At 71.0% G+C, this 55,993-nt stretch carries 57 protein-coding genes (2 of these 57 cut by a window edge); 37 read left to right on the forward strand and 20 right to left on the reverse strand.

The window, feature by feature from the left end:
* The 5 genes in view from JMF97_RS19150 to JMF97_RS19170 are tightly spaced (at most 50 nt apart) and all read left to right on the forward strand, a layout consistent with a single transcriptional unit that may run on beyond the window.
* Positions 1-180, forward strand: the final stretch of a protein-coding gene (locus JMF97_RS19150) for an RNA polymerase sigma factor (RefSeq protein WP_126710665.1). The gene continues 360 nt to the left of window position 1, outside the view; the window shows 180 of its 540 coding nt (coding positions 361-540); its start codon lies off the left edge, out of view; its stop codon occupies positions 178-180.
* The gene (locus JMF97_RS19155; RefSeq protein ID WP_203222780.1) at positions 177-959 is read left to right on the forward strand and encodes a zf-HC2 domain-containing protein; all 783 of its coding nucleotides are present in this window, start codon (positions 177-179) and stop codon (positions 957-959) included. Before JMF97_RS19150 ends, JMF97_RS19155 begins: the two co-directional genes overlap by 4 nt.
* A complete protein-coding gene (locus JMF97_RS19160; protein WP_203222781.1) occupies positions 956-1,714 on the forward strand; it encodes an ABC transporter ATP-binding protein in 759 nt (252 codons plus the stop codon). Before JMF97_RS19155 ends, JMF97_RS19160 begins: the two co-directional genes overlap by 4 nt.
* Complete coding sequence (locus JMF97_RS19165) at positions 1,711-2,982, forward strand: ABC transporter permease (RefSeq protein ID WP_203222782.1); 1,272 nt, start codon at positions 1,711-1,713, stop codon at positions 2,980-2,982. The genes JMF97_RS19160 and JMF97_RS19165 overlap by 4 nt, the downstream gene beginning before the upstream one ends.
* Before the next feature lie 50 nt (positions 2,983-3,032).
* On the forward strand, positions 3,033-3,668 hold the full coding sequence (locus tag JMF97_RS19170) for a hypothetical protein (RefSeq protein WP_438803768.1): 636 nt from the start codon (positions 3,033-3,035) through the stop codon (positions 3,666-3,668).
* Between the two features lie 11 nt (positions 3,669-3,679).
* Here JMF97_RS19170 and JMF97_RS19175 read toward each other — a convergent pair whose 3' ends face one another.
* Complete coding sequence (locus tag JMF97_RS19175) at positions 3,680-4,456, reverse strand: IclR family transcriptional regulator (RefSeq protein ID WP_203222784.1); 777 nt, start codon at positions 4,454-4,456, stop codon at positions 3,680-3,682.
* A 54-nt stretch (positions 4,457-4,510) separates the two neighbouring features.
* Here JMF97_RS19175 and eda point away from each other — a divergent pair, with 54 nt between their 5' ends.
* The 4 genes from eda (at position 4,511) to JMF97_RS19195 (ending at position 7,196) form a co-directional block, all read left to right on the forward strand.
* On the forward strand, positions 4,511-5,167 hold the full coding sequence (gene eda / locus JMF97_RS19180) for a bifunctional 4-hydroxy-2-oxoglutarate aldolase/2-dehydro-3-deoxy-phosphogluconate aldolase (RefSeq protein ID WP_203222785.1): 657 nt from the start codon (positions 4,511-4,513) through the stop codon (positions 5,165-5,167).
* Positions 5,168-5,173: 6 nt separating this feature from the next.
* The gene (locus tag JMF97_RS19185; protein WP_126710660.1) at positions 5,174-6,274 is read left to right on the forward strand and encodes a sugar kinase; all 1,101 of its coding nucleotides are present in this window, start codon (positions 5,174-5,176) and stop codon (positions 6,272-6,274) included.
* A 134-nt stretch (positions 6,275-6,408) separates the two neighbouring features.
* On the forward strand, positions 6,409-6,747 hold the full coding sequence (locus JMF97_RS19190) for an ArsR/SmtB family transcription factor (protein ID WP_013734644.1): 339 nt from the start codon (positions 6,409-6,411) through the stop codon (positions 6,745-6,747).
* The gene (locus tag JMF97_RS19195) at positions 6,744-7,196 is read left to right on the forward strand and encodes an SRPBCC family protein (RefSeq protein ID WP_233196536.1); all 453 of its coding nucleotides are present in this window, start codon (positions 6,744-6,746) and stop codon (positions 7,194-7,196) included. Before JMF97_RS19190 ends, JMF97_RS19195 begins: the two co-directional genes overlap by 4 nt.
* A 64-nt stretch (positions 7,197-7,260) precedes the next feature.
* Here JMF97_RS19195 and JMF97_RS19200 read toward each other — a convergent pair whose 3' ends face one another.
* On the reverse strand, positions 7,261-8,172 hold the full coding sequence (locus JMF97_RS19200; RefSeq protein WP_203222786.1) for a CDP-diacylglycerol diphosphatase: 912 nt from the start codon (positions 8,170-8,172) through the stop codon (positions 7,261-7,263).
* Positions 8,173-8,381: 209 nt separating this feature from the next.
* Positions 8,382-9,296 (reverse strand): NADP-dependent oxidoreductase, encoded by a 915-nt coding sequence (locus JMF97_RS19205; RefSeq protein WP_238359602.1) that lies wholly within the window; start codon positions 9,294-9,296, stop codon positions 8,382-8,384.
* 101 nt (positions 9,297-9,397) lie between these two features.
* Between JMF97_RS19205 and JMF97_RS19210 the strand changes: the two genes are divergently transcribed.
* The 5 genes from JMF97_RS19210 (at position 9,398) to JMF97_RS19230 (ending at position 14,293) form a co-directional block, all read left to right on the forward strand.
* Complete coding sequence (locus tag JMF97_RS19210; protein WP_203222787.1) at positions 9,398-10,360, forward strand: AraC family transcriptional regulator; 963 nt, start codon at positions 9,398-9,400, stop codon at positions 10,358-10,360.
* Between the two features lie 148 nt (positions 10,361-10,508).
* Positions 10,509-11,066: a carboxymuconolactone decarboxylase family protein gene (locus tag JMF97_RS19215; RefSeq protein WP_203222788.1), complete on the forward strand. Its 558-nt coding sequence runs from the start codon at positions 10,509-10,511 to the stop codon at positions 11,064-11,066.
* Between the two features lie 98 nt (positions 11,067-11,164).
* Positions 11,165-12,319 carry a M20 family metallopeptidase gene (locus JMF97_RS19220; RefSeq protein WP_203222789.1) on the forward strand — a complete coding sequence of 385 codons (1,155 nt, stop codon included), beginning with the start codon at positions 11,165-11,167 and terminating at the stop codon, positions 12,317-12,319.
* A 56-nt stretch (positions 12,320-12,375) separates the two neighbouring features.
* A complete protein-coding gene (locus JMF97_RS19225; protein ID WP_203222790.1) occupies positions 12,376-13,527 on the forward strand; it encodes a carboxylate-amine ligase in 1,152 nt (383 codons plus the stop codon).
* A 166-nt stretch (positions 13,528-13,693) separates the two neighbouring features.
* Entirely contained in the window at positions 13,694-14,293 is a 600-nt protein-coding gene (locus JMF97_RS19230) for a nitroreductase family protein (RefSeq protein WP_013734652.1), read from the forward strand.
* On the opposite strand, the gene JMF97_RS19235 is transcribed toward JMF97_RS19230, so the two are convergent.
* Positions 14,277-15,821, reverse strand: coding sequence for an NAD(P)-binding domain-containing protein (locus JMF97_RS19235; protein ID WP_203222791.1), 1,545 nt, complete (start codon positions 15,819-15,821; stop codon positions 14,277-14,279). The genes JMF97_RS19230 and JMF97_RS19235 overlap by 17 nt on opposite strands.
* A gap of 323 nt (positions 15,822-16,144) precedes the next feature.
* Here JMF97_RS19235 and JMF97_RS19240 point away from each other — a divergent pair, with 323 nt between their 5' ends.
* Positions 16,145-16,729, forward strand: coding sequence for a hypothetical protein (locus JMF97_RS19240; protein ID WP_126710656.1), 585 nt, complete (start codon positions 16,145-16,147; stop codon positions 16,727-16,729).
* 83 nt (positions 16,730-16,812) lie between these two features.
* On the opposite strand, the gene JMF97_RS19245 is transcribed toward JMF97_RS19240, so the two are convergent.
* Positions 16,813-17,784: a trypsin-like serine peptidase gene (locus JMF97_RS19245; RefSeq protein ID WP_043725050.1), complete on the reverse strand. Its 972-nt coding sequence runs from the start codon at positions 17,782-17,784 to the stop codon at positions 16,813-16,815.
* Between the two features lie 456 nt (positions 17,785-18,240).
* Here JMF97_RS19245 and JMF97_RS19250 point away from each other — a divergent pair, with 456 nt between their 5' ends.
* Entirely contained in the window at positions 18,241-18,459 is a 219-nt protein-coding gene (locus tag JMF97_RS19250) for a hypothetical protein (protein ID WP_013734656.1), read from the forward strand.
* Between the two features lie 182 nt (positions 18,460-18,641).
* Complete coding sequence (locus JMF97_RS19255; RefSeq protein ID WP_126710655.1) at positions 18,642-20,033, forward strand: DEAD/DEAH box helicase; 1,392 nt, start codon at positions 18,642-18,644, stop codon at positions 20,031-20,033.
* An 80-nt stretch (positions 20,034-20,113) separates the two neighbouring features.
* Here JMF97_RS19255 and JMF97_RS19260 read toward each other — a convergent pair whose 3' ends face one another.
* A complete protein-coding gene (locus tag JMF97_RS19260) occupies positions 20,114-20,644 on the reverse strand; it encodes a cupin domain-containing protein (RefSeq protein ID WP_203222792.1) in 531 nt (176 codons plus the stop codon).
* A gap of 198 nt (positions 20,645-20,842) precedes the next feature.
* On the opposite strand from JMF97_RS19260, the gene JMF97_RS19265 reads away from it, so the two are divergent.
* Both JMF97_RS19265 and JMF97_RS19270 read left to right on the forward strand, forming a co-directional pair.
* The gene (locus tag JMF97_RS19265; RefSeq protein WP_203222793.1) at positions 20,843-21,835 is read left to right on the forward strand and encodes a PaaX family transcriptional regulator; all 993 of its coding nucleotides are present in this window, start codon (positions 20,843-20,845) and stop codon (positions 21,833-21,835) included.
* A gap of 191 nt (positions 21,836-22,026) precedes the next feature.
* Positions 22,027-23,259 carry a cellulose binding domain-containing protein gene (locus JMF97_RS19270; RefSeq protein WP_203222794.1) on the forward strand — a complete coding sequence of 411 codons (1,233 nt, stop codon included), beginning with the start codon at positions 22,027-22,029 and terminating at the stop codon, positions 23,257-23,259.
* Between the two features lie 179 nt (positions 23,260-23,438).
* On the opposite strand, the gene JMF97_RS19275 is transcribed toward JMF97_RS19270, so the two are convergent.
* The gene (locus JMF97_RS19275) at positions 23,439-24,857 is read right to left on the reverse strand and encodes an MBL fold metallo-hydrolase (RefSeq protein WP_203222795.1); all 1,419 of its coding nucleotides are present in this window, start codon (positions 24,855-24,857) and stop codon (positions 23,439-23,441) included.
* Between the two features lie 261 nt (positions 24,858-25,118).
* Here JMF97_RS19275 and JMF97_RS19280 point away from each other — a divergent pair, with 261 nt between their 5' ends.
* Genes JMF97_RS19280 through JMF97_RS19295 form a run of 5 tightly spaced genes read left to right on the forward strand, consistent with a single transcriptional unit; the run spans position 25,119 to position 29,211 of the window.
* Positions 25,119-25,844, forward strand: a complete 726-nt coding sequence (locus JMF97_RS19280) for a DsbA family protein (RefSeq protein ID WP_203222796.1) — start codon at positions 25,119-25,121, stop codon at positions 25,842-25,844.
* Complete coding sequence (locus JMF97_RS31385; protein WP_307816989.1) at positions 25,841-27,262, forward strand: cytochrome c biogenesis protein CcdA; 1,422 nt, start codon at positions 25,841-25,843, stop codon at positions 27,260-27,262. Before JMF97_RS19280 ends, JMF97_RS31385 begins: the two co-directional genes overlap by 4 nt.
* Positions 27,259-27,654: a BlaI/MecI/CopY family transcriptional regulator gene (locus tag JMF97_RS31390; protein ID WP_013734664.1), complete on the forward strand. Its 396-nt coding sequence runs from the start codon at positions 27,259-27,261 to the stop codon at positions 27,652-27,654. Before JMF97_RS31385 ends, JMF97_RS31390 begins: the two co-directional genes overlap by 4 nt.
* Positions 27,651-28,583 carry a M56 family metallopeptidase gene (locus JMF97_RS19290; RefSeq protein ID WP_203222797.1) on the forward strand — a complete coding sequence of 311 codons (933 nt, stop codon included), beginning with the start codon at positions 27,651-27,653 and terminating at the stop codon, positions 28,581-28,583. Before JMF97_RS31390 ends, JMF97_RS19290 begins: the two co-directional genes overlap by 4 nt.
* A 43-nt stretch (positions 28,584-28,626) precedes the next feature.
* The gene (locus JMF97_RS19295; RefSeq protein WP_203222798.1) at positions 28,627-29,211 is read left to right on the forward strand and encodes a TetR/AcrR family transcriptional regulator; all 585 of its coding nucleotides are present in this window, start codon (positions 28,627-28,629) and stop codon (positions 29,209-29,211) included.
* Here JMF97_RS19295 and JMF97_RS19300 read toward each other — a convergent pair.
* Together JMF97_RS19300 and JMF97_RS19305 are read right to left on the reverse strand one after the other, a co-directional pair.
* The gene (locus tag JMF97_RS19300) at positions 29,195-29,734 is read right to left on the reverse strand and encodes a hypothetical protein (protein ID WP_238359603.1); all 540 of its coding nucleotides are present in this window, start codon (positions 29,732-29,734) and stop codon (positions 29,195-29,197) included. The two genes, JMF97_RS19295 and JMF97_RS19300, sit on opposite strands and share 17 nt — an antisense overlap.
* A gap of 59 nt (positions 29,735-29,793) precedes the next feature.
* The gene (locus JMF97_RS19305; protein ID WP_203222800.1) at positions 29,794-30,501 is read right to left on the reverse strand and encodes a DUF4386 domain-containing protein; all 708 of its coding nucleotides are present in this window, start codon (positions 30,499-30,501) and stop codon (positions 29,794-29,796) included.
* Between the two features lie 285 nt (positions 30,502-30,786).
* Between JMF97_RS19305 and JMF97_RS19310 the strand changes: the two genes are divergently transcribed.
* The gene (locus JMF97_RS19310) at positions 30,787-31,719 is read left to right on the forward strand and encodes a hypothetical protein (RefSeq protein ID WP_013734669.1); all 933 of its coding nucleotides are present in this window, start codon (positions 30,787-30,789) and stop codon (positions 31,717-31,719) included.
* Positions 31,720-31,770: 51 nt separating this feature from the next.
* Here JMF97_RS19310 and JMF97_RS19315 read toward each other — a convergent pair whose 3' ends face one another.
* Both JMF97_RS19315 and JMF97_RS19320 read right to left on the reverse strand, forming a co-directional pair.
* A complete protein-coding gene (locus JMF97_RS19315) occupies positions 31,771-32,220 on the reverse strand; it encodes an SCP2 sterol-binding domain-containing protein (protein ID WP_013734670.1) in 450 nt (149 codons plus the stop codon).
* Positions 32,221-32,348: 128 nt separating this feature from the next.
* Positions 32,349-32,573, reverse strand: coding sequence for a hypothetical protein (locus JMF97_RS19320; RefSeq protein WP_126711085.1), 225 nt, complete (start codon positions 32,571-32,573; stop codon positions 32,349-32,351).
* 168 nt (positions 32,574-32,741) lie between these two features.
* Here JMF97_RS19320 and JMF97_RS19325 point away from each other — a divergent pair, with 168 nt between their 5' ends.
* The 5 genes from JMF97_RS19325 to JMF97_RS19345 all read left to right on the forward strand — a co-directional run bounded on the left by JMF97_RS19325 (position 32,742) and on the right by JMF97_RS19345 (position 39,367).
* Positions 32,742-34,043: a sensor histidine kinase gene (locus tag JMF97_RS19325; RefSeq protein ID WP_233579349.1), complete on the forward strand. Its 1,302-nt coding sequence runs from the start codon at positions 32,742-32,744 to the stop codon at positions 34,041-34,043.
* A complete protein-coding gene (locus JMF97_RS19330; protein WP_013734673.1) occupies positions 34,031-34,690 on the forward strand; it encodes a response regulator in 660 nt (219 codons plus the stop codon). Before JMF97_RS19325 ends, JMF97_RS19330 begins: the two co-directional genes overlap by 13 nt.
* 112 nt (positions 34,691-34,802) lie before the next feature.
* Entirely contained in the window at positions 34,803-35,576 is a 774-nt protein-coding gene (locus JMF97_RS19335) for an ABC transporter ATP-binding protein (protein WP_126710647.1), read from the forward strand.
* Positions 35,577-35,579: 3 nt separating this feature from the next.
* A complete protein-coding gene (locus JMF97_RS19340) occupies positions 35,580-38,105 on the forward strand; it encodes an FtsX-like permease family protein (protein ID WP_203222801.1) in 2,526 nt (841 codons plus the stop codon).
* Between the two features lie 77 nt (positions 38,106-38,182).
* Entirely contained in the window at positions 38,183-39,367 is a 1,185-nt protein-coding gene (locus JMF97_RS19345) for a serine hydrolase domain-containing protein (RefSeq protein WP_307816990.1), read from the forward strand.
* A gap of 51 nt (positions 39,368-39,418) precedes the next feature.
* Here the strand turns inward: JMF97_RS19345 and JMF97_RS19350 are convergent, their stop codons facing one another.
* Positions 39,419-40,246 (reverse strand): alcohol dehydrogenase catalytic domain-containing protein, encoded by an 828-nt coding sequence (locus JMF97_RS19350; RefSeq protein WP_238359604.1) that lies wholly within the window; start codon positions 40,244-40,246, stop codon positions 39,419-39,421.
* Positions 40,247-40,426: 180 nt separating this feature from the next.
* Positions 40,427-41,302, reverse strand: a complete 876-nt coding sequence (locus tag JMF97_RS19355; protein ID WP_203222803.1) for an alpha/beta fold hydrolase — start codon at positions 41,300-41,302, stop codon at positions 40,427-40,429.
* 127 nt (positions 41,303-41,429) lie between these two features.
* Here JMF97_RS19355 and JMF97_RS19360 point away from each other — a divergent pair, with 127 nt between their 5' ends.
* Positions 41,430-41,735: a hypothetical protein gene (locus JMF97_RS19360; protein ID WP_013734679.1), complete on the forward strand. Its 306-nt coding sequence runs from the start codon at positions 41,430-41,432 to the stop codon at positions 41,733-41,735.
* 36 nt (positions 41,736-41,771) lie between these two features.
* Here the strand turns inward: JMF97_RS19360 and JMF97_RS19365 are convergent, their stop codons facing one another.
* The gene (locus JMF97_RS19365) at positions 41,772-43,124 is read right to left on the reverse strand and encodes an FAD-binding oxidoreductase (protein ID WP_203222804.1); all 1,353 of its coding nucleotides are present in this window, start codon (positions 43,122-43,124) and stop codon (positions 41,772-41,774) included.
* A 47-nt stretch (positions 43,125-43,171) separates the two neighbouring features.
* Between JMF97_RS19365 and pdxR the strand changes: the two genes are divergently transcribed.
* Positions 43,172-44,593, forward strand: coding sequence for a MocR-like pyridoxine biosynthesis transcription factor PdxR (gene pdxR, locus JMF97_RS19370; protein WP_203222805.1), 1,422 nt, complete (start codon positions 43,172-43,174; stop codon positions 44,591-44,593).
* A 3-nt stretch (positions 44,594-44,596) separates the two neighbouring features.
* On the opposite strand, the gene JMF97_RS19375 is transcribed toward pdxR, so the two are convergent.
* Positions 44,597-46,177, reverse strand: a complete 1,581-nt coding sequence (locus JMF97_RS19375) for a DUF4139 domain-containing protein (protein ID WP_203222806.1) — start codon at positions 46,175-46,177, stop codon at positions 44,597-44,599.
* 585 nt (positions 46,178-46,762) lie between these two features.
* Here JMF97_RS19375 and JMF97_RS19380 point away from each other — a divergent pair.
* Positions 46,763-47,665 carry a helix-turn-helix domain-containing protein gene (locus JMF97_RS19380; protein ID WP_203222807.1) on the forward strand — a complete coding sequence of 301 codons (903 nt, stop codon included), beginning with the start codon at positions 46,763-46,765 and terminating at the stop codon, positions 47,663-47,665.
* Between the two features lie 149 nt (positions 47,666-47,814).
* On the forward strand, positions 47,815-48,486 hold the full coding sequence (locus tag JMF97_RS19385; RefSeq protein WP_203222808.1) for a MerR family transcriptional regulator: 672 nt from the start codon (positions 47,815-47,817) through the stop codon (positions 48,484-48,486).
* Here JMF97_RS19385 and JMF97_RS19390 read toward each other — a convergent pair.
* Positions 48,446-49,489, reverse strand: a complete 1,044-nt coding sequence (locus JMF97_RS19390) for a class I SAM-dependent methyltransferase (RefSeq protein WP_238359605.1) — start codon at positions 49,487-49,489, stop codon at positions 48,446-48,448. The two genes, JMF97_RS19385 and JMF97_RS19390, sit on opposite strands and share 41 nt — an antisense overlap.
* The gene (locus tag JMF97_RS19395; protein WP_233579346.1) at positions 49,486-50,754 is read right to left on the reverse strand and encodes an MFS transporter; all 1,269 of its coding nucleotides are present in this window, start codon (positions 50,752-50,754) and stop codon (positions 49,486-49,488) included. The genes JMF97_RS19390 and JMF97_RS19395 overlap by 4 nt, the downstream gene beginning before the upstream one ends.
* Before the next feature lie 169 nt (positions 50,755-50,923).
* On the opposite strand from JMF97_RS19395, the gene JMF97_RS19400 reads away from it, so the two are divergent.
* The 3 genes from JMF97_RS19400 to JMF97_RS19410 are packed head-to-tail and all read left to right on the forward strand — an operon-like array spanning position 50,924 to position 53,704.
* Positions 50,924-52,165, forward strand: coding sequence for a YcaO-like family protein (locus JMF97_RS19400; RefSeq protein WP_203222809.1), 1,242 nt, complete (start codon positions 50,924-50,926; stop codon positions 52,163-52,165).
* Positions 52,162-53,544, forward strand: coding sequence for a TfuA-like protein (locus JMF97_RS19405; RefSeq protein WP_203222810.1), 1,383 nt, complete (start codon positions 52,162-52,164; stop codon positions 53,542-53,544). The genes JMF97_RS19400 and JMF97_RS19405 overlap by 4 nt, the downstream gene beginning before the upstream one ends.
* A complete protein-coding gene (locus JMF97_RS19410) occupies positions 53,528-53,704 on the forward strand; it encodes a hypothetical protein (RefSeq protein ID WP_013734689.1) in 177 nt (58 codons plus the stop codon). The genes JMF97_RS19405 and JMF97_RS19410 overlap by 17 nt, the downstream gene beginning before the upstream one ends.
* A 99-nt stretch (positions 53,705-53,803) precedes the next feature.
* Here the strand turns inward: JMF97_RS19410 and JMF97_RS19415 are convergent, their stop codons facing one another.
* From JMF97_RS19415 to JMF97_RS19425, 3 genes are all read right to left on the reverse strand, one after another.
* Complete coding sequence (locus tag JMF97_RS19415) at positions 53,804-54,415, reverse strand: copper resistance CopC family protein (RefSeq protein WP_203222811.1); 612 nt, start codon at positions 54,413-54,415, stop codon at positions 53,804-53,806.
* A 133-nt stretch (positions 54,416-54,548) separates the two neighbouring features.
* Positions 54,549-55,397 carry an alpha/beta fold hydrolase gene (locus JMF97_RS19420; protein ID WP_203222812.1) on the reverse strand — a complete coding sequence of 283 codons (849 nt, stop codon included), beginning with the start codon at positions 55,395-55,397 and terminating at the stop codon, positions 54,549-54,551.
* A protein-coding gene (locus tag JMF97_RS19425) for a DegT/DnrJ/EryC1/StrS aminotransferase family protein (protein WP_203222813.1) crosses the window boundary here: on the reverse strand, positions 55,397-55,993 show its 3' portion. The gene runs 546 nt beyond the window's last position; the window shows 597 of its 1,143 coding nt (coding positions 547-1,143); its start codon lies beyond the right edge, outside the window — the gene reads right to left on this strand; the stop codon is at positions 55,397-55,399. Before JMF97_RS19425 ends, JMF97_RS19420 begins: the two co-directional genes overlap by 1 nt.

A 55,993-nucleotide genomic window follows, 5' to 3' on the forward strand; every position in this document is an offset into this window, starting at 1 on the left:
GACGCGGCCCTGGAACGGGCGCTGCACCGGCTGTCGCCGGAACTGCGGGCGGTGTTGCAGGCCACCGTGCTCGACGGGTTGACCGTACGGGAGACGGCGACGCTGCTGGGCGTACCGGAGGGAACGGTCAAGACCCGGGCGATGCGGGCCCGCCGGGAGTTGCGGGAGGCGCTGTCGTGACGGCTTTTCACCTGGACGCTCGAACGCTGGCGGCGTACGTCGACGATGCTCTGGACGACGTCGACGCCTGGTCGGTGGAGACGCACCTCGACCGGTGCGCCGCCTGCCGGGCCCACCTTACCCTCGACGATCCGACCCGGCGGCTGGTCGAGGCGGCGGCGGTGGCGGTGGCCGCCCCGCTGCCACCACCGGGCCGGGTACGCCCGGCGACCCGCTGGCGTCGGATCCGAGTCCTGGTGGGTGCCGGCCCGGCCGCCCGGGGTGCGTGGCTGGTGGCGGTGGCGTTGACCGGGCTGGCCGCGCTGGGGCTGGCGGTCAGCCCGGCGATGCTGCCGCCGTGGCTGCTGTTGTTGGCCGCGCCGATGTTGCCGGCGGTCGGCACCGCCCTGTCGTACGGGTCGTGGTCGGATCCGTTGCACGAGATGGTGGCGTCGACGCCGCAGGGCGGGCTGCAGATCATCCTGTGGCGCACGCTCGCGGTGCTGGCGGTCACCGCGCCGGTCACGCTCCTCGCCGGCGCGGTGACCGGCGTCGGTACGCCGATGCTGTGGCCGCTGGCCGGTCTCGCGCTCGCCGCCCTGACGTTGGCGCTCGGCTCGCTGATCGAGCCCGGCCAGGCGGCGGCGGTGGTGGCCGGCGCGTGGGCGGTGATCGTGCTGGCCCCGATCGGCGAGTGGGCGGTGCTGGTGCAGGCCGGGCCGGTGTGGCTGGGAGTCACGGCAGCGGCCGTGCTCGTGGTGTGGACCCGGCGGGATCGAGTAGGGAGACGAACCGCGTGAGCGTGACGGTGAGCGTACGAGGGTTGCGGGTCAGCTACGGCCGACGGAACGCCCTCGACGAGTTGGATCTCGACCTGGGTCCGGGGGTGCACGGCCTGCTCGGCCCGAACGGGGCCGGCAAGACGACACTGATGCGGGTGCTGGCCACCGTGCGGCAACCCGACCGGGGGCAGGTACGGCTGCTCGGGCAGCCGCTGTCCGATGCGGTCGGGCTACGGTCGGCCCGTCGCCGACTGGGTTACCTGCCGCAGTCGTTCGGGTTCTATCCACGGTTCACCGTTCGGGAGTTCGTGGAGTACTTCGCCTGGCTGAAGGAGATGCCGGCGGCGCAGATCCCGTTGGCGGTGGACCGGGCGATCGAGCGGGTCGGGCTGTTGGACCGGGCCGACGACCGGATGAAGCACCTCTCCGGTGGGATGCTCCGTCGGGCCGGCATCGCTCAGGCCATCGTCAACGATCCCCGGGTGCTGCTGTTCGACGAGCCGACCGCCGGACTGGATCCGGAGCAGCGGATGGAGTTCCGGGCGCTGCTGCGGGAGTTGGGACTGGATGCCGTCGTACTGGTCAGCACGCACCTGGTCGAGGATGTCGTGGCGGCCTGCACCCGGGTCAGCCTGATGGATGCGGGACGGCTGGTGTTCGACGGGCTGCCCGCGGAACTCATCGCGGCCGGTGGGGCCGGTGACAGTGGCGACTCCCCGATCGAACGCGGCTACGCCGCGGTGCTGCGGGACACACGGGCGGCAGCCCGGTGAGGCGGATCCTGCGTACCGAGCTGCGTCGGGGCACGGCGCCGTGGGCCGCAGCGGCGATGTGTGGCGCCGGGGTGTGGATGCTGGCCGTGCATCCGGAGGACTGGGGCGGCCGGTGGGCCGGGCTGGTCAACTACCTGCGTACCTCGTTGCTGATCCTGTGCGCGCTGATGGTCGCGGCGGGCGTGTGGCAGGCCGGCCGGGAGCGGCGGCGGGGCATCGACGAGATGGTAAACTCCACCCCACGTCCCGGCTGGCAACCGATTCTGGTGGCGTGGCTGGCGGTGACGCTGGCCGGCACCGTAGGTGTGCTGGTGGCCTTCGCCGGGGCGGCGGTGCTGGTCGCGCGGGTCGCGACGTATCCCGGGGATGGCTGGTGGTGGACGCTGCTCGTCGGGGTGCTCGCGTTGGGCGCGGCGACCGCCGGTGGCATGTGCGTCGGCCGGCTGGTGCGGCTGCGCCTGGCCGCACCGGTCGCCGGGTTGGCCGCGTACCTGGCGTTGGCGATCCTGACCTACTGGGACTCCAAGAGCGCGGTGTGGCTTGCCCCCGTGCAGGTCGCTCAGGCCGCGTATCAGGTGGTGCCGGGTCGGGTGGTGGCCTGGCAGGCGGGGTGGCTGCTGGCGTTGACCGTCGCGCTGCTCGCGCTCGCCGCCCGACGCTGGTTGGCCGCGGCGCTGGCCGGTGTGCTCGCGATGGGTGTGGCGGTGCCGATCGTCACCGGCCCCGGCCCGAACCGGCTTCTCACCGACCCGGACGCGGTCGCGCTGGTCTGCACGGACAGCGGCCCGCAGGTGTGCGTGGCCCGGATCCACGCCTTCCTGCTCGACGAGGTGACGCCGCACGTGCAGCCGTTCCTGGCCCGGCTCGACGGGATTCCTGGTGCCCCCGACCGGGCGGTCGACGATGCCGCCCGACCGGTCGACCAGCCGCAGGCGCCCGGCGACGGGACGATCTGGCTCCACCTCGACCAGCAGTCCACCGCCCGGGGCGGCCTGGCCCGGCTGGACTGGCTGGACGCCGACTTGCGGGCGGTGACGCGGCTGCACTGTTCCTCCGGTGCGGGTCTCCGCGAGATCCGCCAGCAGGTCCATCTCACCAGTGGACTGGCCGACGCCTGGCTGCTCCAGCTACCGCCGAGCCCTGAGGTCCCGATCGACTGGCTCTACGCGCTGCCGATGCCAGCGCAGCGGGCCTGGTTCGCCGACTACCTGCGCGCGGCGGCCGGCTGCGACGAGGCGGCGCTGATCCGGCTCGGGCAGCCGCGGTGAACGGCGGCGGCGCGGCTCGGGCGGCGACGGTGAACGGCGGCGGCACTGCCCTGCCTCGGGCAGCCGCGTCGGGCGGTCGTCGGTTCGCGCTGCATCTGACCGCACGCGGGGTGCCGGCGTTCCTGGTCGGCCTGGCCGTGGTCACGGTGCTGGCCTGGGCCGCCGGGAGTTGGCTGGCCAGTCGCCCCTACTTCAGCGGGCCGTCCGCCCGGATTCCGGTGGTCGCCCTCGCTCCCCTGCTGGCCGCCGTGCTGCTCGGTCCGAGCCTCGCCGGTGCCGACGAGGACCTGGAACGCGGCACGCCGGTGCCGTGGCGGGTGTGGCGGGCCGGTCACGTCCTGCTCGCCGCCCTCCTCTGCGCGGCGGTGCTCAGCCTGGCCGGGCTGGCGGATCCGCACACGTTCGGCGCGTACGCGCTGGTGCGCAACACCCTCGGGCACACCGGTCTGGTCGCGGGCGCGGCGGTGCTGCTCGGTGTGCGCCTGGCCTGGCTGCCCGCCTTCTGCTACGGCTGCGCCATCTACGCCGCCGCCCCGCGCGGCACCGACCGGGTCACCGCGATCTGGGCCTGGCCGGTGCAGCCCTCGTCCGCCACCGTCTCGTGGCTGGTCGTCGGCGTGCTGTTCGTCGCCGGCACCGCCGCCTACGTCCTGTTCGGTGCGGGCGGTCGGGACGGTCGGCGGTAATCCGGAGCCGCTCAGCTGGCGGTGAGTAGGCCGCGGGCGGCGCGGACCTGGTCGACCGCGTGGCGCAGTGCCGCCACCACCCGCTGTTCCAGTTGCCCGTCGAGGCGGGCCGCCGGAATGGAGAGGCTGATCGCGTCCACGGCGGGGGTGTGCAGCGGCACCGCCACCGCGAAGCAGACGATGCCCTCGGTGTTCTCCTCGTGGTCGACGGCGTACCCGCGTTCCCGGCTGGCCGCCAGGTCGGCGTGCAGGGCCGCCAGGTCGGTGATGGTGTGCCGGGTCAGCGCCGCCGGGGACGACCCGAGGATCGTCTCGACCTCCTCGGCGGCGCGTTCGGCGAGCAGCACCTTGCCCAGGGCGGTGGCGTGGGCCGGCAGGCGTCGTCCGATGGCGCTGTAGAGCCGCAGCGGGTGCGAGGACTCCCGCTTGGCGGTGTAGACCACGTGCGCGCCGTCGAGTCGGCCGAGGTGCACGGTCTCGCCGAACTGCCGGGACAGGTCGTCGAGTACGCCGGCGAGCAGGCCGACCGCGTCGTCGGTGTCCAGGTACGCGGCACCGACCTGGAGGGCGCGTACGCCCAGCCCGAAGCGGGTGCCGGTGTCGTCGGCCTCCACCCAGCCGCGCTGCATCATCGTGCGCAGGATGCCGTGCAGGCTGCTCTTGGGAATGCCGAGGTCCCGGGCCAGGTCGCCGAGGGAGCGTCGGCCGCCGGAGGCGGCCAGGGTCTCCAGTACCTCCAGCGTGCGCCCGGCCGACTTGACCGGTTGGAAGCCCTCGGCGGATGTCATGGCGCTCACTGTAGCGGGATTGACATCCCCGGGATCAGCAGTAGGGTCACATATGTGACTGCCGTTCATCCTTCTGAACAGCCCGCCGACGTCTCGCAGACCATCGCCGCGGGCCGGATCCTGCCGGTCGTCGTGCTCGACGACGCCCGTGCCGCCGCTCCGCTCGGTGCCGCCCTGGCCGCCGGTGGCCTGCACAGCGTGGAGGTGACCTTCCGCACCGACGCCGCCGCCGACGCCATCCGGGCCATGTCCGAGGACCCACAGCTGCTTGTCGGCGCCGGCACCGTGCTCACCCCCGGCCAGGTGGACGACGCCGTCGCGGCCGGTGCCCGGTTCATCGTCTGCCCCGGCTTCAGCGCCCGGGTGGTCGCCCACTGCCAGCAGGTCGGCGTGCCCGTCTTCCCGGGTGCCGCCACCCCGACCGAGATCCAGATGGCCATCGACGCCGGGCTGGACACGGTCAAGTTCTTCCCCGCCGAGCAGCTCGGCGGCACCACGATGATCAAGGCGCTGGCCGCGCCCTTCCGGTCCGTACGCTTCATCCCGACCGGCGGGGTGAACACCGGCAACCTGCGCGACTACCTCAGCCTGCCGCCGGTCCTCGCCGTCGGCGGGACCTGGATGGTCGCGCCCAACCTGCTCGCCGAGGGCCGCTGGGACGACGTGACCGCACTGACCGCCGCCGCCGTGACCGCCGCCCGGGAGGCCTGATCCGCCATGTCCGTTCTCGACCTGCGCCCCGCCGACCGGTGCCGCTACGACCTCGTCTCGCTCGGCGAGGTGATGCTGCGCCTGGACCCGGGTGAGGGACGGGTGCGCACCGCCCGCGCCTTCCGGGCCTGGGAGGGCGGCGGTGAGTACAACGTCGCCCGAGGGCTGCGCCGCTGCTTCGGGCTGCGCACCGCCATCGTCACCGCGTTCGCCGACAACGAGGTGGGGCGACTGCTGGAGGACCTGATCCTGCAGGGCGGTGTCGACCCGTCGTTCATCCGCTGGATGCCGTACGACGGCCTCGGCCGCAGCGTGCGCAACGGCCTCAACTTCACCGAGCGCGGCTTCGGCGTACGCGGCGCGGTCGGCACCTCGGACCGGGGCCACACCGCCGCCAGCCAGCTGCGCGCCGACGACGTCGACTGGGACCACCTCTTCGGCGACCTGGGGGTGCGCTGGCTGCACACCGGCGGCATCTACGCCGCGCTGTCGGAGACCACGCCGGAGACCATCGAGGCGGCCATGGTCGCCGCCCGCCGACACGGCACGATCATCTCGTACGACCTGAACTACCGGCCCAGCCTCTGGAAGGCGGTCGGCGGGCAGGCCCGCGCACAGGAGGTCAACCGGCGACTCGCCCGGTACGTCGACGTCATGATCGGCAACGAGGAGGACTTCACCGCCTCCCTCGGCTTCGAGGTGCCCGACACCGACGCCAGCCTGTCGGAACTGGAGGTGACCAACTTCCAGCGGATGATCGAGGAGGTCACCAAGGAGTTCGACAACTTCCGGGTGGTGGCCACCACGCTGCGTACGGTCCGCAGCGCGACGGTCAACGACTGGGGTGCGATCGCCTGGGGCGGCGGCCGGTTCGTCGAGGCCACCCACCGTCCCGGCCTGGAGATCATGGACCGGGTGGGTGGCGGGGACAGCTTCGCCTCCGGGCTGATCTACGGCCTGCTGGAGCAGCACGACCTGGCCACCGCGGTGGAGTACGGCGCGGCGCACGGCGCCCTGGCCATGACCACCCCCGGCGACACCTCGATGGCCAACCGCAAGGAGGTCGAGGCGCTGATGCGCGGCGCGGGCGCCCGGGTCCAACGCTGATCGACACCGCTGACGCCATCGCCCGGCCCCGACGCTGATCGGGGCCGGGCGATTGTCACTTCTCGCGTCACCGACCATCGCGGAATCCCCACGAACGTTGAACCATGTGGTTCACTGTTGCTATGGTGAACCACATGGTTCAGCAAGATGCGCGTCTCGACCGGATCTTCTCGGCGCTGGCCGACCCGACCCGCCGGCAGGTGCTCGCCAGGCTGGGGGCCGCGCCGGCCACGATCAGCGATCTGGCCGAGCCGTTCGCCATCTCCCTCACCGGGATGAAGAAGCACGTCCGGGTGCTGGAGGAGGCCGGCCTGGTGGTCACGGAAAAGGTCGGCCGGGCGCGGCAATGCCGACTGGGCACCGAGCGACTGGACGACGCGATGGCGTGGATCACCTTCTACCAACGGCTCTGGGAACGTCGCCTCGACGGTCTCGACGCCTACTTCACCCTGCGGAAGGGGACGCAACAGTGACCGAGACGCCCGACCTGCACCTGCGCCTGAGCCGGCACCTGCCGGCCTCTCCCGAGGAGGTCTTCGACGCGTACACCGATCCGGAGCAGCAGAAGATCTGGTTCAGCATTCTCGACGAGCAGCCCGGCATCGTGGAGATCGAGACCGACCTGCGCGTCGGTGGCACCCAGACGGCGGTCTGGGGGCCCAGCCGCGACCAACTGTTCCGCGAGACGCAGACCTTCCTGGAGATCGACCGGCCACACCGGCTGGTCACCGAGGCGGTGGGCAGCAGCCCGGACGGCGCCACGATGACCACCCACGTCGAGGTCACCTTCGCACCCGACGGGGACGGCACCCTCGTCACGGTGGTCCAGACCGGATTCCCGGCCGCGGAGATGCGCGACTTCTTCGCCCACGAGGTCTGGGTCGGCGCCCTCGACCGGATCGAGGCGTTCCTGCGCCGCTGAGGGCGGGTCGGGGACGGTCGACGGGGGTCGTTCCCGCCCGCTCACGGGCCAGGCAGCCAGGCGATCACGCGTAGGCGAGCAGGAAGTCGACCGTGCCGGTGCCGCCGGGTTGGCCCGGCGGGACGGGTAGGCCGGGTTCGCTGTTCAGGACGTAGAACCCACCGTTGCCGACCAGCCGCGGGGTGACGGCCAGGATCTGCGCCGCCATGCTCGCCCCGGTCGGGCGCACCACACTGTCGCGCAGCAGCGTGAAGAGGTTCGTGTTCAGGTTCGCCACGTGCAACACCCGGTACGACCGGGGGGCCGGAGCGCCGGTGCTCGTCAGTCCCCACACCGGCACGATCTGGGTGGGCCACCGCGCCGGGTTGTTGGTGATCGCACTGTCGTGGTTGTTGAGCTGCGTCTGGATGCCCGAGTGGATGCCCGCCAGGTGGATGTGGAGTTGATCCTGCTGCCGGATCGTCGGATCGGCCGAGTTGATGCCCAACCCGATGTGCGGATAGACCACATGACCCGGCTGTCCTGGCTGCGCGTTGTTCCAGGCGTCGAGCCAGTAGTTCGGCGCGCTGGAGGTGGCGATGAACGGGCACTCGATGCCGCTGATGCGGCAACTGGGCACCAGCAGGAAGTCGTGGTTGGACCCGGACCCGCCGTTGAGGATCACGTAGGTGGGTGTCGTGGCCAGGCACTGGGGAAACGGCGGGCCGGGCTTCGTCCCCTCACAGACCTGCACGCGGTCCCACAGGTCGTACCGGCCGCCGGTGTCGCTCGGGTAGCCGCACAACTGCGACGGCGTGGGGCAGGCCGAGCCACCCGGGCCGCCGGGGTCCGGTGCCGGCGGCCCGGGAGCCGGTCCCCCGTCGGCCAGCGCCGCACCACCTCCCGCGAGACCCCACAGGCCCGTGGCGCCGACCGCTCCCGAGAGCCTGACGAACTGACGTCGGTGGATGTTCCCGGTTGCCCTGTTGTCGCCCATCCTCAGCCTCCGCCCGTCGCGACCCGAGCAGGCCGCTCGGTGTCCATCAGCGCCCGGCCCCTGGCGGGGAGAAGCGGACGCGAGGAATGAACATGTCGAGACTAGGACGATCCGCTCAGGGCTCTGCGTCGGCAACCGAACGGATCCCCTGATCGTGTCGCTCCGGGTCGCCGCTCAGCTGCCTGCTGCCTGCTGCCTGCGGGTGAGTCTCACGGCACGAGAATGATCTTTCCGCGGGTCTGACCTGACTCGGCCTCGCGGTGCACCTCGGCCAGTTCGGCGAGCGGACGGACGGCAGCGATGTCGACCTGGACCTTGCCGGCATCGATGAGCGCGACCAGCGCGGCAAGCTGGTCGGTGTCGTTGCGGGCGACAAAGTGCACGGCGGTCACGGAGGATCCGGCCGGTGGCCGCACCGGGACCGTGGCGGACACGACGAGGCCACTGGGCCGCACCAGCGGCAGCAGCATGCCGGCCTGCCGGGCGCTGCCGGCAACCAGGTTGACGACGGTGTCGACGGGTTCGTCGAGCGCGTCGACGAGCGGCGTGGCCAGGTAGTCGATGATCTCGTCGGCACCGAGCCGGCGAACGGCGTCCGCACTGCGTGGGCTCGCCGTGGCCAGCACGTACGCTCCGGCGTGCTTGGCGAGTTGGATGGTGAACCCGCCGATGCCACCGCCCGCGCCGTTGACCAGGATCCGTTGGCCGGCGATGACCTTCGCATGGTCGAACACGGCCTGCCAGGCGGTGACACCGGCGATGGGAACGGCGGCGGCGTGGGCGAGCGGGATGGTGGTGGGCGCCGCGACGAGGTTTTCCGCCGCAGCGGTGACGTACTCGGCGGCGGCACCGCCGCCGTCGATGCGACCGATGACCGGGTCGCCGACGTCGAGGGTGGGCACGGCCGCGCCGACTTCGACGACCGTGCCGGCCACCTCACCACCGAGCGTGTACGGCAGGTCGGCGGTGAAGACCGCGCGCAGCAGCCCTCGGCGCAACCCCACGTCGGACGGGTTGAACGAGGTCGCGGCGACCTTGATCACGACCTCGCCTGGACCGGCGACGGGACGGGGTACGTCGTCGGCGCGGATCACGGACGCGTCACCGTACTCGTGCATTCTCATGGCTCTCACCGCTCGAACCTATGGGCGAGCCCCAGGGACGAACCATGCTTCGCAGGCTCTCGTTCATACGCGATCGTCCTGCCCGGCGCTACCCTCGGCGGGTGGACGTGCTCAGCGACGTGATCGCGGTGATGCGAACGGGACAGCCTCGTTCCGCGCGGGTGGCCTGGCACGCCCCCTGGGCGCAGCAGTTCGCGTCGATGCCCGGGTCCGCCGGATTCCAGGTGATCCTGCAAGGGCGGTGCTGGCTCGTGCAGGCGGGAAGCGAGCCCGTTGCGTTGTCGACCGGGGACGTGGTGTTCCGGCCGCACGGACGCGGACACGTGCTCGTCGACAGCCCGGCGACGCCGGCGACCGGGCCCGCCTGCGACCCGGACGCCCAGCCGACACTGCACCGCCACGACAGCGACACCGACAGGCCAGCCACCGCCCCGGCCACGATCATCCTCTGCGGCGGCTACCAGTTCGACACCGCGCGCACCCATCCCCTGCTGCCCGATCTACCCGAGTTGATCCACCTGCCCGCGCACCTCGGGCGACACCCGCAGCTGCACGCCACCGTGCAGCTGCTCGGCGACGAACTGTCGCACCCGCGCCTCGGCACGGACGCCATCGTCCCCGCGTTACTGGACACGCTGCTGCTGCACATCCTGCGCGCCTGGCTCGACGGGCAGCCGGTACGCGCGGCCGACACCGGCTGGGCCGCGGCGCTCAACGACGGGCCGATCGCCGCCGCGCTGAACGCCATGCACCGCGATCCGGCCCGTCCGTGGACCGTCGCCGCACTGGCCGCCGAGGCCGGGCTGTCCCGGACACCGTTCGCCCGCCGCTTCACCGCGCTGCTCGGTCAACCGCCACTGACCTACCTGACCTGGTGGCGGATGACCACTGCCGCCCGGCTGCTCCAGGAATCCGATGCGGCGTTGAACGTCATCGCCGCCAAGGTCGGCTACACCTCGGAGTTCGCCTTCGGCAACGCCTTCAAGCGCCATCACGCCGTCGCTCCCGGCCGGTACCGCCGGTCCGGTGGTGGCCTCGTGCCGGCCCGGACAGCGCACGAATGAAGAAGCGCGGCCGAGGACCGGATGTGATCGTGGCTGCGCGGCGTCGCTCACGCCGCCCCGCACGGGCAGCGATCCTCGACAGGGGCAGCGCCCCTCGGTGAGCGCCGCCCACCCGGGCCACGACGCACTGCTGAGAGGCAGGACGAGCATGGCGCACATCGATCTCGGAATCGATGAGAAGGAATTCCCCGGCATCACCGGCCCGATGCGCTACCGCCCCGAGACGGCGAAGCCGCTCAACGAACTGGCCGAGGTGCTGCTGCGGGCCCCGAACACCCTCCCGGCCGGGGAGCGGGAACTGATTGCGGCGTACGTGTCCGGACGCAACGACTGCGAGTTCTGCTGCGCCTCGCACTCGGCGTTCGCCGCCGCGCAGCTCGACGAGGGTTACGACCTCGTCGACCAGGTACGCGCGGACCTGGACAGCGCCCCGATCTCGGCAAAGCTGCGGGCGCTGCTGCGCATCGCCGGTGCCGTGCAGGTCAGCGGCCGCAACGTGACAAGCGAACTGGTCGCCGACGCCCGCGCGCAGGGCGCCACCGACACGGAGATCCACGACACCGTGCTGATCGCTGCCGCGTTCTGCATGTTCAACCGGTACGTCGACGGGCTCGGCACCTTCGCGCCCGCCGGTCGGGACGCCTACGCCGCGACCGCGCGTCAGGTCGTCGAGTTCGGTTACGGGGCAACGGTTCGCACTGACTGAGCACACAGCACGGACAAGGGTGGCTACACCCCTCCCCCTCTGCGATGGTCGATGGACACGCCTGGCCAGGCCCGTCACCCGTGAGTTCGGAGGGATCGATGGACCACGCACGTCGTCTGCGCCATGCCGCCGACAAGCTGCAGGCAGACATGGTCGACCAGCTGGGCACCCTCGTCGCGTACGAGTCGGCACCGGGCTCGCTGCCCCATCTCGAGTCCTGTGCCGACCTGCTCGCCCGCTGGGGAACAGAAGTGCTCGGGCGGCCGGCCCAACGGGTCGTGCTCGACGGTCTACCGCACCTGCTGTGGCCGGCGGTCGACCAGCGGGTGCTGCTCCTCGGCCACTTCGACACCGTCTTCCCGATCGGCACGACCGAAACCAGACCCTTCACCGTACGCGGGAACGTGGCGACCGGCCCCGGTGTGTGCGACATGAAGGCCGGCATCGTGCAGATGTTCGCCGCCCTGCGCCTGGTCGAGGACACCTCGACGGTCGGGGTGCTGCTCACCTGTGACGAGGAGAGCGGATCGGTCACCTCCCGGCCGTTGATCGAACGGGAGGCGCGGCGCTCCGGCGCGGTACTGGTCTGCGAGGCCGCCACCCCGGAAGGGCATGTGAAGGTGGCCCGCAAGGGCGGTTCGGTGTACCGCCTCACCATCCAGGGCCGTGCCGCCCACGCCGGCGTGGAACCCCAGCGGGGGATCAACGCCACGGTCGAGGTCGCCCATCAGGTCCTCGCGTTGGGCGCGCTCGGCACGGCGGACAGCGCGGGCACCTCCGTCACTCCCACCCTGCTCTCCGCCGGAACGACCACGAACACCGTGCCGGAGAGCGCCAGCCTGGCGGTGGACGTGCGGGCCTGGAGCAAGGCCGAGTTGGAGCGGGTCGACCACGCGATCCGCCGGTTGCAGCCGCACCTGTCCGAGGCGACGCTGACCGTGTGCGGCGGGATCAACCGCTACCCCATGCCCGCCGAGCTGGCCCAACCGCTGCTGGAGATGGCGCGGTCGACCGCGCTGGCGCTCGGCATGCCGGACCTTGTCGGGGCGTACGCCGCCGGGGCCTCCGACGGCAACTTCACCGCCGCGCTCGGCGTACCGACGCTCGACGGTCTGGGCGCGGTCGGAGGCGGTGCACACTCCGCCGACGAGTACGTCTGCCTGGACCGGATGCCGGAGCGTACGGCGCTGCTGGCCGGACTCGTGGAAACAGTGTCCTCGATGGAGGGTTTCGGCACGCAACTCGTCGCCTGAATCCCGTAACCTGCCTACCGTCGGCAACGGGCCGACAGCGGGAGGTCGTCGGCGGCATGGCTACGGAACAGCGTCCAGGATCGACCGTCCCCCGGATCGGCGTCGAGGAGGAATTCTTCGTCGTCGACCCCGACCGTGGCGAGGTGGTCCCGGAGGCCGCCACCGTCATCGACCGCGCCCGCCCGGCCCTCGGCGCGCGGGTGGGCGGCGAGATCACCAAACTGCACGTGGAGGCCCGCACCGACCCATGCCGGAGCCTGGACGAGCTGGGGGCGCAGCTGGCCGAGGGCCGGCGGGCGGTCCAGAGCGCGGCTAGCTCGGCCGGGCTGCGGGTGATCGCCAGTGCCTCGCCGGTGCTCGGCAACGCCGTGCCACCGCCCATCACCGAGGGGCCGCGCCAGGATCGCGGCAACGCCACCTTCCGCGGGCTGCACGACGAACTCGCGATCTGCGCCGTGCACGTGCACGTGGAGGAGCCCGACCGGGACCGGGCCGTACTCATCGGCAACCATCTGCGCCCGCACCTGCCGGTGCTGCTCGCCCTCACCGCCAACTCGCCGTACTGGTGCGAGCGGGACACCGGCTACGCGAGCTGGCGCAGCGTGACCTGGGGTCGGTGGCCGGTGGCCGGTCCCCCGCCGTTCCTGACCTCCGCGCAGCAGTACGACGAGCACATCGCCATGCTGATCGAGGCGGGGGCGCTTGTTGACCACGGGACGATCTTCTGGGATCTGCGGCTGTCGGCGAACCACCCGACGCTGGAGGTGCGGGTGACCGACGTGCCGGTCACCGCCGCCGAATCGGTGGCGCTGGCCGCCCTGGTGCGGGCGCTGGTGATGGTCGCCGGGCAGGCCGTGGAGAGCGGTGACGAAGGGCCCCGGCCGGTACCGGAGCTGTTGCGGCTGGCGTACTGGCGGGCGGCCCGCGACGGGATGGGTGGCCACGGCGTCGACGTGTCCACCGGCCGGCTGCTGCCCGCCGCCGCGCTCGCCGATCGGCTGGTACGCCTGGTCCGGCCGGCCCTGGACGAGGCGGGCGACCGGCAGCGGGTGGAGGACTGGCTGGCCCGGCTCGGCACCGACGGCGACGGGGCGACCCGCCAGCGGGCCGCCGCAGCTGCCCGCGGACGCCTGACCGATGTGGTCGACGAGATCATCGCGCAGACCGCGCCCGGAGTGCTGGCCGAACAAGAAGGCACACTTACGTAACGACGAACGGCACCCGCCTCCGCGATGCTGGAGGAACCGAACGTCGCACGGCGGGCATCGCCCCCGGTGGCGGCCGGTCCACCTGTTTCAGGGGAGGCCACAGGTGACCCACGCGCATCTGTTACCCAGGGTTCCGATCCAGCACCGGCGTCGACATCCGGCGGACATGGTCCGCGAGGCGGAGGAGTTCGCGGAACGGATGGCGCAGCGCCGATCCGTACGGGACTTCGCTCCCGACCCGGTGCCCGAGAAGGTGATCGAGGCCGCGATCCGGGCGGCGTCGACCGCACCCAGCGGCGCCAACGTGCAGCCGTGGCGGTTCGTCGTGCTGACCGACCCGGCCCGCAAGCGCCGGCTGCGCGAGGCGGCGGAGGCCGAGGAACGTGCCTTCTACGACCACCGCGCCTCAACGGAGTGGCTGGGTGCGATCTCCGGGCTCGGCACCGACTGGCAGAAGCCGTTCCTGGAGACCGCACCGGCCGTGATCGTGGTGTTCGAGGTGCATCAGGGGCCGCACAGCCCGAAGCCGTACTACGTCAAGGAGTCCGTGGGCATCGCGGTCGGCGTGCTGATCACCGCCCTGCACCACGCCGGCCTGGTCACGCTGACCCACACGCCCAGCCCGATGCGGTTCCTCAACGAGGTGTGCGAGCGGCCCCGGGAGGAGCGCCCGTACGTGGTGATGCCGGTCGGCTATCCCGCGCCGGACGCCCGCGTCCCGGACCTGGCCCGCAAACCGCTCGACGAGGTCATGATCCGTTGGTGAAGTCCTTGCTGAGGAACTCGACAAGCGGCTCGACGTGCCGGTCCGGTCGACGCCACTCCGCCAGCAGGTCCTCCAGCAGGTGCTGCTCGGCGAGCAGTTCGGTGCCCCGGTAGCGCCGGATCACCGGGTGGATGAAGGCGCTCTCCCGGGCGCGGTCGGGGGTCGGGTGGCGCTCGATGGCGAAGACGTCGCCGTACTCGTCGCGGCCCCAGCGCAGCGCCAACGTGTACCACTGGGTGGCGTCGGCGAAGCGTTCCACGGCGTAGTCCTCGGGCAGGTCCTCGTAGTGGCGGAAGTCGCCGGTGGCGTCGTCGCGGACGAACGCGTCGCAGAGGTACTCGAACTGGGTCCACAGTGCCGAGCTCCAGTTGACCCGGTCGAGCATCAGCTTGGTCAGCGAGGCGGGGTCGGCCGGGGTCGTCGCGTACGACAACGGCACGTCCTCGTAGCGTTCCCGCAGCATTCGGGTGAAGGTGCGCAGGTTGTACCGGAATCCGTCGATGAACGGCGACGAGGCGTGCTTGACGTCGCGGGCCTGGGCGATGGTGCCGGCGAAGTAGAGGCCGTCGACGTTCGTGGACTGCCAGTCCGGGCGCAGGTCGGGCATCCGGTCGTCGCGCACCATGTCGGGACGGCAGGTCTCGTCGAACAGCGAGGTGTCCATCTGGAAGCCGGTGCACCGCACCACCTTGTGGTAGTCGAGCACGGCGGTCTCACCGTCGGCGTGGGTGTAGGTGATCGACACCTGGAAGCGCCCGTCGACGGGCCGGATCTCGTCGATGGTGCAGTCGAGCACCGAGTGCAGCGTCTTGAACTGGTAGCTGTCGAGGATCGCGCCGTACTGGCCGCGTACGTCGCCGGGGTGTTTGGTGTTCCAGGCCAACTTCAGCGGGTGCCGGCTGGCCAGGTGCACCATCGACGCCCGACCGAGGATCGCCGAGGCGGTCTCGAAGGCGGAGTTGCCCTTGCCGATGACGAGGACCCGCTGGCCCTCGTACTCCTCGGGGTCGACGACCATGTCCTCGTAGCCGATCGCGTGCTCGATGCCCTTGATGGCCGGCACGAACGGTTTGCCCCAACCGGTGGCGACGATGAGGCAGCGCGCCCGCACCTCGCCCTGATCGGTGCGCAGGGTGAAGCCGTCGGCGGTGCGGGTGATCTGCTCGACAGTCGTGCCGAAGGAGATGTTGAGCTGGTAGTGCCGCTGGAACTCGGCGAGGTAACGCACCAGGTCGTCGGCGGCCGGCAGATATTCCTTGCTGAAGTTCGGGAAGAGCAGGTCCGGGGAGTCGTTGAGCAGCGAGTTCCAGTCCCACCGCAGCCGGATCTCGGGATCGGTGCTGTCGGTGTGCACCTTGTTCAGCGAGATGAGCCGACGGTGCCGGGGGAACCGGCGGAAGAACCCGCCGGGTGAGTCACCACTTTCGAGCGTCAGGTAATCGGCGCCGTGCTGCTGAAGGTAGTAGCTCAGCTGAACACCGGCGGGGCCGGCGCCGATGATGACGTACCTGTGCTCGTTGCTGACCATCCTGCGGGCCCCTTCGACTGAGAGATGAATCCATTGACCATGGAATGCATGACGGCGCGTGTCAATGCCACCGCGCACCGTCGCGCAAACCGGCCTGTGCCCGAACTGTTGCCGGAGCGGGTGAAAGCGTGCTGGAATGGCTCACATCGCCGCAGCGTGGGGGCAACCGCGCTGGGAACGGCCACGCGGGAGCATCGCGTTACCGGCAGCGCGCCACTTGGCGGACGCTCGCGCCGTAGCGCCGGGCCACTGCCCGACCGGGCACCTTTCCCTGGGTACGTCCTGCCAACTCAGCAGTACCGGCGACGAGGTGAGAAGCAGTCATGGTTTCCCGAGCAAGTTTCGCGGGGTGGTATCGACACCGTTACGTGTGGGTGGCGGCGATCCTGGTGGCGGTGTCGGCCGGCGCGGCCGTCGTGGTCAGGACGGCCGGCTCGCAGGCGGAGCCGGCGGATCTGCAGGGGCAGATCCTGACCCGGATGCGGACCATCCTCGAACAGGCCGACCCGGAGCAGCACAACCACGCGGGGCACGACCTCCAGCAGGTGGCCAACGGCGAGCAGACGAAGCCGGCGGTGATCTGCGGGGTACATGTCTACGGGTACGAGCCGTCCGAGGCGAGCAAGCTCGCCGACGTGCAGACGGTCTACGGTTTCCACCTCTGCGGGGTCGCCGAGCAGAAGCGCACCTGGGACTGGGCGGTCAAACTGGCCGGTCCCGTGATCATGGACTTCTCGACCGATCCGCCGGGTATCCAGGTGGTGGAGGCGACCGAGGACGTCATCTTCATCGACCGGCTGCGGCAGATGTTCCCGCCGAAGTACGCGGAGCCGGCGCAGAAGGAGGCGCTGAGCCCTTCGGAAATGGTCGACCTGCGCCGCCGGTACGACGCCGCGGCGGGGCTGTGACCGCCATTCGATGACGGCACTGCGTGGCAATCGACAATCATCGGCCCCGGCCAATTGGCCGGGGCCGATGATTTCAGGTGCCCCTATGCCGGAGAGATGCTTTCGGCGAAGTCGTAGAGGCTCTTGATGTCGTCGTCGAAGTAGGGTCCGTCGAATTGGCCGTTGCCCGGGTTGTCACCGTGGCTCACGACGCTGTTGATGAATCCGTACCCGGTGCTGTCGTTGTATTCCTGGAGCCAGGGTCCGCCGCTGGAACCGTAGGTCATGTTGCACCACATCCGGATCTGCTGACCGCCGGCGTTCCAGGTGGTGCCCTGGCAGTAGTACTGGCTCTCGCCGCCGCCGAGGTTGGACGGGTAACCCAGCGCGGTCACCGAGACGCTGTAGCCGTAGTTCCAGCGCAGGCCGTGACCGCCGACGGTGTCGACGACCTTGAGCCCGTAGGAGCCGCCGTTGTTCATGACGGCGATGCCCATGTCCTCGGCGTAGCTGCTGTTGTTGATCCACGCGGTACGGGTGTTGAGGCTGGACGCCACGAAGGTGCCAAACGGACGGGCGCCGTTGCGGTAGCGCGGGACGAACTGCCAGTTGCTGTACCACTGGCCGCCGGCACCCCCGTGCACACAGTGCCCCGCGGTCATCACCAGCCGCCGCTTGCCGCTGGCGACGGTGCTGGCCGAGCAGGAGGCGGTGCCACCGCCGGGCACGGTGAAGTAGACCTTCCCGACCGCCAGCGACTCGTTGACCATGGTCCGGACGTCGTCAGTGCCGGCGATCCTCGGCGCCATGGGCGCCACCGCGCCCGCCGGCCCGGTGGGCTTCGGCGTGAGAGCCGGTGACTCGACCACGCCGCCGGGCCGGGCGAAGGTCAGGTCGACGGCCGAGGCCATCCGCTCCGGCGTCCAGAACTCCGCGACCTCCTTGGCGATCCTGTCGTTGGTGATCGCCCGACCGTCGAGGGTCCGGGCGACGGTGCTGGTGTTGCCGTTGCTCTCGGTGGTGGTGGGACTTGCACTGACGGCCGGTGCGCCCCCCAGGACCAACGCGATCGACATTCCCGCGATCGCGGTCCAGCGCAGGGTGGATTTCAAAGAGGACCTCCCTCGTCCTTTGGGCTCCCGATCGGGAACACGGAAATCATATTTATCGACGTGCATAGATCGCAATGAACGAGAAGTGACGGGTTTCGGACGCGCCAACAAACACCGCGCCACCTACACCGGCACAACATTCGATCGCCACAATCACTTTGCAAATCGCGATTTGACTCAGCATCGTCACAGCTTCGACGTGATTGACGAACCGCAGCCGACAATTGCAACTCACGCTAATTGTCGAAATCGCCACTGCCGGGCCCGGACCACGCTGGCGGGCCGGTATGCCGGGTATGAGCCTTTGATCACTACCCGTCCGCTCCGACCGCGCCTGCCTGCGCGGTCGCTGTGCGTGCACCCCCGCCTACCAAGATCGCCAACATTCCATCCTCGGAAGTTGTGCTATACGGTCGAGGGGTGAAAACCGAACGCCACTGGTGGAACGGCAACCGCACCGTGCGGGGGCGTCGCGACGTGTACATCCGTACCGACGGTGAGTCGTGGGAGGTGGAGGCCCGAGCCGGCGGCGAAGCCGGCCGGTCGAAGATCCACCAGTGCCCCGGCCGACAGTCGGCGGAGATCCTGGCCCGGGCATGGATGGACGAACAGAGCCGGTGGCAGGTGGTAAGCCCCTGATCGGCCGTCGACACGGGCCACGCTGACCGCATGTACGCGGGCAGCGAGGCCCGGCGGCGACGTCGAGTAGACTGACAGCACGGCCCGCCCAGCAATGGCGGCCGGGTTCGATGTCCCACGCCACGCGCCGCGGCCGGATGGTCAGCGCCGGGCGGGACGTCCCTTCGACGTTCGGAGCCTTCATGGCGGCACGCCGCCCACACCAGATCACCTCATCCCCTGCGCCCACCTTCGCCGAACTCGGCGTGCCCGACGCGCTCAACCGCGTGCTGGCCGCGAGCGGCGTGGACCGGCCGTTCCCCATCCAGGCCGCGACGCTGCCCGACGCGCTCGCCGGACGGGACGTGCTCGGCCGGGGACGCACCGGTTCGGGCAAGACCTACGCCTTCGTACTGGCGGTGCTGACTCGCCTGGCCGCCTCCAGGACGCCACGGCGGGCGGGACGCCCCCGCGCGCTGATCCTCGTTCCCACGCGTGAACTGGCGACCCAGATCGACAGCGTGATGGCGCCCTTGGCGCAGGCCCTGTCGCTGCGCACGATGACCATCTTCGGTGGCGTCGCCGCGCGACCGCAGATCGCCGGGCTCCGCGCCGGTGTCGACGTGCTGGTGGCCTGCCCGGGTCGGCTGGCCGACCACGTCGGGACCGGCGCCGCCCACCTCGACGCCGTCGAGATCACCGTCCTGGACGAGGCCGACCACATGGCCGACCTCGGTTTCCTGCCCACCGTACGACGGCTGCTGGAGCAGACCCCGCGCGGCGGGCAACGCCTGCTGTTCTCCGCAACCCTGGACGCCGGCGTCGACGTCCTGGTACGCCGGTTCCTCACCGATCCGGCCGTGCACAGCGTCGACTCGGGGTTGTCGCCGGTCACCGCGATGGCGCACCACGTGCTGCACGTCGAGCCCTCGGACCGGTTCGAGGTGCTTGTCGAACTGACCGCCGCGCCGGGCCGCACCGTGGTGTTCACGCGCACCAAGCGGGGCGCGAAGACGCTCGCCCGCCGGCTGGTCGCCGCCGGGGTGACCGCCGTCGAACTGCACGGCAACCTGGCCCAGGGTGCGCGCACCAGGAACCTGCAGGCGTTCGCCGACGGCCAGGTGCACACCCTGGTCGCCACCGACATCGCCGCCCGCGGCATCCACGTCGACGACGTGGCGCTCGTCGTGCACGCCGACCCGCCGGTGGAGCACAAGGCGTACCTGCACCGCTCGGGGCGTACCGCCCGGGCCGGCGCGGCCGGGACCGTGGTCACGCTGATGACCGACGGGCAGGTGCCCGAGGTGCGGGAACTGACCCGCAAGGCCGGCATCACCGCCACCACGACCCGACTGCGCCCAGGTGACGCGCTGCTGCGGGAACTCGCCCCGGGAGAACGGACCCTCGTCCCCCGGCCGGTGACGCCGGCGGCCGATGTTCGGCACGACGCGCCGCCCGCCAACGGCGGCCGGGGCCGACGCGGCGGCAAGCCGGCCACGGCGGCGGCAGCGTCGACGCGATCCGCACCGGCGCGCGGCGGCGTGGCTGCCTTCTCCGCCCGGGCCCGGCCCAGCGCCCGCCGAGGCGGGCGCTGACCAGCCTGGACACCACCCGGGGTTCACCCCCACGAATCCGGCGCCTCGCCGGGGCGGTTGACCGGACGTCGACCCGGGGCCTAGCCCCAGTCCTCGTCCGGCAACATGATCATGTGGTGGGCGTCGAGGGCGCCCGCGATTTCGGCGAACTTCTCCGGGGTCCACGCCGGCGGCGGGTTCCCGGCCGGGTCGGGGTCGTCACCGTACTTGAGGAAGAACTGCTCCGCTCCCGCCGGGCTGTAGAAGACCAGAAGCTTGCCGATCTCGCTGCTCAGGTTCTTGAAGCCGTGGCGGGTGTTCTTCGGGACATAGATGAAGTCGCCCGGACCGGCTTCGAAGGTGCGGTTGCCGTTGAGAAAACGGAATTCACCCGATGCCACGTAGAAGGCCTCGCTCTCGGCCCCGTGGGCGTGTGCCCGGTTCCCGAACCCGGGTGCGATATCGAACGCCAGGAGACTGAGCTGGCCGTCGGTCTGGTCGCCGGTGACCTTCACGCGGGCCGCCTCCTGCCCGCCGTTGACCAATTTGAGGACGCCTTCGTCGTCACGCGCCACGAAGCCTCTCGCGGCGGTCCAGATCGGGTCGTCCTTGGAGGGCAGCTGCTTGTCCATCCCTGTCACCACACTTTCCGTCGGCACTCAGCGGGAGTCCGCTTCACCCACTTCGATAGCTTCAAGCTTGAAGCATAGGCCGCCAAGTTCAAGTTTGAAGCTTGAGTGGCGGGCTTCACTCCTCTTCGGACAGCACCGAGGGCGGTCGAGCGACCGCCTGACGGCACGGTGGGCGACCCGGTGCGGCACCCTGATGAGGTGTACGCCGAAGAATCCGTCGATACCGTCCGATTACCCCGGGCTCAGGCCGGGTCCAGCCCGCAACACCTGCTGGCGACCCTGCTCGGCGAGTATCTCGACTCGTCGGACGCCGATCTGCCGTCGACCGCGGTCATCGCCCTGCTGCGGGAGTTCGGGATCAGCGAATCCAGCGCCCGGGCCGCGCTGTCGCGCCTGGTCAAGCGCGGTTTGATCGCCAGGCGTGGGGACGCGAGGCCGCCGGTCTACCACCTGACGCCGCAGGCGATCGCCAAGCATCGCTCGCGAATGCAGCACTTCCTGAACTTCGGTGCCCGTCCCCCGCAGTGGACCGGCGACTGGGTGCTTGTGTCGTTCTCGATTCCGAGTTCCGGTCAGGCGTTGCGTCACGCCGTACGCAGGTCGTTGAGCGCGCTGCGCTTCGTGGGCCTGTACGACAGCGTGTGGATCCGGCCGGGCTCCGACGCTGCGCCCGTGCGCCAGGCGTTGGACGAGTTGTTGCAGCACGTCGAGGATGCCCGGTGGTCGGTCATGCACGTCCGGTTCGACGAGGAGTCCGGGCCGCACGGACCGGCGAGCGCGTACGACCTGGCCGCTCTGGCTGCCGACTACTCCCGGTTCGTCGAGCAGTACGCCGAGCTGCGGGAAGCCGCCCGCAACGGGAGGGTGGACCCGGTCGCAGCGCTGGTGGCCCGCACGTCCGCCATGGACTCCTGGTGCAAGTTCGCGGACTCCGACCCCGATCTGCCGCAGCATCTCCTCCCGCAGCCGTGGCCGCGTCAGCAGGCCCGGGACACCTTCCTGGACATTCACACCGCGCTCGGTGCGCTCGCCCAGGCCCGCCTCGTCGAGGTGGTCACGCCGTACTGGCCGGACGCCGTTTCGTGGGTCACGCACTTCCGCGCGTCGAGCGACCCGGCGCGACCGGAGCCGGTCCGGGCGACACCGACCGGCCCGCCGTCGCAGGCTGACCCGAATCGCTCGCCACATTGACACTTTTCGTTGCGCTGGTAATAGTTACTGCACACACCGCTCCCCCTTTTGAGTCGCCTGTGGGGACCGCAGCCGGGCGGTCAGGGCAGCCACATCGACTCGCGGCCGGTGCCGACCTTGGTCAGGGCACGGCTGGACAGCGGCCACCGCCACCGCAGGGAGTGCCACCATTGACATCCCCTGGAGGGTGCATGAAAAGGAGATCGAAGGTCTACGCGGGGCTCGTCGCCCTCGTCGTCCCGGTCACCTCTGTGATCATGGCGATCAGCGTGAGTCCGGCCAGCGCCGCGGTCGGCGGCTCCGGCCCGTACCCGGCCGACTACGAGACCTCCCCCAGCCTGGCCAACCACACCATCTACCGGCCGCAGAACCTCCCGGCCGAGCGGCTGCCCATCCTCGCCTGGGGCAACGGCGCCTGCTCGGGCAACGGCCTCTCGCAGCACAACTTCCTGCGTGAGATCGCCTCGCACGGCTTCCTCGCCGTGGCCAACGGGGCGCCGAACGGCGGCGGCTCCACAAACGCGCAGATGCTGACCCAGACCATCGACTGGGCGGTGGCGGAGAACTCCCGGCAAGGCAGCAAGTACTACAACAAGCTCGACACCACCAAGATCGCTGTTGCCGGCTTCTCCTGCGGCGGAGTGGAGGCGTACGCCGTCTCCAACGACCCCCGCGTCACCACGACCGGCATCTTCAACAGCGGCCTGTTGAACGACGCCGATGACTACCAGCTCAGGCGGCTGACCAAGCCGATCGCCTACTTCATCGGCGGGCCCAGCGACATCGCCTACCCCAACGCGATGGACGACTGGGGCAAGCTGCCGGCCGGGCTGCCCGCCTTCATGGGCAACCTCAATGTCGGGCACGGCGCCACCTACGACCAGCCCAACGGCGGAGAGTTCGCTCGGGTGGCGACGCTCTACTTCAAGTGGCGGCTCAAGGGCGACACCTCAGCCGGGGCCAACTTCGTCGGCCCCAACTGTGGCCTGTGCCGTACGCAGTGGACCGTCCAGCAGAAGAACCTGACGCTCGACGGCGACCCGCCGCCCACCACTCCGCCGCCCACCACTCCCCCGCCCACCACCCCACCGCCGACCACGCCACCACCCGCCAGCCCGCCGCCCGGCGGAAGCGGCTGCACGGCGGTCTTCACCGTGCAGGACCAGTGGAACGGCGGCTTCGTCGCCAACGTCAACGTCACCGCGGGAAGCACCTCCCTCAACGGCTGGACAGTCACCCTGAACCTGCCGAGCGGCGTGTCGGTCAGCAACATCTGGAACGGCGTGTCCACCGGCAGCAGCGGCATCATCACCGTGAGGAACGAGCACTACAACGGACAGCTGGGCGCCGGTCAGACCACCAGTTTCGGTTTCCAGGGCACCGGAAACGGTAGCGGAACCGCCGCCGTCTGCAGCGGTAGCTGAGGGCACCGGTAACCAACCAGGGCCTCGAACGGGCCGATGCGACGGCACCGGCCCGTTCGAGCGTGTTCCGCGCCACGAGGCCGGACTCAGGTTGGGACGCCGCTGGTTGATTGACCACGCGGCAGGCAGGCAGGCGGGCAGCCGGAACGAGACATCCGATCCCGGCGTTCCTCTTTCGGTCACCGACCGCCGGTCGGCGTCGGCGGCGCGGTCATGGCGAGGCCCGCCGCCTCGGCCCGGTCGAACTTGTCGTTGATGACCACGACCTCACGGCCGGCGTTGACCAGCAGCGACGCGGCGGCGGTGGCCCGGTAGCCCGATCCGCAGTGCACCCAGACGGTGCCGGCGGGCACCTCGGCGAGCCGCTGACGCAGGTCCGGAAGCGGTACGTGCACGGCGCCGTCCACGTGACCGTCGCGCCACTCGTTCGTCATCCGCACGTCGAGGAGCACGTCCGGGGCGGGCAGCCCGGCCGGGAGGCGTCCGGCGCGGGCGGCGGCGAGGGCCGGGAAGTCGGCCATCGGCAGTTCCCGTAGCTGCCCGGGATCCGCCGCCCACCGCTCGGCCTCGCCGGTGGCCTGTGCCGCCGGCCGGTCGATGCCGATGCGCACCAACTCCCGCTGGGCGTGCGCGATCTGCTCCGGGGTCTCGGCGAGCAGGGTCACCGGCTTGCCCCAGTCGATCAGCCAACCCAGCCAGGTCGACATCGGGCCGTCGAGCCCGAGGCTCACCGTGCCGGCCAGGTGGGAGGCGGCGTACGCCTTGCGGTGCCGCAGGTCCACGACCCACTCGCCGGCGGCGATGCGCCTGCTCAACTCGGCGGCGTCGGCCGTGGTGACCGGGGTGAGGTCCACCGGCGTCGGCCCGGCGAGGTTCGCCACGCCCATGTGGGCGTAGTACGCCGGGTAGTCGTCGAGGCCGGCGAGGGTCTGGTCGACGAACTCGTCCGCCGCCAGGCGCAGCACCGGGTTGACCTGCTTCTCCCGCCCGATCGTCGAGTCGGGCGCGTCGGCCTGGCTGGCCGAACAGAAGCTGCCGAAGCCGTGCGTCGGCCACACCTGCACCCCGTCGGGCAGCAGGTCGGCCAGCCGCTTCGCCGAGGCGTACTGCTGGTGGGCCAGGTCGTGGGCGTACTGCTTGCCGAGCAGGTCGGTGCGTCCGGTCGTACCGAACAGCAGCGATCCGCCGGTGAAGACGCCCACCGGCCGCCAGTCGCCGCCGGTGGCCTCGTCGAGGACGTACGACAGGTGGTGGAAGGTGTGGCCCGGGGTGGCGATCACCCGCAGCCGCAGCTGGTCCGAGACGGACAGCACGTCGCCGTCGGAGATCGGAGTCCGCGCGAAGTCGACCTCGTCGGCCGCGGCGACCAGGTACTGCGCGCCGGTCGTCCGGGCCAGTTCCAGGCCGCCGGAGACGTAGTCGTTGTGGATGTGCGTCTCCACCACGTGGGTGATCCGCACCCCCTTCTCCCCGGCCAGGTACAGCACCCGGTCGATGTCGCGCTGCGGGTCGACCACGACCGCCTGTTGCCCGTCCGAGGCCAGGTAGCTGCGGTCGCCGAGTGAGGATGTCGCGATGACGCACACGTCTGGTGCCATTACCGTTCTCCCTTCCCATGTGCCACGTATGCCAGGGGGATGTCGTGGGCATGGATACCTCTCCGCATCAGGTGACTACCCGTCCAGGTCCCCCACACGCGCCGATGGGCCATGACACCGGCGACAGGAGCCACTTTTCCGTCGCATCTGTGGACATCTCCGGCGGCGACCACCAGGCCTGACGACTACTAGCTGCTTTAGTACTATGCTCGCTAGTACTAAAGCAGCTAGTAGTTGTGGAGCGGACTGGAGGTGGCGCCGATGACGCGGTCCCGTGGGGGTGCCGGGAAGACCCCGCCACCGATCCGCAAGGCAGCCGGTTGGTTGGGGCCGGTCGTGGTCATCGCGGTCGTCGCGGTCCTCGCGATCATCGCCAGACCGACCGACCAGCCCACCGCCCCCGCTGCGGGAACGGCCGGCAGCCAGCAGGAGAACCCCTTCGCCGAGCTGGCGAGGCGCACACCCGGCGATCCGGTCGCGCTCGGCGAACCCGATGCCCCCGTCGTGGTCATCGAGTACGCCGACTTCCAGTGCCCGTTCTGCGGCAAGCACGCGCGGGAGACCGCACCCCGGCTGATCCGGGAGTACGTCGACCAGGGGCTCGTCCGCATCGAGTGGCGTGACCTGCCCTACCTCGGCGACGAGTCCCGGGCCGCCGCCGGCGCCGCGCGGGCCGCCGCCGCCCAGGGCAGGTTCTGGGAGTTCCACGACGCGCTGTACGCCAAGCAGCGCCGGGTCAACAGCGGAACGCTCAACGACGCCGCCCTGCGCGACATCGCGTCGCAACTCGGCCTGGACCTGGCCCGTTTCGACGCCGACCGGGCCTCCGCCGTCACCCGGGAGGCGATCGACCGGGACCAGCGGGAGGCCGCCTCAATGGGCCTCACCGGCACCCCGGCCTTCATCGTCGGGGACACGCCCATCATCGGCGCCCAGCCGTACGAGGCATTCAAGCAGGCCATCGACGAGCAACTGGACGCACCGTGAGCCAGATCGGTTACCTGGCCGCCCTGCTGGGCGGGGTCCTCGCCCTGCTCAGCCCGTGCAGCGCCATGCTGCTGCCGGCCTTCTTCGCGTACGCCTTCCAGAACCCGCGTCGGTTGCTCGCCCGTACCGGCGTCTTCTACCTCGGCCTGGCCGCCGTTCTGGTACCGCTCGGCGTGGGGTCCACGGTGGTGGCCAACGTCTTCTTCCAGCACCGCGACACGCTGATCCTGGTCGCCGGATGGTCGATCATCGCCCTCGGGGTCGTGCAACTGGCCGGCAAGGGGTTCGCCTTCGGGCCGGCGCAACGGCTGCTGGGCCGGATCACCGGGAACTCCCCGCTGTCGGTCTTCGCGCTGGGCGCGGTGTACGGGCTGGCCGGCTTCTGTTCCGGCCCGATCCTGGGCGGAATCCTCACGGTGGCCGCCACCTCGGCGCGGCCGGCGATCGGGGGTGCCCTGCTGGCCGTCTACGCGCTGGGCATGACGGTGCCCCTGCTGCTACTCGCCCTCGTCTGGGACCGGTGGCGCATCGCCGAACGGCGCTGGTTGCGGGGCCGGTCGTTCGCGGTGGGTCGACTGCGTCTGCACAGCACGTCGACCCTCTCCGGCCTGCTCTTCGTCGCGCTGGGCGGGTTCTTCCTGGCCTTCGACGGCACGGCCGGCCTGACCGGCGGCCTCGGCCTGACCGACATCGAGAGCACCGCGCAGGAGTGGATCACCGGCACCCTCGGCGACGTACCGGACCAGTTGGTCCTCCTGGCCGTGGGGCTGGCCGCGGCAGCCGTCCTGGTACGCCGCCGCCGTCGCAGCGCCGCCGAATCGGCGACCAGCCGGCAGGGCACCAGCAGCGACCCGGCGACCGACATGGAGCGCACCAGCGCCGGGCCGGTCGCCGCGTTGCCGTCCGCGGCCGGCCTGGCCGGGGTCAACGTGCGGCCCGGCCGGGCGGCCTGGTCGGCGCGGCGATGGTGGGTGGCGGTCCTCGGCGCCGTGGTGACCACGGTGGTGATCGCCGTACCCACCGCCCTGATCGACACCCCCTTCTTCGGTCGCGAGGTGGCCGTCACCTGGTGGGCGTGGCCGGTGCTGGTGGTGACCGCGGTGTTGTCCGGGCTGCTGCTGGCGACCTACGTCGGGCCCGCCGGGCCGGCGGCGGGGCGCACCGGTACGCGGACCGGCGTGACCGGGGCGACCCTGTCCCTGTTCGCCGTCGGCTGTCCCGTCTGCAACAAGATCGTCCTGCTCGCGTTGGGCTACAGCGGGGCGATGAGCTGGTTCGCTCCGGCGCAGCCGGTACTCGCCGTGGCCTCGATCGTCCTGCTCGGCTGGGCGCTGCGGCGTCGCCTCGCTGGCGAGCGTGCCTGCCCGACGCCGGCCGGGTCGAAGCTGCTCGCCGCCGACGGTACGGTCGACCGGTGAGCCGAGATCGACGGAAGGACCCGGGCAACGACCGTCCACTGGGTCCGCTGGAAGCCGCGGTGATGGACGCGTTGTGGGCAGCGACCGAGCCGCTCACCGTGCGGCAGATGGTCGACGCGATGGCGGACCGCCGGCTCGCCTACACCACGGTGATGACGGTGCTGGACAACCTGCACCGCAAGGGCTGGGCGGACCGCGATCTCGCCGGCCGGGCCTACCGCTACCGACCGAGGGCCAGCCGGGAGGAGCACGTCGGACAGCTCATGGCCGAGGCGCTCTCGTCGGCCGCCGACCAGCACGCCGCGCTGGCCCGGTTCGTGGACGCCATGCGGCCCGAGGAGGCGGCTGCGCTGCGTGAGCTGCTGGATCAGCGGGGGAGGCCGAGCTCGTGACCAGCCTGGTACTGCTGGCCTGGGCGACCGCGGTGGCGCTGCTCGCACCTTCTGCCCTGACCGGGCGGTGGACGACCTCCCTGCCGCGACTCACGGTCGGGCTGTGGCTCGGTGCGGAGCTGTCCGTCACCGTCGCCGTCCTCGCCGCCGGGCTGTTCGTCGCCGTACCGCCGGCTGCGCTGGCCGCCGGCCTGGACGGCATCGTCACGGCGTGCGTCCGGGCGTTGGCGGGAATGGGTGCGTTGCACGGGGCCCTCGCCGTGACCGCGCTGCTGGCCACCGCGATCCTGGTCGCCCGCCTGCTGGTCAGCTTCGTCCGCACGTTCCTATCCGCCCGCCGCTGGCGTCGTCGGCACCTGGCCGCGCTGCTGCCGCTGAGTCGGCAGGACGCCGATGGTTGGACGATCGTCGACCACACGGATGCGGCGGTCTACTGCCTGCCCGGCCGTCCGGGGAAGGTCATCGTCACCAGCGCCGCGTTCGACGCCCTCACCGCCGACGAGTTCGCGGCCGTACTGCGGCACGAGCGCGCGCACCTGCGCGGCCGGCACCACCTCCTCGTCGCCCTCGCCGCCGCGTTCCACCGCGCGCTGCCCGGACTGCCGATGGCCGAGATCGCCGAACGGGAGATCCGGCGACTGGTGGAGCATCTCGCCGACGACCGCGCGAGTGAGCACCACGGGCGGCAGGCGGTCGCCACCGCCATCGTGCGGCTCGCCGACCGCACCCCCCGGCACGCGCTCGGCGCGGCGACAGGTGCGGTCGAACGGGTACGCCGGATGCTGGCCCCGCCGGCCCGGCCCCGGATCCGCCACCGCCTCGTCGCCGCCACCGCGATCGCGTTGCTCCTGGCCGGGCCCGCGGCCGTGACGGTTGCCTCCGCCGGGGTGGCAGTGCAGAGCGCCACCTGTCCGATCGGCTCGCCCTAGACTCAAGGCGTACACCGTTGTTCGAGAAACAGGGTGAGGCGGGATGACGATCGACGGGACGGCCCGACGCGCGGACGCGCGCCGCAACGTCGAGTCGATCCTGGAGGCCGCCACCGCCCTGCTCGCCACCGACCCGGCGGTGAGCGTCAACGAGATCGCGCGGGCGGCGGGCGTGGGCCGGGTGACGCTCTACGGCCACTTCCCGTCCCGTGCGGCGCTGGTCGAGGCGGTCAGCCGCCGGGTGATCGCCAGCACCGACCAGGCCCTCGACGCGGTCGATCTCGACGGTGACGCCCGGGAGGCGATGGCCCGCCTGCTGGCGGCGACCTGGCAGCTGACGTACCGGTTCGGGGCGATCGTGGTCGCGGCGAGCGATGCGCTGACGCCGGAGGAGATGCGGCGCGTGCACGAGGAGCCGGCTCGCCGGATGCGCGCCCTTGTCGAACGCGGCCGGGACGAGGGCGTGTTCCGCCGGGACATGCCGCTGTCGTGGCAACTCACCACCGTCCAGGCGGTGTTGCACGGGGCCTCCGCCGCAGTGCATCGGGGCGACGTGCCGGCCGACGACGCCACCCGGCTGGTAGCCGACACCGTACTGGCGGCGCTCGCCGTCACCTCGTCAGGGTGACCACGAGCAGGCCCACCCCGACCAGCACGTCCAGGACGCCACAGAACTCCGCGAAGGAACGCGTGACGACCCGCTCGGTACGGTGGTGCCACACGTCCCAGGCGGCGTGCGCGAACAGGGCGACACTGACGATGACGCCGGCGGCGAGGTGGTCGGCCCGTACCGCGAGCAGCGCCGCCGCTCCGAGCACGAGCATCGCCGCCGACTGCAGCGGCAACGACCACACCGGCCGTACGCCGGCCCGCAGGGCACCGAGGACGGCGAGGCCGGCAGCCGCGACGCAGATCCAGAGCACGGCATCGAAACCGGCACGAAGGCTCAGCCCGACGAGCACGAAGGTGACACCGAAGGCGGCCCATGCCGCGCCGGGCCGCCCGATCGCCACCGCGGCGAGGTAGACGAACCCGGACGCCGCCACGACGGAGGCGATCTGGCCGCCATGCTCGACGCCCAGCACGGTACCGACCGCGACCAGCACACCGAGGGCTGCGGGCCAACGTCGCAGGAGCTTGTCGACGGTCATGCCGCGCACCTCCATCTCGAACATTCATGTTCGAGATAAACCGTACGCCGTTGTACGAGTTATGTCACGGGCTCGACGTCCCGGACAGACGTGCCGGCGGCGGCCGATCCCGCCGTGATCTCCGACGGTCGAAAGCCCCGGACGATCAGGTAGACCCCCAGCGAGAACTCCCAGACGGCGATGGGCAGGGCCCCGATCGCCGTCACCGGGGACAGCCGGTCCCAGAGACCGAACAGCACGCACAGGTCCGAGACGACGAGCAGGGGTGCACCGACGAGCCCGAGCACCGGCAGAACCCGCGGCACGAGGCGCGCCTGGTACAACAGCGTGCCCAGCAACAACGCGTTCGCGGCCGGGATGAGACTCTGGCTGACCAGGAAGACCGAGTCGTAGAAGGCGACAAGCATCTGGCCGGTGACCACGGCCTCCGCGCCGACTCCCTGCCGCCGCAGCGCCACGATCGTCAGCAGACTCGCGACGCCGATGAAGATGCAGGCGGCTTCGAGAATCCGGACGCTGACAAAGCCCAGCGCTCGGGTCTGACCCTGCCGCTTCACCACCGGATACAGCACGACGGCGGTGCCGATGCAGGCGAGGGCAACGATCACCTCGAGGACGCTGCCGACGAGGACCGAGGTCTCGGACGTGGCGCCGAGGACGAAATCCGAGTCGCGCGCCGGCCCGTAGAGCGCGACGGTCGGAATCGAGACGAAGGTGAGCACGTAGAGCCCACCGGCGACCAGTGAGGTCCTTCGCAATGCGTCCATCGGCACTCCTCTACGGCGCGGCCACTCAACAGACGGCGGTCATACCGCAACCCTGCTGCGTGCCGGTGCGACGGCGAATCGGCCACTCGGACGATCCTGCGAGGACGACAGTTCTCCCGAAAACCGGCACAGTGCCGCCGAACGGCGAACGTTGCCGCTGATCAATGCCGAAGTCCGCACGATACGAGACGTCATCCACGAACGAACCTTCGATGCTATCTGCGCGAGCACGGCAGCGACCGGGCCGCACACCCCCGAAAAGAGCACGACGGAAGGACGGTCGACATGGCCCACCTTGACAGCCGCGAGGCACTACCGATAAATGCGACGAAGACCCGGCCACCGGTACGGGCAACCATCATCGCCGTCCTCGGGGGCATTCTGCTGGCTGTCGTGTGGTCGTTCGAACTCGTCGACTCGGTCATCGGCGACACCGTGGCCAACGCGGCGCTCGGCCACGACGCCAAGACCACACCCATCGCCGGCACGGCTGCCGGGCTTCTCTTCGCCTTCGTCTCCGGGTTGGCGGGCACCTTCACCGCCTGCAACATCGCCATGATGGCGTCGGTCGGCCCGCTGACCCAGGCCAGTACGGAACGCACCGGCATGGCCCGGCACACCGTCGCCGCGCTGCTGCGCCCGGTCGGCTGGATGACCGTCGGCATGGTGGCCGTCTCCGCGGTGTACGGGGCGGTCGGGGTGATGCTCGGCGACCGGCTGCCGCAGTTGTCGACAGAGGTCGTCGGCGAGATGCCGGTCCGGCTCATCCAGTCGTCAGTGGTGTTCGGCCTCATCGGGCTGGCGTTGGCCTATCTCGGCCTGGCTGCCCTCGGCATCCTTCCCGACGTGTTCGCCCGTCGCCCGGTGGCCCGGGTGGTCACCATCGGCGCCCTCATCGGCGGCTTCCTCATCGGCCGGCCGTACCCGCTGTTCAACAAGCTGTTCCACTGGGCCGTGGACACCGGGAACCCGCTCAACGGGGCACTGGCGTTCGTCCTACAGTCGCTGGGCAACATCCTGATCGTGGCGGTGCTGTTCGCCATCATCGTGCTCGTCACCCGCGGTCGCTTCCTGCAGTGGGCGTCCGATCCGTCGCGCAGCGCCGTGGTGACCGGCGGGCTGATGCTCATGCTGGGTGTCTTCACCGTCGTCTACTGGGATCTGCGAGTCCCCGCGATGTTCGGCGTGGGCTGGTTCCCGATGATGCCGTACCGCTGACCGTCGGTACCCGGTGAGGGCGAGGTCCGGGCGCGGTCGGACCTCGCCCGCTCAGGGCCGGGGGGCGGCGAACAGCTTCGGGAACCGGGCGGTCAACGCGAGGTCGCCGCGGGTCTGCAACTTGCCCTTCATCACCAACATGACGGCGCGGGCGTTGCCGGTGACCAGGCGGACGAAGTCCGCGGCAGCGAGGTCCAGGGTCAACTGCGGCGTGCCGTCGGCGCGCGGCGACAGGGTGCAGACCCCGTCGGCGATGACCATCTCGTACCTGTCGACTCCGCCGTCGGGCCGGTCGCCGATGCGCCAGTGCACCACCGCCCGGGTACGACCGGCGACCTCCGGACGGAACGCGGCAGGCATCCCGCCGATCAGGTGGTCGAGAATCTCGGTACGCCGTGCACCGTGGAGAACCTGGCGTAGCTCCTCGATCGGGGTGCGCTTGACCAGCCGGGCGAACTCGACCGGCTCCATGACGTCGACTCGTACGTCGTGGATGGACATCGGACTCCTCCAGGGCCGGCGGGCTGGTCGTTTCATCGTCGCGGCGGCGCGCCGGACACGGCATCTTCCAGGCTGCCCAGCTCCGAAGGCCCCGGACGCCTGCCCCCGACGCCGTCGCCGGCTCGCGGCTAGGCGCGGCGGTGGCGGTAGTGGTGCACGACGAGCGCCACCGTGCAGGCCACGGTGATCAGCCCGAACCCGGAACCGATCAGGTACGCGCCGATCACGGACATGGTGATGTTGGCGGCGGCGCTGAGGATCAGCAGCAGCCACAACACCGGGCGGAGCAGGTTACGGTCGTTGTCCGGCGTGGCGGCGGTCTCGGCGGAGGCGTGACGGTGCTGGTCGATCATTGCTGCTCCCTGCGTGTCGTGGTTGACCATGACGACAACGCTAGGGATCCGGCCGGCCACCGACGATCCAGTCAGCGACCCGATCCAGGTACAGCAGGCTGTACCTTTTCCGCCGCCGCGGGCCGGCGTCGAGGGCGGTCGCCTATCGTCTCTGCCGGGGAGGTGGGCATGCCGAGAACAGACGCGGGTGGGGATTCCGGGGGAACCCGCGCCGGGACCGAGCCGGATCGCGACCACGCGGTACGGCGGTACCTGCGCGAGCGCGTACGGATAACCGTCGACGCTCTCGAACACCTCGTCGGCGGCCTCGGTACGGCGATCCTGGCGCTGGCGGCGTTCCTGCTGCTGTTCGTGGTGACGATCGCGAGCGTGGTCGGCATCGGTCTCGCGGTCGTCCCGTCCGCGTTGAAGGCGGTGCGGTCGGTCGCCGAGCGGGAACGGGGTCGGCTGTCCCGGTGGGGGTTCCCGCTGCCCGCACCGCCACCGGTCCCCGCCGGCCTGGGCGACGCCCTGCGCGACCCGTGGGTACGGCGCGAGTGCGCCTTCGTGGCGATACACGGCACAGGCGGGTTCGTGCTGGGCGTGCTCGGGTTGTCGCTGCCGCTGTCCGCCGTGCAGTACCTGCTGTTCCCGCTCTACTTCTGGTTGCTGCCGCCGGACGTGGGTGGCCCGGGCGTCGTCATGTGGCGCATCGACGGGCTGCCCGACGCGCTGGTGGTCGCGATGATCGGCGTCGGCTGGCTCGCCGTGGCCATCGCCCTCGGCCCCCGGATGGCCCGCCTGCAGGCGCTGCCGGGCCGACGGTTGCTGGCACCGCCGCGCGACGTCGACGCCTCGCTGCGGATCGCCGAACTGACCGCCACCCGTGCGGCGGCCTTGGACGCGCACGCGGTCGAGTTGCGCCGCATCGAGCGTTCCCTGCACGACGGGGCGCAGAACCGGCTGGTCGCGGTCACCGTGTTGCTCGGTGCCGCCCGACGGGCGCTGGCGCGTGATCCGGCGCAGGCCGCGCAGGTGCTGGAGCGGGCGCAGGACGCGGCCGAGTCGGCGCTCGCGGAACTACGGACCGTGGTACGGGGCATCCTGCCGCCGGTGCTCGACGACCGTGGGCTCGCCGGTGCGCTGCACGGTCTGGCCGCCGGCTGCGGTGTGCCGTGCACGGTGGAGGTCGACGTACCGGGCCGGTGCGCCGCGTCGGTGGAGGCGACGGCGTACTTCGTGGTGGCGGAGGCGCTGACAAACGTCGCCCGGCACAGCGGTGCCCGTACGGCCGCGGTCACCGTCCGGCGCGACGCCGACCGGTTGTACCTGTCGGTCACCGACGACGGCCACGGCGGTGCCGACGAGGGCCGCGGCTCGGGAATCGGCGGCATCCGACGGCGGGTCGAGGCCCATGACGGCCGGTTCACCCTGACCAGCCCACCCGGTGGGCCGACGACGATGCTCGTGGAGTTGACGTGCGGATCGTGATCGCCGAGGACGACGCCCTGCTGCGTGAGGGGCTGGCGCTGCTGCTGCGGGCCGAATCGCTCGACGTGGTCGCCACCACCGACTCGCCGACCACATTCTTGTCCGCAGTGGACACCTTCCGGCCGGACGTGGCGATCGTCGACGTCCGGATGCCGCCCACGCACACCGACGAGGGCATCGTGGCCGCCGTCGAGGCCCGCCGCCGCCACCCCGGCCTCGCGGTGCTGGTCCTCTCGGCGTACGTCGAGCAGGCCTTCGCCACCGACCTGCTGGCCGAGGGCGCGGTACGGCTCGGCTACCTGCTCAAGGAACGGGTCGGCCGGGTCGAGGAGTTCCTCAGCGCGCTGCACCGCGTCGCCGCGGGCGGCACCGCGATCGACCCCGAGGTGGTCAGCCAACTGTTCGCCCGCAGTCGCCCGGACAGCACGCTGAGTCTGCTCAGTGCACGGGAACGCGACGTGCTCGCGCTGATGGCCGAAGGGCTCGGCAACACCGCGATCGCGGAGCGGTTGTTCGTCACCGAAGGGGCCGTGCACAAGCACATCCGCAGCATCTTCGCCAAGCTCGGCCTCGCTCCGGACGACCGTGCCGACCGTCGGGTGGCCGCGGTGCTGCGCTATCTCAAGGACACCCAGGGCCGCAATTAAGTACAGCCTGCTGTACCTCGATCGGCCCGTACGCTAGATCGTCCGTAAAGCGGTATCGCCATAGCTTTTCCGTGCACTCGATTTTGCCGAGAACACGGAGAGGCCGATATTCATGCCCGCCATCGTTGGAGGATCCGCCGAGACAGCGGTCCGCGTCGGACAACTCACCCGCGTCTACGGCACCGGCCCACAGGCGGTCACCGCGCTCGCCGGGGTGGACGTGGAATTTCACCGCGGCACCTTCACCGCGGTGATGGGGCCGTCGGGTTCCGGCAAGAGCACCCTGCTGCAGACCGCGGCCGGCCTGGACCGGCCCACCTCCGGTCAGGTGTGGATCGGTGACCAGGAATTGTCGCGGCTGTCGGAGACCAAGCTGACCAAACTGCGGCGCAGCCGGATCGGGTTCGTCTTCCAGGCGTTCAACCTGATCGGGGCGTTGACCGTCGAGGAGAACATCCACCTGCCGTTGCGGCTGTCCGGCGCGCGTCCCGACCCGGGCTGGCTCGGGCAGGTGATCGACCGGGTCGGGCTCACCGATCGGCTGCACCACCGGCCGGCCGAGTTGTCCGGCGGGCAGCAGCAGCGGGTGGCGATCGCCCGTGCCCTGGCCATGCGCCCCGAGGTGATCTTCTGCGACGAGCCGACCGGCGCGCTGGACACGCAGACCGCCGCCGAGGTGCTGGCCCTGCTGCGGTCGGTGGTCGACGAGACGCGACAGACGGTGATCATGGTGACCCACGACCCGGTGGCCGCCTCGTACGCCGACCGGGTGATGGTCCTCGCGGACGGCCGGATCGTGCAGGACCTGCCGCAGCCGGGTGCGGAGCGGATCGCCGAGCAGTTGGCGCTGCTCGGGCGTCGTCAGCTCGTCGCGCAGGGGAGCTGAATCATGCTGGGACTGGCTCTGCGAATGCTGCGGCATCGGATCGGAACCGCGATCGCCACCCTCGTCGCGCTCGCCTGCGGCGTCATGATCCTGATGTCGGTGGGTCTGCTTGTCGAGTCCGGGCTGCGCTACACGCCCGCGCCCCAGCGGTACGCCGCCGCCGACATCGTCGTCGCGAACCACGACATCACGATCACCGGTAAGGAGTTCGACGGTACGACCATCACGACGCGGGTGCGGCTGCCCGAAGGGGGGACCGTTCCGGTCGACCTGGCCGCACAGCTCCGGCGGGTACCCGGAATCACGATCGTCGCCGTCGACCGGTCGATCCGGGCGGTGGTCCCGATCGCGGCGACGTCGCACACCCTCGCCCATGGTTGGAGCAGTGCCGCGCTCACGCCGTACCGGATCGTCGACGGCCGCCAGCCCAGCGCCGACGGCGAGGTCGCCGTCGACCTGCGGCTCGCCAAGGCGGCCGAGGACGAGATACGCCCCGGCGACCGGATTCCGGTCCTCGTCGGTGGCGCGGTCCGCACGTACACCGTCAGTGGTGTGGTGGAACGCGCCGTCGACGGTGACTGGCCGGCGGCCCTCTTCTTCACCGACCGCCACGCCGCCGCGCTGAACCCGCACCCGGGGCGGGCCGACGCGATCGGGATCGTGCTGGCATCCGACGCGGACACCTCCGCCGTGGTGGCCGAGGTGCGCCGGCTGTCGTCCGAGGCCGGGGCGAAGGTGTACACCGGCGCCGACCGCGGGACGTTGACGCAGTCCGAGGCCCTCGCGGCGCGTGACCTGCTGGTCCAGGTCGGCGCGGCCTTCGGCGGTTACGTCGTGGCGCTTGTCGTGTTCGTCGTCGCCGGCACCGTCGGGCTGGCGGTCCGCCACCGCCGCCGCGACCTCGCCCTGTTGCGGGCCGTCGCGGCGACGCCGGGCCAGGTCCGGGGGATGCTCCTCGCCGAAGTCGTGCAGGTGAGCATCGTCGCGGTCGTGGTGGGCATCCCGGCCGGGCTGTTCGTGACCGACCGGGTGCACCGGCAGATGATCGCGCGGGGGTTCGTCCCGGACGGTTTCCCGATCAGCGGCGGCGTGCTGTCCGCCGTGGCGGTGACCGCCGTGACGCTGCTGGTGGCGGTGACGGCGGCATTGATCGCCGCCGGTCGCACGGTACGCATCCGGCCCACCGAGGCGCTGGGCGAGGTGGCCGTGGAGCCGTCGCGCAACAGCCGGACCCGGCTGGTGATCGGGCTGGTCACGCTCGGCGCCGGCGTCTCGCTCACCATGGTCACCACGGTCGCTCGGGGCCCGGCCGCCCTCGGCGCGGCGCTCGGCATGCTGTACGTCTTCGTGCTCGCCGCCGCCCTGCTCGCCCCGTGGATCAACCGGTACGCCGCGCGGGCACTCGGCCCGGTGCTGCGGGCCGTCTGGGGCGACAGCGGATACCTGGCCGCGGCGAACCTGCGGGCGAACGCGCAGGGCATGGTGACGGTGTTGACCGCGCTGGTGCTGGCGGTGGGCTTCGGCGGCTCGGTCTGGTTCCTCCAGGACAACCTGCAACGACAGACTGTCGCACAGACCCGCGACGGGATGCTGGCCCAGCACGCGCTGCTGTCACCGGTCGGGTTGCCGCAGAGCGCCGTGGCGGACGCCCGCGCGGTGCCCGGGGTCGTCGCCGCGACCGGGATCCGACGTACCTCGGTGATCACCCGCGTGATGGGTGAGCCGCAGGAGGTCAGCGCGCAGGCCGTCGACCCCGACGGTGCCGACCGGACCCTCGATCTCACAGTCACCGAGGGACGGCTCGCCGACCTGCGGGGCGCGACCGTGGCGTTGTCGACCCTGCAGGCGTCCTCGCAGGGGGCGGAGCTCGGCGACCAGGTGGCGATGTGGCTGGGCGACGGCACGCCCGTGACGTTGCGGGTCGTCGCCCTCTACGAACGGGGGCTCGGTTTCGGTGACGTGACCCTGAACCGGGAGACGGTCGACGGTCACACCGCGACAAACCTCGACGACCAGGTCCTGATCCGCACCGAGGGCGGTGGCGCCGCCCTCACGGACCTGGTCGACCGTCACCCGGGCAGCAGCCTGATCGACACGGCGGCGATCAACGGCGAGTTGGCAAAGGATCTGGCGATCAGCGCCTGGTTGAACAAGCTGCTCATCGGCGTCATGGTCGGCTACGCGGCGTTGGCGGCGGCCAACACGATGGTCATGGCAGCGCTGGCCAGGGGTCGCGAACTGGCCCTGCTGCGCCTGGTCGGGGTGACCCGGCGTCAGGTCAAGCGGATGGTGCACGCCGAACAGGTCGGTCTGCTCGGCACGTCGCTGCTGGTCGGCGGCGCGATCGCCGCGATCACGTTGGTCTCGGTGGTCCGGACGCTTACCGGCGTGCCGGTGCCCTACGTCCCGACCGCCGGCTGGATATCGATCATCGGCGGCACGGCGCTGCTCGCGCTGGCCACCACCGTCCTGCCCATCGGCGCGCTCCTGCGCACCCCACCGGTCGACGGCATCGGGGTGAAGGAGTGAACGCGGGTCGGGACGGTTCGACATTTTCACGGATCGCTGCAGGTCGCATGCGCTCCGCAGAGTCAAGGGGAGGTTCTGTGCACACCATCGGGAAATCCACGGGGATCCGCACCGGTCGACGGGTGACGGCGGCGCTGACCGCCGTCGCGATTGTCGGGTCCGCCGCGGTCGGCGTACGGCTCGCTGACCCGGCGGCCGCCGAGCCGGCAACGGACACCGTCCAGGCCGGTCTGAACGAGTTGGTGCGGGCCGGGGTCGCGCCCGGGGCGCTCGCGTCGGTACGGGACCGCAACGGTCGCGTCACCCACTACACGGCCGGCGTCGCCGACCTGCGTACCCGGGCGAAGGTGCCCACCGACGGCTACATCCGCATGGCGAGCAACACCAAGATGTTCACCGCCGTCGCCGTCCTGCAACTCGTCGACGACGGCGCAATCAGCCTGGACGAGCCGGTCGAGACGTACCTGCCGGGTCTGGTGCGCGGCAATGGCTTCGACGGGCGCACCATCACCGTCCGGCACGTGCTGGAGCAGACCAGTGGCCTGCCGGACTACGATCTGCCGCACGTCTTCGAGTGGCGCGACAGATACTTCGAGGCGCGCGACCTGCTCGACTCGGCCTTTGCGAAGGAGCCGACGAGCCCGGTGCCGGGCACCACGATGGACTACAGCAACACCAACTTCATCCTGGCCGGCCTGCTCGTGCAGAAGGTGACCGGACGGCCGATCAGCGAGGTGATCACCAACCGGATCATCGACCGGGTCGGGTTGCGGAAGACCTACTGGCCGGGCGTCGGCGACCAGGGCATCCGCAAGCCGCACGCGAACGGTTACCTCCCCCACCCCGAGACCGGCAAGTGGACCGAGATCACCCGGCTCGATCCCTCCATCGGCGGGGCCGCCGGGCAGATGATCTCCACGCCGAGCGACCTCAACCGGTTCCTGGTGGCGTTGCAGGACGGCAAGCTGATCAAGCCGGCGACGCTGGCGCAGATGCGGACCAGCAACCCGTTCTATCCGGGCGGCGAAGCCCTGCCCGACCTGGTGTGGCACTACGGGTTGGGCACCGTCGGGTTCGACCTGAGCTGTGGCGGTCGGGCCTGGGGGCACGGGGGTGACATCGACGGGTACTCCAGCCGGACCGCGATCACCGCGGACGGTCGCGCGGTGACCCTCGTGGTGACCGCCGACTCCAGTCCGGTGCCGGACGGTGTCTTCCGGGTGCTCGACGCCTTCGACGCCGCGTTGTGCGCCGGCCGGTAGCCGTACGCCGATCAGCCGCCTCTGCGGGTCCCGCAGGGGCGGCTGCTTCCATCACGGGCGCAGGACCGCCTTGATCACGTCCTGCCGCTTGTCGAAGTCGATGACCTTGTCCACGCCGGGCAGCTTCTCCTCCCCCAGCGGCAGGCCACGCCGGGCCCGGTCGGCCCGGATCTGCTCGACCGGATCTCCCTGCCGGAAGTCCACCGGCACCGCGCCCATCTCCTCGGCCTTGCCCAGCCGGGCGTCGACGTGGTCGACGCTGTAGACGGTGCGGGCGCCGAGCAGGCCGGCGGAGTACGCGGCGAGCAGTCCGATCGTGCCGGCGCCGAACACGGCGACGGTGTCCCCGGCGCGTACGTCGGCGAGGGTGGCGGCGGCGTGCCAACCGGTGACGAAGGCGTCGGCGAGCAGCACGAAGTCGTCCTCGTACGCGTCCCCCGGCTCGCCCGGCAGGGGCAGGCAGTTCGCGTCGGCCCACGGCACCCGCAGCAGTTCGGCCTGCGCGCCCGGATACGGGCCCATGCCCACATAGCCGTACGCGGCGCCGAGTCCGTCGGGCCGGGCGCGCAGACACAACGCGGACAGGCCACGGGCGCACATGGCGCAGACACCGCAGAACAGGTGGGTGGGAATCACCACCCGGGTCCCCGGGCGCACGGTCTGCACCGCCGACCCCACCCGTTCGACCACGCCCAGCGGCTCGTGGCCGAGAACAAGCCCGGGCGGTGCGCCGGTACGCCCGTCGTACATGTGCAGATCCGTGCCGCACAAGGCGGTGGAGGTGATCCGTACGACCGCGTCGGTCTCCTCCTGCACCTCGGGGTCGGGTACCTCGCACACGTCGACACTGCGTACGTCGCGATAGACGACAGCCCTCATCCTCACGCCCTTTTTCGTCGCGGGAGCACAGCCGCCGGCACCGCGGCCTTCGCGCAGCGTGGGCGGCCGGGCGCACGTTTCGCACCATACGGTCCGCCGCTGACCACACGCAGGGCTTTGCCCCAACGACGCCACTCGGTCGCCACCGTGCAGGTCGGCGCGCCCGACGACGGGTCGGGCTCAGCTGTTGTCGAGCACGAACGTGCGCATCAGGTCGGCGCACTCGATCGCGTGGGTCTCCAGCAGCAGGTGCCCACCGTCGTAGAGGTGTGCGTCCATGCGGTCGAGAGCGCGGTGGTACGCGAGGACCTCCTCGACGTCGAAGTACGGGTCGTGCCGTCCCCACAGCACGAGCGCCGGCGGCTGGTGCACGCGGTGGTATTCGGCGATCTCGGCGAAGCGGGCGACGTGGTTGGCGTAGTCGGTGAAGAGCGCGAACTGCGCGTCGATGTTGCCGGGTCGGCTCATCCGCTCCCAGTCGAGGTGCCACGACTCGGGTGCGTGCAGGATTCGCACGTGTTCGGGCAGCCCGGCGAGGTACTGGTCGCGGGTGCCCGCGAAGTTCAACCAGTCCGGCAGCGCGGCGCGCCGCTCGTCGGTCGGGTCGGCCCAGTACGCCCGGGCGCTGTCCCACTGCTCCCCCAGGCCGTCGTCGTGCGCGTTGCCGCTCTGCACGATAAGGCCGCGGATGCGGGCCGGGGCGCGGGTGGCCAGGTGGTAGCCGACCGGTGCGCCGAAGTCGTGCAGGTAGACGAAGAAGCGCTCGACGCCCAACTGGTCGAGCAGGTGCTCGACCGTACGCGACAGATTGCCGAAGGTGTAGTCGTAGTCGCCGACGGTCGGCGACGACGACATGCCGAAGCCGGGCAGATCCGGCGCGATCACGTGTGCGACGTCGCCGATGACGGGCATGACCTGGCGGAACGTGTGCGATGAGCTGGGAAACCCGTGCAGCAGCAGGACGGTCAGCCGGCCGGGACGCCCGGCCTCGCGGTAGAACACCTCCACGCCGTCGACGTCGGCCTGCCGGTGCCGGACCTTCTGAATGTCCTGCATGTGTCCGCCTCCCAACATCCAGGCTAGGTCATTCGCCACCTCGCAGGTGCCATCGGGAGCAAGACCGAAGATGCGCATCCGGCGGCGGTGGGCGATCGTTTGCCTTTCAGCCGCTGAAGGGACGACGATGCGCCAGACCACGGTCATTCGCTACACCACCCGGCCAGAGGTCGCCGACGAGAACGCCAAGCTGGTCGAGGACGTCTTCGCCGAACTGGCGCAGACCCGGCCGGCCGGGCTGCACTACGCGACGTTCCGGCTGGGTGACGGCACCGAGTTCATGCACGTGCTGGTGGCCGAGGAAGGCTCGACCGCGCTCACCGACACGGCCGCGTTCCAGCGTTTCCAGGAGGGCATCCGCTCCCGCTGCGCCGCCCCACCCCAGTTCGAACAGGCCACGGTGGTCGGCTCGTACGGCTTCGGTGACATCTGAGCCGTTCCGCCATCTGCCACTTTGCTCGAGACCGGCTCAGGCATGCCTGGGCCGGATGTTGTGGTTGAGGTGGAAGACGTTCTGCGGATCCCAACGGGTCTTGACTGTGGTGAGCCTGGCGATCTTGGCGGCCGGGTAGGCGCGGCGTACCCCGCGTCGCCCCTCGTCGGCGGCGAGTGAGTTGACGTAGACGCCCCCGGCGTACGGGTCGAGGGCGGCGGCGGCCGCGCGCGCCGCCACCATCCGGATGTCGTCTTCCGACGGGTCGGTCCAGCGTGCGTCGGCACCGAACTCGAACAGGGTGCCGCGGTGGCTGAACGCGGCATCGGTGTCGGCGACGTCGGCGATGGCACCACCGTGCGCCTGGAGTCCGGCTCCGGGCAACAGGGTGCCGGCGTGCAGGTCCGAAGCGCCGCGCAGCAGGAACGCCTCGATCGCCGTGGACGGGAACTGCCGCAGGTAGTGCGCGCGGGAATAGCGACGGTAGGCGGGTCCGGCGACGGTGTCATCGCGCTGCTGGAGTGCGAGGTAGGACGGCATGGTGACCCGCTCGGCGATCGGGCGTCCGAGCGCGCGCATCGCCGGCAGCAGCCGATGCGCGGCGGCGGGATCGCCGACCCAGACGAAGCCGATGGTGGCGACCGGACCGCTGGTCGTGCTGCTGACCTCGGCGGTGAAGGTCGCCTGCCGCGGCGCGACGGCGTTGAGGTCTCGCCAGCCTTCGAGCACCGCAACGGCGTCCTCGGCGCGGAAGTCGAACTCGGCGACCAGGGTCTGCGTACCGGTGTGGTGCAGTTGGAATTCGAACTCGGTGACGATGCCGAAGTTGCCCCCACCGCCGCGCAGTCCCCAGTAGAGGTCGGGGTTCTCGGTGCGGCTCGCGGTCACCACCTGCCCGTCGGCGGTGACGACCGTGTAGGAGACGACGTTGTCGCAGGCCAGCCCGTGTTGGCGAGCGAGCCAGCCCATGCCGCCGCCGAGGGTCAGGCCACCGACGCCGGTGTGCGAGACGTTGCCGGCGGTCGTGGCGAGTCCGTACGGCTGCGTCGCCTGGTCGACTGCGCCGAGCAGCGCGCCGCCCTGCACCCGGGCACGTCGCCGGACCGGATCGACCCGGACGCGGTTCAGCAGGGTCAGGTCGACCATCAGGCCGTCCGCGGGGACGGCGAGACCGGCCACGTTGTGCCCGCCGCAGCGCACCCCGATCTCCAGATCGAGTTCGCGGGCCAGGCGCACCGCGATCACCACGTCGCTGACGCTCGCGGCCCGAACGATCATCCTCGGCCGGCGGTCGATCATGGCATTCCAGACGGTACGGGCCGCCTCGTAGCCCGGGTCGCCCGCAGTGAGCAGGCAACCGTCGAGGCGGGGACTCTTCGCTGTCGTCATGTCTGCGACCCTGACAGGAATCGGTACACCCGTTAAGGTCCGATTGCATGGGGCTGTCCAGGACCAATTCGAGTACGGCGGCCGACCTGCTCATCGATGTCGACCGTTCAGCGGCCGAACCGCTGCACCGGCAGATCGCCTCCTCCATCCGGCGCAGCATCCGGGCCGGCCGGTTGCGTCTCGGCACGTCTCTGCCGCCCACCCGCACCGTCGCCACCGATCTGGGCGTGTCCCGCGGTGTCGTGGTCGAGGCCTACCAGCAACTCGCCGCCGAGGGCTACCTCACCAGCCGGTCGGGCGGCTACACCCGGGTCGCGGTCGATCCGGCGGCGACGCCGGAGGGTCACCGTCCCAGGGTTCCGCCGGCAGCCCGGATCGACTTCGGGTACGGCCGTACCGATGTGTCGTCGTTTCCCCGGGCCGCCTGGCTGCGGTCGGTACGCACGGTCCTCACCACCACACCGAGCGAACGTTTCGCCTACCCCGACGGGCGCGGGGTGCCCGAACTGCACACGGCCCTGGCCGACTACCTCAACCGGGTTCGCGGCACGGCGGCCCGCCCGGAGAACGTGGTGATCTGCAGTGGCTACGGACAGGGCGTCGCGCTGCTGATCCAGGTGCTCGCCGCGCGCGGAGCGCGCCGGCTGGTGGTCGAGGACCCGTCCTCCGACGGTGACGCCCGTCCCGTCGCGATCGCCGCCGGTCTGGAGGTGGTCGGCGTCCCGGTCGGGCCGGACGGCATCCGCGTCGAGGAACTGGAACACCTCGACGCGGACGCCGTCGTGCTGACCCCCTCGCACCAGTGGCCCACCGGCGGGGTCCTGTCAGCCGCCGCGCGGACCAGGGTGATCGGCTGGGCGCAGCGCCGCCGCGCCGTGGTCATCGAGGACGACTACGACGCGGAGTACCGCTACGACCGGTCACCGGTCGGCGCCATGCAAGGGCTGGCACCGGACACCGTGGTGTACTGCGGCACGGCGAGCAAGACCCTGGCCCCCGGGCTGCGACTCGGCTGGCTGCTGGCACCCGCACATCTGGTCGACGACCTCACAGCTGCCAAGGTGCTGGCCGACCGGGGCTCCGGCGTCATCGACCAACTGACCTTCGCCGACTTCCTCACCCGTGGCGAGTTCGACCGGCACCTGCGGCGCATGCGCCCGATCTACCGCCGCCGCCGCGACGCGCTCGTGGCCGCACTGCGTACCCGACTGCCCGAACTGGAATCGGTCGGTGTCGCGGCGGGTCAACATGTCGTGACCTGGCTCCCGCCCGACCTCGACGAGGCCACGGTCGTGGCCGCCGCGGCCCGGCACGGACTGGTCGTGCAGGGCATCTCCCGGTACCGGCTGAATCCCACCGGGCCCGGCGGGCTGATCTTCGGCTACGCCACCCTCACCGAACGCGCCATCGCCGACGGAGTGCAGGCCCTCGCCGCCGCGGTCGGCGAGGCTCGTGGGGGGTCGCGCTGACGGCTACTCGCGCCAGCCGGTCAGCTCGACCCCCTTGGCCAACTCGACCCGGAAACCCAGCGCGATCTCGCCGCTGTCGCCGGGTGCCAGCGACAGCCGCCAGGTCAGCTCGCCCATCTCGGTACGCTCGACCGGCGGTGGCACGACCGTCGTCTCCCGTACCACCACTCCCTCGTCGCGCGAGACCGGGAGCTGGTCGCGCACCTCGACGGTCGCCGGGCGCGGCGTGTGGTTGGCGACGGTGATCAGGTATTCCACCTCCCGTCGCCGGGTCGAGCCGAGGGTGGCCTTGGTCTCGGTGCGCCGGTGCAGCTTCCGCTCCACCCGCAGCCGGTCGTCCACGCCGAGCGCCACCTCGGTCTCCTCACCCGGTGCCCACGTCGGCAGCCTGGTGGACGCGACGAAGTCGGCGTCGTGGAACACCGCGGCCGGGCCGGGCAGCAGCGTGTGCTCGGAGGTGTTGCGGACGGTGGCACGCAGATGCGCGTCGGCGGCCCGCACCGGCACGGTGACGTGGTCCAGTCGGGCCGGCAGCTCCAGCACGGCGATGGTGGCCCGGTGCGCGCTGCCGTCGGCCGGCACCGCCACCGGCCGGGCCGGCCGGTAGGTGGCCGCGCTGATTCCCTGCTCCACCTCGGCGACGCTCTCCTGCAGCTTCGGACGCGCCGCGGCACGGACCGGAAAACCGCCGGCCGGCGCCGGCCCGGGCGGCGGCGGCGGCATCATCATCGGCGTGCCCGCCGACATCGCGACCGGCGACACCTGTCGCACCCGGTCGAGATACCACGGCGACAGTTCGGGCACCCCTGTCGTCGCCGCCGGCCGGGCGGTGGAGAGCTGGAGTTCACACTCCGGCCAGTCCTCCCCCGTGCTCTGGCTGACCGCCCCGAACCAGGTCACGGTCATGGTGTCGTCGACCAGCCGCAGATCGTAGGAGGGCTGCCACCGGGCCCCGTCCACGAGGTAGGTCAGCTCCAGTTCGATGTCGGTGTCGTCGACCTCCGCCGCCAGGATCACCTCGACGGCCAACCGATCCGGTGCCCGTTTGCCCTGCGCCGCATCGAGATCCCGGCCGACCGCGGCCAACTCCTCCGCCAGCTCGGTGCGCCGACGGGCCAGCGCACGGCGGCGGGCCCGGGAGTCGGCGAGCTGCGCGGCCACCGCGTCGGTGAAGGTGGCCACGTCGCCGGGGGCCGCGTCACCGGCGGCCAGGGCACGGGCGTACGTGCCACCGGCCCGCTCGGCCAACCGGGCGAGGAACTGTCCGCGCTGCTCCTCGATCCCGTCCGCGTCGTCCACCTCGGCCAGTTCGTCGGCGATCTCGCGGCGACGCTGCTCCAACCCGACCACCTGCGTGTCGGTGCTGCGGGCCTGCCGCCAGGTGGTCACGTCCACACCGAGCACGGTGGCCGGACCCCGACCGCCGACCCGGACCGAGTCCCGGCGCAGCCCGAGCGGCAGCGGCGCGATGCGTACCCGGTGTCGGCCGGCGGTCAACCGGGCGACACCGCGGCGGGTGACCCGCGCCCGGTCCGGATAGACGGTGACGCCGACGACTGGTGCATCGATCTCCGCAGTGTCCACGACGGCGAGAGTAGTCGAGGGGTACAACTCCTAACTTATGGTCAATTCAGACCAACCGTCGTTGAGCCGGAAGAAGCGCCGCAGCTGCGCAACCTCGCGGTGGAGACCACCGACAGGACAAGCCACTCTCGTACGAATGGACATCGCCACTGGTCGCGACACCGGTTGCACTTCGCCACCGACGACGGACGGTCGAATGGTGCGCTTTCGGGCTGTTCGCACCGCACCGAAACAGTTGTCCAGGCAGCTGCCCGAATAGCTATCAGCGCTATCCGAAGTAGTGCGTGCCACTATCCGCACACGCGCTTGAGCTGCAAAAACGTCGCCCACAGAAGGCCATTACTTCCCGATTGCGCACAGCGACCAGGCGGTTGCGCAGTCATTGCGACCAGATGACCGGCTCCGCTAATCTCGACGCCAGGCACAGCGCCGGGCGGAAACGGCAAACCGCCACAATTGGAAGCGCCGACCATTTGAAAAAGCGCTCCCGAATTGTCGCCCACGCAGAAATCGCCAGTAATTGCAGTAACACCAGGTATGGGATCGTGCCTGATCCCGCTCGCCATCGGGACCGAGGTGGAGCAAATGGAAGAGTCAGTTGAGCTTGCGGTGAAACGCGCCATCGGAATGATGCACGACAACCTCGGTGAGCAGCTCACCGTGGACGACCTGGCCCGCGCGGCCATGTTCAGCAAGTTCCATTTCACGCGGATCTTCCAGCGGGCCACCGGGGTCTCGCCCGCCCGCTTCCTGTCGGCTCTGCGGCTTCAGCGGGCCAAGCACCTGCTCAAGTCGACGTCGCTCAACGTCGCGGACATCAGCCTGCGGGTCGGCTACAACAGCGTGGGCACGTTCAGTTCGCGCTTCACCCGCAGCGTGGGCATGCCACCGACCACCTACCGTCGGCTGGCCGGGTTCGCGACGCACATCCCGATCGACCGCTCCGGCAGACTCGGCCAACCGTCGGCGGCCCGCGTCCGGGGCAAGATCTTTCCCGGGCCCGACGTCGAGCCCGGTCTGATCTTCGTCGGCATGTTCGCCGACCGCATCCCGGAGGGCCGGCCGGTGCGCTGCGCCGTGCTGCCCGAGCCGGGCCACTTCACCTTCGAGGAGGTGCCGAGCGGCAGCTGGTACCTGCTGGCGCAGTCGGTGACGGGCGATCCGCAGCAGTCGGTGTGGGACGCCTCCCAACCCGAGCAGCAGGTGTCGGTGGCGTCCTACGGTCCGCTGACCGTACGACCGGACACCGATATCGAGGCGGAGCTGACCCTGCAACCGGCGGGAGCGCTCGACCCACCCGTGCTGCTGGCCCTGCTCGACGTCCGCAAGCTGGCCCTGTCCATGACCGGGCAGGACGAGGCCGGGCGGGACGAGACCGGACGGGAGAAGACCGGGCGGGAGGACATCGGGCGGGCGGAGACCGCGCCGACCGCGCTGCGCCCCCAGCGACACTTCGCCTCGGCCCGGAACCACCGGCCCGCCGCCTGAACGGCGCGGCCGGCCGGACCGGTCCGAGCTTATTCACCCGCCCGAGGGAACGGCACCCACAATTCCCATCCGACAGGATTTGGGAGATTTGACCCAGGCTCCTCTGTGGAATACTGCGGAGGGCAAGTTGCCGATCGCCTGGGGGATGCATGCGAATCTCGGATCTCAGCAGGAGATCAGGCGCACCCGTTGCGACCATTAAGTTCTATCTGCGGGAAAAGCTCCTTCCGGCCGGCACCCCCACCGGCCGCAACCAGGCCGTTTACGGCGAGGAGCACCTGCGACAACTCCTGTTGATCCGTTCCCTCACCACGATCGCCCACCTCGATCTTTCGTCGGTTCGGGACGTGCTCTCCGCCATCGCGGACGACGATATGTCCCTGTCCGGCCTCTATGCCGTCACCGATCGTGCGGTGTTCGGCCTCGAATCGGAGACCCCGGAATCGGCGCACCTGAAAGACGCGCAGGCCGAGGTCGACGAATTCGTTCATCAACTCGGTTGGCAGCTTCCCGCCGACACCCCGGCCGCCGTCCGGCTCGCGCAGGTGCTGGCGGCCCTGCGGCTGCTGGGCTGCGCGTGCGGCACCGACTTCCTGACCCCGTACGCGGAAGTGGCCGAGCGGCTCGCCGCGCACGAGCTCGCCCAGGTGCCGGAGCAGTTCGAGCGCGACGACCGCGCCGCAGCGGCGGTGCGTTCCGTGCTGCTCGGTGTGGCCTCCGCGGCACTGCGCCGGATGGCCCGGGAACACCTCGTGCAGGAACGCCTCAACGGACAGGCGGTCAGTGCGGACGGTGGAACTCTGCCCGCCACCGGGCCGTGAGGTCGCCACCGTCGATGGTCAACTCCTCGATCCGCACCGGCACCAGCCCGTCGGTGCCGTACGCGTCGATCTCCGCGCGGGTCAGTGGCCAGGGCGGCACCACATAGGTGGACCCGTCCGACCGGTACGCGATGACCAGCAACGTCCCGCCCGGCGCCACCAGTCGACCGACGTTGACGATCGCGGTGTGCCGGGGCGGCTCGGGTAGCGCCTGCACGGTGATGACGTCGACGACCAGGTCGAAGGCGCGGATCCAGTCCGTCGGCGGGTCGAGCAGGTCACCCACCGCGTACTCGGTTCCCGAACCGCGATGACGGTCCCGGGCGACCTTGATCGCGCTCTCGGCCACGTCGAAGCCGAGCGCCTGGAACCCCAGGCCGGTGAGGAACTCCGCATCGGCGCCGAGGCCACACCCGGTCACCACCGCTCGGCGGCCGGCACCGCGTACGCCCTCCCGCTCGGCCCACTCGGCCAGCAACGGATGCGGGAAGGTCCGGTCCCACGGCATGTCCACCTCGCCGCGGACCCCACCGGCGTACAGCTCCTCGAACCAGCCGGTCGTGTCCCCGGCGGCGATCGCCCGCGCCGCCAACCGGTCGCCCTGCGGATCCCAGCCACCGCTGGTCAACCGGATCAGGGCCAGCACCGGGTCCGGTCCGTCGAGCGGGATCGTCGGCACGGGCAGCTCCCCCGGGTGGGTGCCGGCCGGCACCGACACCGACTCGACCCGGTCGGCATGGTGGTGAGCCATCCGCGCGGCGGACGCGCCGCCCACCAGATGCGCGCGACGCACCTCCCAGCGGTCCAGCGCCGCCAGCGCGGCGGTCGTCGAGTTGGGGTCGTCGTCGGCCGTGCCGTCGGTCTCGTCGTCGAGCCGGATCACGAACCGGGTGGCTGCGGCGAGCCGGCGGCACACGTCGTCACCGGACAGGCCGACGGGCAGGTCCGCGGCGAACAGCAGGATCGCCGGATGACGCCGGTCACCCCAGGTGCGCTGGTTCATGCCGTGCTCAGCTCCTTCGCCGGGGAGTCGGACGCCGCCGTCGGCAACACCCGCATGTGCCGTAGTGGGGACAGGAAGGTGGGCAGGAAGACCAGCATCTGACCGATGGCGGCGATCCACAGCACCGGGCGTACGCCCAGGTGTTGACCGAGCACACCGGCGACGATGCTGCCCACCGGCATGCTGCCCCAGACCAGGAAGCGCATCGTCGCGTTCATCCGGCCGAGCAGGCGCGGTGGGGTCAGCAGCTGCCGGAAGCTGAGCTGGGTGATGTTGTAGACCACCGAACCGAACCAGCTGACCGCCGAGCCCGCCGCCGCGAGCCAGAGCAGCCATCCCCGCTCGGCCAGCGGCAGCAGCAGCCCGAACGGGGCACTGAACGCCATCGCCATCCAGATCGTCGGCCCTTGACCGAGACGCGCGACGATCGGTCGTACCGCGACGGCACCGAGCACCGCGCCGGCGCTGACGACGGAGAGGAAGACCCCGATGGCGCCGGGCGCGAGTTCGAGGACCCGGGCCAGCAGGATCACCTGCATCACCGTGGTCATGGCGCCGAAGAAGTTGGCGAGACTCGTGCAACTGGCGGTCGCCCGCAACAGCCGATGGCCGATCACGAACCGCAGGCCCTCGACGATCTCACGACGCAGGCTGGCGCCGGGAGACGGAACCGGCAGTGGCTCCCGGCGGCGGATCCGCACGACGAACAGCGCCGAGACCAGGTAGGTGACGCAGTTGACCACCAGCGCGTACGGCGCGGTGAGCCACTGCACCAGCAGACCACCCGCGGCGGGCCCGGCCACCCAGTTGACGCTGCGGACGGCCTCCAGCCGGGAGTTCCCCTCGATCACCTGATCGGGGCGGACCAGGTGCGGCAGGTAGCTCTGGTAGGCCACGTCGAAGAACACCGTGCCGACACCGATCAGCAGCGCGACGGCGTACAGCTGCGGCATGGTGAGCCAGCCACCCCACCAGGCCAGCGGCACGGTGATCAGCACCAGCGCGCGGACCAGGTCACCGGCGATCAGCACCCCCCGCCGACGCCACCTGTCGACCCAGGCACCGGCGGGCAGCCCGATGAACAGGAAGGCCGCCGTCTCGCACGCCGCCAGCAGGCCGACCTCGAACTGGTCGGCCTGCAGCGCGAGCACCGCCACCAGCGGCAACGCCATCAGGCTCACCTGGATGCCGAGCTGACTGACGGCGTCGGCAACGAAGAGTTGGCGGAAGTCATGCTCGCGCAACAGGCCCGCCCGAAATCTCACGCAGGCAGCGTGCGTCAGCCACAGTGGCGGGTCAAGGGTGCGCCCGGCCGTAGCCAGGAGCACAGCAACCTCGAAGGTGCGGCCCTCCGACCTGGCCCAACAGGATGGTCATCGATGTACCGCGGGCCCGGCCTCGGACCGGACGCGTCGACGTCTTCGGGGGGTGGTTGTGCTGAGCACGGCAGTGGAAGCCGGTACGGGCAAGACGTACCGCGACGGTACGGACCGGGCGATCGCGCCGGCCGAGACGTGGCAACGGGTCCTCCCCCGGCTCCCCGAGATGGGCATCACGCGGGTCGCCGACGTCACCGGCCTGGACCACATCGGTGTTCCGGTCTTCATGGCCGTGCGCCCGAACTCCCGCGGCCTCACCGTCGCCCAGGGCAAGGGTCTCAGCGTGGACGCCGCCCGGGTGTCGGCGGTGATGGAATCGATCGAGGCGTACCACGCCGAACGGATCGAGGCGCCCCTGCTGCTGGGCTCGTGGGATGAACTGGCCCGGCACCGCCGGCTCGTGGACACCTCGTTCCTGATCACCGCCGCCGGAGAGCCGCTGCGCCGGGACCGCCGACTGCTCTGGATCGAGGGCACCGACCTGATGAGCGGAGAGCCCGTCTGGCTCCCCTTCGACCTGGTGCACAACGACTACACGGGCGCCTCGCAGGCCGGTCAGTCGCCGTTCGCGGTGACGTCGAACGGTCTCGCCTCCGGCAACCACCTGCTCGAAGCGACGAGCCACGCCATCTGCGAGGTGATCGAACGCGACGCCGAGGCGCTCTGGCTGGCCACTGCCAAACAGCGGCAGGACGAGTTGCGCGTCGACCCGGACACTGTGGACGATCCGGCCTGCCGGCACGTGCTCGACACGCTCGCCGCCGCCGGGGTCGCCGCAGCCTGCTGGGACATGACCACCGACATCGGCCTGCCCTGCTTCACCGTCGACATCGCCGAGGATCCCCGGGTGTCGATCAGCCGGGTCGCCGTGGCGCAGGGTCAGGGCTGTCACCCCCGGCGCGAGATCGCGCTGCTGCGGGCGCTGACCGAGGCGGTGCAGAGTCGGCTGACGGTGATCGCCGGATCCCGCGACGACTTCTACCGCTCTCTTTACGTACGGGCCAACGACCTGGACAACCGCGAGGCGGCCTGGCGTACGTGTGCCGCAGGGAACGCCCCGCGCCACTTCACCGACGTGCCGACCCGGGACAACGCCTCCTTCCAGGAGGACATCGAGCACGAGTTGGCGGCGTTGCGGCAGGCCGGCATCACCGAAGCCATCCAGGTGCCGCTCGGCGGTGAGCAGCTCGGCATCTCCGTCGTCCGGGTGATGCTGCCCGGCGCCGAGCACGCCCCGACGCCGGACACCTACCACCCGGGCCCGCGGGCCCGCCGACTGCGGGAGGCCGGAGCATGACGATCCACGTCTTCCTGGGCCCCACGCTGCCGCGCGAGCGTGCCCAGGAGCTGCTACCGGAGGCGACCTTCCTCCCGCCGGTCAGCCAGGGCGACGTACTGCGGTCGGTCGCGCGCCGGCCCAGCGCCATCGGCATCATCGACGGCCGGTTCCACGACGTGCCGGCGGTCTGGCACAAGGAGATCCTCTGGGCCATCAGCCGCGGCATCCCGGTCTACGGCAGCGCCAGCATGGGTGCCCTCCGCGCCGCCGAGCTGGCCGCCTTCGGGATGCGGGGCGTCGGTGAGATCTTCACGGCGTACCACGAGGGCAGCCTCAACGACGACGACGAGGTCGCCGTCGCGCACGCCGACGCCGACGACGGGTACCGGCCGGTCAACGAGGCCATGGTGAACGTACGGGCCACCCTGGCGGCGGCGGCCAACGCCGGGATCGTCGCCGAGCGGACCGCCACGGATCTGGTGCAGCTGGCCAAACAGACGTACTACCTGGGTCGCAGCTATCCGCAGTTGCTGGCCGCCGGCGAGGCGGCCGGTCTGCCCGCCGACGAGTTGGCCGCCCTACGGGCATGGCTGCCCGGCAACCGCGTCGACCGCAAGGCGCGCGACGCCGAGGCCATGCTCCGGCTGATGGCGCAGGAACGCGGCGCCGACGTCCCCCCGGCGAACTTCACCTTCGAGCACACCGCCTTCTTCGAGCAGGCCCGCCAGACCGCGGGCGAGCTGGGTGGGGTGGCGGGCGCGGCGGCGAACACGGACGACGGGGACCCGGCCTCGGTCACGGCCCTGGAGATCCTGGACGAGCTGCGCCTGGACCCGGTCCGCTATCGCACGGTCTGGGAACGGGCCGCGCTGCGGGCCACCGTCGACGCGGCGCACCCGGAGCCGCCCGCCGATCTGCCGGCGGCGGCGGCCCGGTTCCGCCGGCTGCACGGGTTGACCGGCACCGCGGAGACCCAGGCGTGGCTGGACACCAACGGCATCGACGTCAACCACTTCGGCACGCTCGTCGGTATCGAGCAGCAGGTCGAGGAGACCATGGAGCAGCTGAGCGAGATGATGCCGCTCGCCGTGCTCGACGTGCTGCGCATCGACGGCGAGTACGCCCCGCTGTGCCAACACATCGCCGCCAAGCGCAGGACCCTGACCGAGCACGGCCTGGACGGGTCCGGACCCACCGCGGACGGCGACACCACCCGGCAGCAGCTGCGGTGGTACTTCGACATGATCGGCCGGCCGATGCCGCAGTCGCTGGAGAGCCACTGGCGGCCCCTCGGCTTCGTCGATCAGCGGGATTTCCTGCGAGCGGTACGGAGTGAATACCACTACCGGACGCTCGCTGACAGGACAGAGAGGAGGGAATATGAAGGGGATCACTGATCTCGAGCTCTCGGCGGAGAAGCCGGCCACGATGATCGCCGCCAACGGCAACTACGCGTTGGTCGCGGGCAAGGGCAACATCGCCCGGCTGCGCACGTCGCCGCAGAGCACGATGCTCAGTGCCGAGAGCGCCGCGGCGCTGATGGCACCGCTGAGCTGAGGCACCAGAGGTCAGGGCCCGAACGCACAAGCGTTCGGGCCCTGATCTCGTTGTGTGTGCTGGGCCTGCTCGGCGATGGACCGAGGACGTCGACCGGCCCTACCCGCGGGTGTCGGACTCGTCCTCGGGCTCACGCAACACCCAGCGGGCCCCCGTCGTCGTCTTCCTGGGGCGGCGCACGACGAGCAGCACCACCACGCCGACGAGGACCAGCCCGTTCAGCGTCAGCATGCTCGACCTGATCCAGTCGGGGCCGTGGCCGGCGTGCCGCTGCTGCACCGACTCGCGGGTCCGCTGGGCCACCTCGGCGCTCAACGGCGCGGGCGGTGCCCCGGTGCCGACGCTGAACCGTCTGATGCCGGTCAGGTCGCTGCCGTCGGCGAAGACCACGTGGAAGGCGATGGTGTAGTCGCCGCCCGGCTTCAGCGCCACCGGCATCCGCAGGCTGTTCCCGTCGGCCCTGGCAAGGGCGCCGGCGGTGCGGTCCTGACCTGCGTCGTTGCGCACCGACACGTGTGACTCGTCCACGTCCGGCCGGTGGGAGAAGGTCAGTGTCACCACCGACGGCGCCGCGTCCAGCGCGGCACCGTCGGGCGGGTCGGAGGCGGTCAGGTCACCGGCGGCCAGCCCGACACCGGGGGTCGCGGCGAGCGCTGCGGCGACGAACACGGTGAGCAGGGCAGCACGCAGCCGGCCGGGGCGGGCCGTCACCTCGCCGCCCCCACCGGCCGGAGGAGATCCTCGCGCGGTGTCGAACCCGGGGACGCCGTGGCCATAACGGTCCTCCTTGCCTGCCGGACACGCCCACGGCAAGCGTAGGAAGGACCGATTCCTGCCTCATCTCTCAGCGTGCTCCAGCCAGGACCTCCGCGAGCCGGTCGGCGAAGGCGAACGGGTGGGTCACGTAGCCGACGTGGCCACCCGGGAAATGGGTGATCGACGCGTCGAGCTGCTCCGCCAACGCCAGGCCCGGACGGTACGGCCAGGTCGACCGCGAGTCTGTGCCGCCGGCCAACACCAACCGGCTCGCGTTCGCCCGCAGCACCCGCAGGTCGCAGACGACCGACGGATAGGTGCGGATCTCGTACTCGAACCAGAAGTCCTGGTTGCGGCGCAGCCGGTCGAGCAGCTCGGCGAGCTGTGGTCCGGGCAGTTCCACCTCGGGCGGCGGCCGGGTCGACGCGGTCATGCCCATGGTGGCGCGGAAGTGTCGTTGGGCCGCGGCGGCGCCCTCGCGGCGGTACCGGTCGTACAGGTCGGTGTAGAAGGCGAGCCATCCCTCGGCGTCGGGCAGGGCGGTGGCCAGCGGTGGCTCGTGCGCGACGACCGTGCCGACCTGCTCCGGCACCCGCTCCAGGGTACCCAGTGCCACGATGGCACCGGAGCTGCCGCCGAAGACGTGCGCCCCGGCCAGATCCAGGTGCTCGATCAGCCGGCCGATGTCGTCGGCGTCGTCGTCGGGCCGCCGATCGACGTCGAACGGCAGGTCGATGGGGCTGCGGGAGAAGCCGCGCCGGTCGTAGGTGACGACAGTGAATCCCCGGTCGGCGAGGGTGGTCGCCAGCGGACGCATGGGGGTGGCGTCACCGTTGCCGGTGGGCACGATCACCAGGCCGGGACCCTCGCCGCGGACCTCGTGGTACAGCCGGGCGCCGGGAACGTCGAGTAGGCCGGTGCGTTCGCGTACGCGCATCAGCGGGCCGACCGGACCTGGACGCGCCGGCGTACCGTCTCGGCGACCCGCTCGACCTCGGCGTCGGTGAGCGCCTGGTGGATCGGCAGCAGCAGGGTCCGCTCGGCCGCCTCCTCGGCGCACGGCAGCCGGGCGTCCGATCCGTACGCCTTGACCCGGTGCAGCGGCGGATACCGGAAGGAGGTGTAGATGCCCTCCTCGTAGAGGTCCCGGGCGATCTCGTCGCGGATGTCGCCGTCGAACTGGATCCAGTACATGTAGTACGACGTCTCGTGTCCGGTGGGCAGCGGCGGCGGGCAGGCCACTGCACCGACGCCCGCCAGCGCCTCGTCGTAGTGCGCCGCGATCTCTCGTCGCCGGGCGATGAACTCGGGCAGGCGGCGCAGCTGCACGGCGCCGATGGCGGCGAGCACGTCGTTGGTCACCGACCGGCGGGAGAACGAGGAGACCTCGAAGTCCCACCACCGGGTGCGCTGCCGCAGCGCCGAGTCGTAGCCGCTGGACTGTTCGAGGCCGAGGTAGGCGAGCGTGGGGGCGCGCTCGGCCAGCTCGGGGTCGCGCACGTAGAGCATCCCACCGTCCACCGTCACCACGAT

This window comes from Micromonospora fiedleri, assembly GCF_016774385.1.
Taxonomy (GTDB): Bacteria; Actinomycetota; Actinomycetes; order Mycobacteriales; family Micromonosporaceae; genus Micromonospora; species Micromonospora gifhornensis.

Bases quoted from the DNA above. Each gene is read 5' to 3' on its own strand.
- JMF97_RS19175 (WP_203222784.1), bottom strand. From the start codon at position 4,456: ATGACATCCGCCGAGGGCTTCCAACCGGTCAAGTCGGCCGGGCGCACG.
- JMF97_RS19185 (WP_126710660.1), top strand. From the start codon at position 5,174: ATGTCCGTTCTCGACCTGCGCCCCGCCGACCGGTGCCGCTACGACCTC.
- JMF97_RS19190 (WP_013734644.1), top strand. From the start codon at position 6,409: ATGGTTCAGCAAGATGCGCGTCTCGACCGGATCTTCTCGGCGCTGGCC.
- JMF97_RS19200 (WP_203222786.1), bottom strand. From the start codon at position 8,172: ATGGGCGACAACAGGGCAACCGGGAACATCCACCGACGTCAGTTCGTC.
- JMF97_RS19205 (WP_238359602.1), bottom strand. From the start codon at position 9,296: ATGAGAATGCACGAGTACGGTGACGCGTCCGTGATCCGCGCCGACGAC.
- JMF97_RS19215 (WP_203222788.1), top strand. From the start codon at position 10,509: ATGGCGCACATCGATCTCGGAATCGATGAGAAGGAATTCCCCGGCATC.
- JMF97_RS19220 (WP_203222789.1), top strand. From the start codon at position 11,165: ATGGACCACGCACGTCGTCTGCGCCATGCCGCCGACAAGCTGCAGGCA.
- JMF97_RS19225 (WP_203222790.1), top strand. From the start codon at position 12,376: ATGGCTACGGAACAGCGTCCAGGATCGACCGTCCCCCGGATCGGCGTC.
- JMF97_RS19230 (WP_013734652.1), top strand. From the start codon at position 13,694: ATGGTCCGCGAGGCGGAGGAGTTCGCGGAACGGATGGCGCAGCGCCGA.
- JMF97_RS19235 (WP_203222791.1), bottom strand. From the start codon at position 15,821: ATGGTCAGCAACGAGCACAGGTACGTCATCATCGGCGCCGGCCCCGCC.
- JMF97_RS19240 (WP_126710656.1), top strand. From the start codon at position 16,145: ATGGTTTCCCGAGCAAGTTTCGCGGGGTGGTATCGACACCGTTACGTG.
- JMF97_RS19245 (WP_043725050.1), bottom strand. From the start codon at position 17,784: ATGTCGATCGCGTTGGTCCTGGGGGGCGCACCGGCCGTCAGTGCAAGT.
- JMF97_RS19255 (WP_126710655.1), top strand. From the start codon at position 18,642: ATGGCGGCACGCCGCCCACACCAGATCACCTCATCCCCTGCGCCCACC.
- JMF97_RS19260 (WP_203222792.1), bottom strand. From the start codon at position 20,644: ATGGACAAGCAGCTGCCCTCCAAGGACGACCCGATCTGGACCGCCGCG.
- JMF97_RS19270 (WP_203222794.1), top strand. From the start codon at position 22,027: ATGAAAAGGAGATCGAAGGTCTACGCGGGGCTCGTCGCCCTCGTCGTC.
- JMF97_RS19275 (WP_203222795.1), bottom strand. From the start codon at position 24,857: ATGGCACCAGACGTGTGCGTCATCGCGACATCCTCACTCGGCGACCGC.
- JMF97_RS19280 (WP_203222796.1), top strand. From the start codon at position 25,119: ATGACGCGGTCCCGTGGGGGTGCCGGGAAGACCCCGCCACCGATCCGC.
- JMF97_RS19295 (WP_203222798.1), top strand. From the start codon at position 28,627: ATGACGATCGACGGGACGGCCCGACGCGCGGACGCGCGCCGCAACGTC.
- JMF97_RS19300 (WP_238359603.1), bottom strand. From the start codon at position 29,734: ATGACCGTCGACAAGCTCCTGCGACGTTGGCCCGCAGCCCTCGGTGTG.
- JMF97_RS19305 (WP_203222800.1), bottom strand. From the start codon at position 30,501: ATGGACGCATTGCGAAGGACCTCACTGGTCGCCGGTGGGCTCTACGTG.
- JMF97_RS19310 (WP_013734669.1), top strand. From the start codon at position 30,787: ATGGCCCACCTTGACAGCCGCGAGGCACTACCGATAAATGCGACGAAG.
- JMF97_RS19315 (WP_013734670.1), bottom strand. From the start codon at position 32,220: ATGTCCATCCACGACGTACGAGTCGACGTCATGGAGCCGGTCGAGTTC.
- JMF97_RS19320 (WP_126711085.1), bottom strand. From the start codon at position 32,573: ATGATCGACCAGCACCGTCACGCCTCCGCCGAGACCGCCGCCACGCCG.
- JMF97_RS19325 (WP_233579349.1), top strand. From the start codon at position 32,742: ATGCCGAGAACAGACGCGGGTGGGGATTCCGGGGGAACCCGCGCCGGG.
- JMF97_RS19335 (WP_126710647.1), top strand. From the start codon at position 34,803: ATGCCCGCCATCGTTGGAGGATCCGCCGAGACAGCGGTCCGCGTCGGA.
- JMF97_RS19340 (WP_203222801.1), top strand. From the start codon at position 35,580: ATGCTGGGACTGGCTCTGCGAATGCTGCGGCATCGGATCGGAACCGCG.
- JMF97_RS19350 (WP_238359604.1), bottom strand. From the start codon at position 40,246: ATGAGGGCTGTCGTCTATCGCGACGTACGCAGTGTCGACGTGTGCGAG.
- JMF97_RS19355 (WP_203222803.1), bottom strand. From the start codon at position 41,302: ATGCAGGACATTCAGAAGGTCCGGCACCGGCAGGCCGACGTCGACGGC.
- JMF97_RS19360 (WP_013734679.1), top strand. From the start codon at position 41,430: ATGCGCCAGACCACGGTCATTCGCTACACCACCCGGCCAGAGGTCGCC.
- JMF97_RS19365 (WP_203222804.1), bottom strand. From the start codon at position 43,124: ATGACGACAGCGAAGAGTCCCCGCCTCGACGGTTGCCTGCTCACTGCG.
- pdxR (WP_203222805.1), top strand. From the start codon at position 43,172: ATGGGGCTGTCCAGGACCAATTCGAGTACGGCGGCCGACCTGCTCATC.
- JMF97_RS19380 (WP_203222807.1), top strand. From the start codon at position 46,763: ATGGAAGAGTCAGTTGAGCTTGCGGTGAAACGCGCCATCGGAATGATG.
- JMF97_RS19385 (WP_203222808.1), top strand. From the start codon at position 47,815: ATGCGAATCTCGGATCTCAGCAGGAGATCAGGCGCACCCGTTGCGACC.
- JMF97_RS19390 (WP_238359605.1), bottom strand. From the start codon at position 49,489: ATGAACCAGCGCACCTGGGGTGACCGGCGTCATCCGGCGATCCTGCTG.
- JMF97_RS19405 (WP_203222810.1), top strand. From the start codon at position 52,162: ATGACGATCCACGTCTTCCTGGGCCCCACGCTGCCGCGCGAGCGTGCC.
- JMF97_RS19410 (WP_013734689.1), top strand. From the start codon at position 53,528: ATGAAGGGGATCACTGATCTCGAGCTCTCGGCGGAGAAGCCGGCCACG.
- JMF97_RS19420 (WP_203222812.1), bottom strand. From the start codon at position 55,397: ATGCGCGTACGCGAACGCACCGGCCTACTCGACGTTCCCGGCGCCCGG.